The organism is Pedobacter sp., from assembly GCF_037719805.1.
Lineage (GTDB): Bacteria > Bacteroidota > Bacteroidia > Sphingobacteriales > Sphingobacteriaceae > Pedobacter.
Genome location: NZ_JBBJLZ010000005.1, coordinates 1 through 57,671, shown reverse-complemented (window position 1 = coordinate 57,671; position 57,671 = coordinate 1). Strand labels below are relative to the sequence as shown.

The 57,671-nt window shown below is 38.2% G+C and carries 50 protein-coding genes (1 of these 50 running past the window's edge); 20 read left to right on the top strand and 30 right to left on the bottom strand.

The features are described 5' to 3' along the window. A protein-coding gene (locus WKF66_RS16630) for a PAS domain-containing sensor histidine kinase (RefSeq protein ID WP_489675616.1) crosses the window boundary here: on the bottom strand, positions 1-772 show its 5' portion. It extends 320 nt beyond the left edge of the window; 772 of the gene's 1,092 nt are visible here — the first part of the coding sequence; its start codon is at positions 770-772; the stop codon falls past the left edge of the window. A 298-nt stretch (positions 773-1,070) separates the two neighbouring features. Here WKF66_RS16630 and WKF66_RS16625 point away from each other — a divergent pair, with 298 nt between their 5' ends. Then, a complete protein-coding gene (locus tag WKF66_RS16625) occupies positions 1,071-2,810 on the top strand; it encodes a tetratricopeptide repeat protein (RefSeq protein WP_489675615.1) in 1,740 nt (579 codons plus the stop codon). Between the two features lie 510 nt (positions 2,811-3,320). On the opposite strand, the gene WKF66_RS16620 is transcribed toward WKF66_RS16625, so the two are convergent. After that, a complete protein-coding gene (locus WKF66_RS16620; RefSeq protein WP_489675614.1) occupies positions 3,321-3,896 on the bottom strand; it encodes a chemotaxis protein CheB in 576 nt (191 codons plus the stop codon). Between the two features lie 203 nt (positions 3,897-4,099). Next, positions 4,100-4,537, bottom strand: a complete 438-nt coding sequence (locus WKF66_RS16615; RefSeq protein ID WP_489675613.1) for a nuclear transport factor 2 family protein — start codon at positions 4,535-4,537, stop codon at positions 4,100-4,102. A gap of 240 nt (positions 4,538-4,777) precedes the next feature. Between WKF66_RS16615 and WKF66_RS16610 the strand changes: the two genes are divergently transcribed. Together WKF66_RS16610 and WKF66_RS16605 are read left to right on the top strand one after the other, a co-directional pair. Further along, on the top strand, positions 4,778-5,023 hold the full coding sequence (locus WKF66_RS16610) for an SDR family NAD(P)-dependent oxidoreductase (RefSeq protein ID WP_489675612.1): 246 nt from the start codon (positions 4,778-4,780) through the stop codon (positions 5,021-5,023). Positions 5,024-5,255: 232 nt separating this feature from the next. Further along, the gene (locus tag WKF66_RS16605) at positions 5,256-6,362 is read left to right on the top strand and encodes an acyltransferase family protein (protein ID WP_489675611.1); all 1,107 of its coding nucleotides are present in this window, start codon (positions 5,256-5,258) and stop codon (positions 6,360-6,362) included. A 107-nt stretch (positions 6,363-6,469) separates the two neighbouring features. Here WKF66_RS16605 and WKF66_RS16600 read toward each other — a convergent pair whose 3' ends face one another. After that, on the bottom strand, positions 6,470-7,915 hold the full coding sequence (locus WKF66_RS16600) for a serine hydrolase domain-containing protein (protein WP_489675610.1): 1,446 nt from the start codon (positions 7,913-7,915) through the stop codon (positions 6,470-6,472). A gap of 416 nt (positions 7,916-8,331) precedes the next feature. Here WKF66_RS16600 and WKF66_RS16595 point away from each other — a divergent pair, with 416 nt between their 5' ends. The 3 genes from WKF66_RS16595 to WKF66_RS16585 all read left to right on the top strand — a co-directional run bounded on the left by WKF66_RS16595 (position 8,332) and on the right by WKF66_RS16585 (position 10,168). Continuing rightward, positions 8,332-8,526 carry a hypothetical protein gene (locus tag WKF66_RS16595; protein WP_489675609.1) on the top strand — a complete coding sequence of 65 codons (195 nt, stop codon included), beginning with the start codon at positions 8,332-8,334 and terminating at the stop codon, positions 8,524-8,526. 367 nt (positions 8,527-8,893) lie between these two features. After that, complete coding sequence (locus WKF66_RS16590; RefSeq protein ID WP_489675608.1) at positions 8,894-9,544, top strand: cupin domain-containing protein; 651 nt, start codon at positions 8,894-8,896, stop codon at positions 9,542-9,544. 132 nt (positions 9,545-9,676) lie between these two features. Continuing rightward, positions 9,677-10,168, top strand: a complete 492-nt coding sequence (locus WKF66_RS16585) for a hypothetical protein (protein ID WP_489675607.1) — start codon at positions 9,677-9,679, stop codon at positions 10,166-10,168. A 46-nt stretch (positions 10,169-10,214) separates the two neighbouring features. Here the strand turns inward: WKF66_RS16585 and WKF66_RS16580 are convergent, their stop codons facing one another. Next, on the bottom strand, positions 10,215-11,813 hold the full coding sequence (locus WKF66_RS16580) for a TlpA family protein disulfide reductase (RefSeq protein WP_489675606.1): 1,599 nt from the start codon (positions 11,811-11,813) through the stop codon (positions 10,215-10,217). Positions 11,814-11,903: 90 nt separating this feature from the next. Next, a complete protein-coding gene (locus tag WKF66_RS16575; protein WP_489675605.1) occupies positions 11,904-12,596 on the bottom strand; it encodes a 3-keto-disaccharide hydrolase in 693 nt (230 codons plus the stop codon). Positions 12,597-13,025: 429 nt separating this feature from the next. On the opposite strand from WKF66_RS16575, the gene WKF66_RS16570 reads away from it, so the two are divergent. Then, positions 13,026-13,280 carry a hypothetical protein gene (locus tag WKF66_RS16570; RefSeq protein ID WP_489675604.1) on the top strand — a complete coding sequence of 85 codons (255 nt, stop codon included), beginning with the start codon at positions 13,026-13,028 and terminating at the stop codon, positions 13,278-13,280. Between the two features lie 32 nt (positions 13,281-13,312). On the opposite strand, the gene WKF66_RS16565 is transcribed toward WKF66_RS16570, so the two are convergent. The 7 genes from WKF66_RS16565 to WKF66_RS16535 all read right to left on the bottom strand — a co-directional run bounded on the left by WKF66_RS16565 (position 13,313) and on the right by WKF66_RS16535 (position 19,296). Next, the gene (locus tag WKF66_RS16565) at positions 13,313-14,620 is read right to left on the bottom strand and encodes an energy transducer TonB (RefSeq protein ID WP_489675603.1); all 1,308 of its coding nucleotides are present in this window, start codon (positions 14,618-14,620) and stop codon (positions 13,313-13,315) included. 77 nt (positions 14,621-14,697) lie between these two features. Then, positions 14,698-16,203, bottom strand: coding sequence for a serine hydrolase domain-containing protein (locus WKF66_RS16560; protein ID WP_489675602.1), 1,506 nt, complete (start codon positions 16,201-16,203; stop codon positions 14,698-14,700). Positions 16,204-16,298: 95 nt separating this feature from the next. After that, positions 16,299-16,826 carry a hypothetical protein gene (locus WKF66_RS16555; protein WP_489675601.1) on the bottom strand — a complete coding sequence of 176 codons (528 nt, stop codon included), beginning with the start codon at positions 16,824-16,826 and terminating at the stop codon, positions 16,299-16,301. 6 nt (positions 16,827-16,832) lie between these two features. Then, positions 16,833-17,093 carry a hypothetical protein gene (locus WKF66_RS16550; RefSeq protein ID WP_489675600.1) on the bottom strand — a complete coding sequence of 87 codons (261 nt, stop codon included), beginning with the start codon at positions 17,091-17,093 and terminating at the stop codon, positions 16,833-16,835. 417 nt (positions 17,094-17,510) lie between these two features. Continuing rightward, complete coding sequence (locus WKF66_RS16545; protein ID WP_489675599.1) at positions 17,511-18,332, bottom strand: helix-turn-helix domain-containing protein; 822 nt, start codon at positions 18,330-18,332, stop codon at positions 17,511-17,513. Between the two features lie 152 nt (positions 18,333-18,484). Next, a complete protein-coding gene (locus tag WKF66_RS16540; RefSeq protein WP_489676152.1) occupies positions 18,485-18,823 on the bottom strand; it encodes a hypothetical protein in 339 nt (112 codons plus the stop codon). Positions 18,824-18,873: 50 nt separating this feature from the next. Next, a complete protein-coding gene (locus WKF66_RS16535; RefSeq protein ID WP_489675598.1) occupies positions 18,874-19,296 on the bottom strand; it encodes an SDR family NAD(P)-dependent oxidoreductase in 423 nt (140 codons plus the stop codon). Positions 19,297-19,643: 347 nt separating this feature from the next. Here WKF66_RS16535 and WKF66_RS16530 point away from each other — a divergent pair, with 347 nt between their 5' ends. The 5 genes from WKF66_RS16530 to WKF66_RS16510 all read left to right on the top strand — a co-directional run bounded on the left by WKF66_RS16530 (position 19,644) and on the right by WKF66_RS16510 (position 25,253). After that, on the top strand, positions 19,644-20,471 hold the full coding sequence (locus WKF66_RS16530) for a helix-turn-helix domain-containing protein (RefSeq protein ID WP_489675597.1): 828 nt from the start codon (positions 19,644-19,646) through the stop codon (positions 20,469-20,471). A gap of 181 nt (positions 20,472-20,652) precedes the next feature. Continuing rightward, the gene (locus WKF66_RS16525; RefSeq protein ID WP_489675596.1) at positions 20,653-22,224 is read left to right on the top strand and encodes a hypothetical protein; all 1,572 of its coding nucleotides are present in this window, start codon (positions 20,653-20,655) and stop codon (positions 22,222-22,224) included. 27 nt (positions 22,225-22,251) lie between these two features. Further along, positions 22,252-23,535 carry a hypothetical protein gene (locus WKF66_RS16520; protein WP_489675595.1) on the top strand — a complete coding sequence of 428 codons (1,284 nt, stop codon included), beginning with the start codon at positions 22,252-22,254 and terminating at the stop codon, positions 23,533-23,535. Between the two features lie 11 nt (positions 23,536-23,546). Then, positions 23,547-24,806: a hypothetical protein gene (locus WKF66_RS16515; RefSeq protein ID WP_489675594.1), complete on the top strand. Its 1,260-nt coding sequence runs from the start codon at positions 23,547-23,549 to the stop codon at positions 24,804-24,806. Positions 24,807-24,824: 18 nt separating this feature from the next. Next, positions 24,825-25,253, top strand: coding sequence for a hypothetical protein (locus WKF66_RS16510; RefSeq protein ID WP_489675593.1), 429 nt, complete (start codon positions 24,825-24,827; stop codon positions 25,251-25,253). A gap of 324 nt (positions 25,254-25,577) precedes the next feature. Here WKF66_RS16510 and WKF66_RS16505 read toward each other — a convergent pair whose 3' ends face one another. Further along, positions 25,578-26,120 carry a hypothetical protein gene (locus WKF66_RS16505; protein ID WP_489675592.1) on the bottom strand — a complete coding sequence of 181 codons (543 nt, stop codon included), beginning with the start codon at positions 26,118-26,120 and terminating at the stop codon, positions 25,578-25,580. Positions 26,121-26,635: 515 nt separating this feature from the next. On the opposite strand from WKF66_RS16505, the gene WKF66_RS16500 reads away from it, so the two are divergent. Further along, positions 26,636-26,857 carry a hypothetical protein gene (locus tag WKF66_RS16500; protein WP_489675591.1) on the top strand — a complete coding sequence of 74 codons (222 nt, stop codon included), beginning with the start codon at positions 26,636-26,638 and terminating at the stop codon, positions 26,855-26,857. Between the two features lie 161 nt (positions 26,858-27,018). On the opposite strand, the gene WKF66_RS16495 is transcribed toward WKF66_RS16500, so the two are convergent. Then, positions 27,019-29,637, bottom strand: a complete 2,619-nt coding sequence (locus WKF66_RS16495) for an outer membrane beta-barrel protein (RefSeq protein ID WP_489675590.1) — start codon at positions 29,635-29,637, stop codon at positions 27,019-27,021. Between WKF66_RS16495 and WKF66_RS16490 the strand changes: the two genes are divergently transcribed. After that, complete coding sequence (locus WKF66_RS16490) at positions 29,606-30,625, top strand: sensor histidine kinase (RefSeq protein WP_489675589.1); 1,020 nt, start codon at positions 29,606-29,608, stop codon at positions 30,623-30,625. The two genes, WKF66_RS16495 and WKF66_RS16490, sit on opposite strands and share 32 nt — an antisense overlap. Before the next feature lies 1 nt (position 30,626). Then, a complete protein-coding gene (locus WKF66_RS16485; RefSeq protein ID WP_489675588.1) occupies positions 30,627-31,319 on the top strand; it encodes a LytR/AlgR family response regulator transcription factor in 693 nt (230 codons plus the stop codon). Between the two features lie 106 nt (positions 31,320-31,425). Here WKF66_RS16485 and WKF66_RS16480 read toward each other — a convergent pair whose 3' ends face one another. From WKF66_RS16480 to WKF66_RS16460, 5 genes are all read right to left on the bottom strand, one after another. Beyond that, positions 31,426-33,234, bottom strand: coding sequence for a S41 family peptidase (locus WKF66_RS16480; RefSeq protein WP_489675587.1), 1,809 nt, complete (start codon positions 33,232-33,234; stop codon positions 31,426-31,428). Then, positions 33,227-35,596: an ABC transporter permease gene (locus WKF66_RS16475; protein WP_489675586.1), complete on the bottom strand. Its 2,370-nt coding sequence runs from the start codon at positions 35,594-35,596 to the stop codon at positions 33,227-33,229. Before WKF66_RS16475 ends, WKF66_RS16480 begins: the two co-directional genes overlap by 8 nt. A gap of 198 nt (positions 35,597-35,794) precedes the next feature. Further along, the gene (locus tag WKF66_RS16470) at positions 35,795-38,431 is read right to left on the bottom strand and encodes an outer membrane beta-barrel protein (RefSeq protein WP_489675585.1); all 2,637 of its coding nucleotides are present in this window, start codon (positions 38,429-38,431) and stop codon (positions 35,795-35,797) included. Positions 38,432-38,711: 280 nt separating this feature from the next. Further along, positions 38,712-39,722: a FecR family protein gene (locus WKF66_RS16465; protein ID WP_489675584.1), complete on the bottom strand. Its 1,011-nt coding sequence runs from the start codon at positions 39,720-39,722 to the stop codon at positions 38,712-38,714. A 98-nt stretch (positions 39,723-39,820) separates the two neighbouring features. Continuing rightward, positions 39,821-40,399 carry an RNA polymerase sigma-70 factor gene (locus tag WKF66_RS16460; protein ID WP_489675583.1) on the bottom strand — a complete coding sequence of 193 codons (579 nt, stop codon included), beginning with the start codon at positions 40,397-40,399 and terminating at the stop codon, positions 39,821-39,823. Between the two features lie 476 nt (positions 40,400-40,875). Between WKF66_RS16460 and WKF66_RS16455 the strand changes: the two genes are divergently transcribed. Next, the gene (locus WKF66_RS16455) at positions 40,876-41,298 is read left to right on the top strand and encodes a hypothetical protein (protein ID WP_489675582.1); all 423 of its coding nucleotides are present in this window, start codon (positions 40,876-40,878) and stop codon (positions 41,296-41,298) included. A 442-nt stretch (positions 41,299-41,740) separates the two neighbouring features. On the opposite strand, the gene WKF66_RS16450 is transcribed toward WKF66_RS16455, so the two are convergent. Then, positions 41,741-42,262 carry a hypothetical protein gene (locus tag WKF66_RS16450; protein ID WP_489675581.1) on the bottom strand — a complete coding sequence of 174 codons (522 nt, stop codon included), beginning with the start codon at positions 42,260-42,262 and terminating at the stop codon, positions 41,741-41,743. A gap of 440 nt (positions 42,263-42,702) precedes the next feature. On the opposite strand from WKF66_RS16450, the gene WKF66_RS16445 reads away from it, so the two are divergent. Further along, a complete protein-coding gene (locus tag WKF66_RS16445) occupies positions 42,703-43,245 on the top strand; it encodes a hypothetical protein (protein WP_489675579.1) in 543 nt (180 codons plus the stop codon). 21 nt (positions 43,246-43,266) lie between these two features. On the opposite strand, the gene WKF66_RS16440 is transcribed toward WKF66_RS16445, so the two are convergent. Continuing rightward, positions 43,267-43,746 (bottom strand): hypothetical protein, encoded by a 480-nt coding sequence (locus WKF66_RS16440; protein ID WP_489675578.1) that lies wholly within the window; start codon positions 43,744-43,746, stop codon positions 43,267-43,269. 545 nt (positions 43,747-44,291) lie between these two features. Here WKF66_RS16440 and WKF66_RS16435 point away from each other — a divergent pair. Further along, on the top strand, positions 44,292-45,392 hold the full coding sequence (locus WKF66_RS16435) for a ligand-binding sensor domain-containing protein (protein ID WP_489675577.1): 1,101 nt from the start codon (positions 44,292-44,294) through the stop codon (positions 45,390-45,392). A gap of 86 nt (positions 45,393-45,478) precedes the next feature. After that, positions 45,479-46,111, top strand: coding sequence for a hypothetical protein (locus WKF66_RS16430; RefSeq protein WP_489675576.1), 633 nt, complete (start codon positions 45,479-45,481; stop codon positions 46,109-46,111). 90 nt (positions 46,112-46,201) lie between these two features. Here the strand turns inward: WKF66_RS16430 and WKF66_RS16425 are convergent, their stop codons facing one another. The 7 genes from WKF66_RS16425 to WKF66_RS16395 all read right to left on the bottom strand — a co-directional run bounded on the left by WKF66_RS16425 (position 46,202) and on the right by WKF66_RS16395 (position 54,728). Further along, complete coding sequence (locus WKF66_RS16425; protein ID WP_489675575.1) at positions 46,202-48,913, bottom strand: outer membrane beta-barrel protein; 2,712 nt, start codon at positions 48,911-48,913, stop codon at positions 46,202-46,204. A gap of 258 nt (positions 48,914-49,171) precedes the next feature. Then, complete coding sequence (locus tag WKF66_RS16420; RefSeq protein WP_489675574.1) at positions 49,172-50,320, bottom strand: alpha/beta hydrolase family protein; 1,149 nt, start codon at positions 50,318-50,320, stop codon at positions 49,172-49,174. Between the two features lie 112 nt (positions 50,321-50,432). Continuing rightward, positions 50,433-51,788 (bottom strand): alpha/beta fold hydrolase, encoded by a 1,356-nt coding sequence (locus WKF66_RS16415; RefSeq protein ID WP_489675573.1) that lies wholly within the window; start codon positions 51,786-51,788, stop codon positions 50,433-50,435. Between the two features lie 13 nt (positions 51,789-51,801). Then, a complete protein-coding gene (locus WKF66_RS16410) occupies positions 51,802-52,176 on the bottom strand; it encodes an FEKKY domain-containing protein (protein WP_489675572.1) in 375 nt (124 codons plus the stop codon). Between the two features lie 249 nt (positions 52,177-52,425). Continuing rightward, the gene (locus WKF66_RS16405) at positions 52,426-52,581 is read right to left on the bottom strand and encodes a hypothetical protein (protein WP_489675571.1); all 156 of its coding nucleotides are present in this window, start codon (positions 52,579-52,581) and stop codon (positions 52,426-52,428) included. Positions 52,582-52,654: 73 nt separating this feature from the next. Then, positions 52,655-53,944: an energy transducer TonB gene (locus WKF66_RS16400; RefSeq protein WP_489675570.1), complete on the bottom strand. Its 1,290-nt coding sequence runs from the start codon at positions 53,942-53,944 to the stop codon at positions 52,655-52,657. 232 nt (positions 53,945-54,176) lie between these two features. After that, positions 54,177-54,728 (bottom strand): hypothetical protein, encoded by a 552-nt coding sequence (locus tag WKF66_RS16395; protein WP_489675569.1) that lies wholly within the window; start codon positions 54,726-54,728, stop codon positions 54,177-54,179. 323 nt (positions 54,729-55,051) lie between these two features. On the opposite strand from WKF66_RS16395, the gene WKF66_RS16390 reads away from it, so the two are divergent. Next, on the top strand, positions 55,052-55,876 hold the full coding sequence (locus WKF66_RS16390; protein ID WP_489675568.1) for a hypothetical protein: 825 nt from the start codon (positions 55,052-55,054) through the stop codon (positions 55,874-55,876). 110 nt (positions 55,877-55,986) lie between these two features. On the opposite strand, the gene WKF66_RS16385 is transcribed toward WKF66_RS16390, so the two are convergent. Then, a complete protein-coding gene (locus WKF66_RS16385) occupies positions 55,987-57,588 on the bottom strand; it encodes a S41 family peptidase (RefSeq protein ID WP_489675567.1) in 1,602 nt (533 codons plus the stop codon). Between the last annotated feature and the right edge of the window lie 83 nt (positions 57,589-57,671).

Sequence of the window (57,671 nt, the reverse complement as noted above, 5' to 3'; positions counted from 1 at the left end):
TTATAATCTGTAGAAATTTCATACTGTCCACCTCTGCAAAGATTTGGTCATGGGAGTGCGTAAAATGAAACTTCTTTTTAATGTTTTCCTGAGATTTTAAGTAAATATCTAATGCTTGATTTATTTCCCAAACAACATCTAATCGCTCTTTGCTGATTTCGATCGCTGCCGTAGATAGGAACTCTTTTTTCAGGAGTGTTTGTATCAGTTCAATGTTTCGCTTTGAAATGTCGGTAATCATCTGGGTAAGCTTATGAAGTTCAGGATGATCAGGTATTTTCTTATTGATGATACTGGTTAGTATTTGAACAATTGATAATGGCCCTCTTAAGTCGTGGGACAAGATTTCAAGATTAGCATTTTTCCAGCCACTGACCTGTTGCATATTAAAAATACTTATTTTCCTCGCGGTATCATCCTCTGCAAGACCACTTAGATAAGTGATTTTGCCATCCTTTATAATTGGGGTAACCTTTAGCCTTATCCACCTTTCGGTATTGTCAGGTTGACAAATTCGAAAATTTAAAAGACTATTATACTTGTTTTTCAATAGTTGTCTGAATGAATCTTTCACGTAAATCAGATCTTCCTTGTGAATGGCATCAAATAGTTTTTCCGGATTTTTGAGTAAATCCTCGGATTTTCTTTTTGTAATTTGCTCAAACGCAGAATTGATATATTCAAATCTTTTGTCCGGAATGTTAAAGATGAAACAAATTTCAGTAAACTGATCTGCCATTTCTTTCAATAGTTGGGGTTTATCTATTTTCATTCGTTTCTGTAAAAGCTTTGATTAAGATTTCAAATATAGAGGATTTATTCTACTAAATATCTTAGGCCGCTGCCGCGTGATTTTTAGAAATTGACGCCACGTATCAAATGATCGTCGATTATAGATATTAAAGATTCGTTACAACAAACTGGGTCATCCTGGGCTTCCATTTCGCTTTTTAGGAAATTATATATTACCAAGTTGCTTGATGCATAATTTTACCATATATATATATCTTATATTTATTAAGCATCTAGCTCAGAGTACTTAAGCTTATATTTTCTTATTCGATCAAATAATGAAAGCGAATTACAAATATATAATCCCGGCATTTGTTGTCGTTATCGTCTTCATTGGGATGCTTTCATTTCGCAAGGCAGAATCGCAGTTTCAGAAACCTATTTTAGCATTTAAGTCGGTACTTAAAAACGCAGCATTTTGTGGATTGTCCTTTATCGAGCCATATGCTGAAACGGACATTCCGGCCATGAAGGGCTGGGGACACTACAGCTTTAAGATTACTACTGAATCAGACAGCGCGCAGTTTTTCTTTGACCAGGGGCTGAGTTATTATTATGCCTTCCACGCATACGAGGCATATGCTTCTTTTAGTAAGGCAGCTAAGATTGATACTACAAACGCAATGGCATGGTATGGCAAGGCGCTCGCCATGGGTCCAAATATTAATTATGGAAATGATTACCGCGGGCCATCGGCTGCTGGAGAGGCGGCTCTTCAAAGTAGATTGTTCCAGGCGGGCACTTCTGCTGTGGAATCCGCACTAATTGGTGCCATGCAAGTCCGTTATACCGCTGACACTAGTATAAGCGTTTTTCAGCTTAGGACACGTTACGCGAAGGCGATGGAACAGGTTTATATTGATTTTCCGCAAAATCCAGACGTCATTACGCTTTATGCCGATGCGTTATTGCTGCTTCATCCCTGGGATCTTTATGATCATGCCATGAAACCAAAAGTATGGACGGCCCAAATTCGTGGTTTACTGGAAAAGGCGCTTTTGATTTCTCCAAAACATCCCGGGGCTAACCACTATTATATCCATGTCCTGGAAGCTTCTGCACATCCTGAGCTTGCTTTAGAAAGTGCTGCCCTACTTGATACGTTAATGCCATCAGTGGCCCATATTACGCACATGCCATCACATATTTATATCCGCACAGGAAATTACAGCCAGGGAATAATAGACAATGATCTGGCGGTTGAGGGTTTTAATAATTCAGTAAAGGCATTCTCACCTATTGCTGGAGGAAGCGGTCTTTATAAGGATCATAATATACACCTAAAAGAAAATTGTGCCCATATGGCTGGAAATTATAGAATTGCATCGGAGGCTGCTAATATGGTTCAGGCAAGTGTCAACAAAGCAGACATGCACATAAAGAATTCTGCCGGTAATTTTTATCAGTACCTCTATATGCAACCTGTTCTGACCGATGTGCGTTTCGGAAAGTGGGCCCAAATTCTTGCCTCTGAAAAGATGGATTCCCTAGGCTATGCATCGGTTCTCTTGCATTTTGCAAGGGGGCTTGCTTTTTGTAGCATGGGAAATGTAATTTCTGGCAAGTTTGAGCTAAAAGCTTTAGAGGAGAAGCTAGGTGATAACACATTAAAATATCCTATGGATAATTTTAGTTCTGCTTACGAGACTTCACTTGTGGCCGATTTAATTTTGAAGGGAATGATTGCTGCTGAAGAGGGGAGTTACACGGCATCAATAGATTTACTTAAGCAAGCGGTCGTTGCAGAAGATAATATTATCTACAACGAGCCAAGGGACTGGCCCTTACCTGCAAGGCAATATCTTGGTACGGTGTTAATCAAAGCAAAAAAGTACCCCATGGCTGTTAAGGTGCTGAAGTCTGACCTTGCTATCAACCCCAACAACGGATGGGCTTTAACTGGATTAAAAACCGTGTATCAGCAGACCAGTAATAATATTGAGCTAATTAAGATAAATGCAAAACTTAGGGATGCCTGGAAAATCAAAGATCTGGAAATCAATGCGCCTGTTTTTTAGCTCACAAAGTCTCATATTAGTTGCATATCCCATTGGAGTTGAGTAGCATCAACGCCTAATGACTTTTGAATTCATTGTGAGGTACATTTTCAGATTACTTCCAAGTATCTGTTACCATCCCTTTTCAATCTATGCCTTGCAAAATGTGCGTCAGATGGGAAACTGGCCAGTCCGGTATGAGTAAGTCTAAGACATGTTTTATCTTCTTTGTTAAATAACTCAAAAGTTATTTCGGAACTTTCGGTATAGCCTATATAAATCCAGCTATGTGCTAACACCCTACCAAACTCAACTTTTGTAACACACCATCTAGTTGTTACGCAAGGCGTGAATCAATTACCCAACGAAAAGACAAAATTCTTGAGTATGCATTGGATTCTTGAGGGTGAGCAGACTGAAATAATTGCTTCGTTTTCTGAGACACTTGTTTTCTCTTAGCTCGACTAAATGACAATGCTATTTTCTGCAACTGATTTTCCAAAAGGATAGCCGATTCGAGATCGATCCCTTTTAATATTGCCTAGATAGGTAAGCTAATATCGCGCTTGGCATTTGTTTTGGTTCAAGAATTTCGTCTGCATATCCCGAATTAATTATACTATAAGGCATACTGGATTCGTCGGCAGACAGCGCAGTTTGAGCGATAATGTAAGCTCCCTTTTTTGACAGCGCTTTAACACCTTCGGTTCCATCAACGCCCATACCTGATAAGATCACTGCTACTTTAAGAAACTCAGTGTCATTCGCTAATGAGTTAAAGAAAATGTCAATGGCCTTGTTAACCTTGATCGACAAGTCGCGAGGATTCAGTATTAGCCTACCATCTTCTATAGTCATGATCTTGTTCTCTGGCATTACGTAAATTACATTGCTCTCTATTTTAGAGCTGTGTTCAACATCACAGACCCTTATGTCAATATGTTTTTGAATAATCTCACCGAGCAAGCTTTTCTGATGGGGATATAAGTGGGTCGTGATTACGTACGTGACGCCATCAGGTAAGGAATTATCAAAGAATTCTGACAAGGCAACTATACCTCCAGCTGAGGCTCCTAATGCAATAATGTATCTCTTTTTAGCAGTCAAACTTTTTTACTTGTAAAGGTATTAATTACGTCCATTGATTCTATTGTAGTATCGTCTTCGTTACATTTTGTTGATAAAGAGGCTTAGACTTGTTGCCCTTCGATATCGAACAGATGGCTTTTAACTTCTAAAGCCATATATTCCTTTTCAAGACAACCACCTATAATAATTGTTGTAGTTATTAGGTTAGATTATTATAAAACCTACTTTACTTCTATATTGGTCGCTTGTCGAGCAACCAGAAGCCAAGTTCCTTTTGTATTTATCCAAACATTAGTGTAACGCCTATTTACAGTTTTCCCACTATTTTCGGTATTTCTTTCTGGCTTTACGACCTCTGTTCCCATTACAATTGCCAGGTTTCCAGTGTAAGTGATTTTATCAATAATACGATCAAATGACGTATAATCAATTTTTCCGTTTCTGATCAGCCACTTAATAGTCTTCACATCTACAACTACATTTAGTGGGTTATTAACAACATAATCGGGAGACCACAATTTAGAAAGACTTAGGGTGTCTCCTTTGAGCATTGCAGCGGCCTCTAGCTGTTCTAATCTTTTTATACGGGAATCCGGATCGCTTTGAGCATTGATTATTAATGAGATACAAACGAGCGTTAAAGTAAAAATAAGTTTCATGTTGAAATTAGATTAGATGCTAAATCGCGCCAGGCTTCATTTAAAGGTAGCAAATATATTCCTGAGATGTAAGGAATAAAACATGATTCTTAATTCTGCCTGTCGTTGCGCAAATATGAGTTTTCACTATATACAGCCTGCCGCCATCCTCATTTTGCATACAGAAAACTTCAGTTAGCTTATATTTTTTAGAGGGTATCTGTTGACTTTTGATTTATTATTTATCAAAACATAAAAATTATGATACTTCAGCATGAGAATAACCAATACAAACGAATTGCCTTCGTTACAGGAGCCAATCAAGGGATAGGTTTACAGGTTGCAAAGGAATTGGTCGCCAATGGCGTTACTGTATTGGTTGGATCTCGAAACTTTGAACGTGGCAAGGTTGCAGCTCAAGAGATCGGTCAGGGCGCTGTTCCACTTCAGCTAGACGTGACCGATCAGGTCTCACTTACCGGACGACAATACAGCCAACGGACGTAACTTGAAAGCACATGAATCTTGCTTAGAACAGCTTACATGTCCAGTGATCAGTATTAATGGGGATTATACAATTCAGGAAAGAATTGAAAACATGCTTAACTTTCTTAAATAACCTTGATCTGATATTATTTGATAGTACATCGTCTCATTATTCCCTCTTTATTTGATAGTGCTCAACGCAGCGTTCTTGTTATTCCACCGTTTTCAGATAAAAAAATTAATTACTTTGCAGATGACCAAGTACTACTTTGGATACATGAATGTACAGAACAACAATAAAGACCTCTTAAATACTAAACAACATTTTGAACTTCTCGACGGCCTTCGAGGGGTAGCTGCTGTAGCTGTAGTCATTTTCCATTTTATGGAGTTTGTTTTCCCGGACTATAAAGACAACTTTATTGCACATGCATATCTTGCAGTCGATTTCTTTTTTTGCCTTTCGGGATTTGTAATTGCTTATGCTTACCATTCTAAAATATCAAATTTGGGTTTTGTGGCATTTCTTAAACTAAGGTTAATTCGCCTTCATCCACTTGTAATAATTGGTTCCATTATTGGTTTAATTGCATTTATATTTGATCCTTTCAGTAAATTATTTCAGGCGCATGCTGATCAAACGATCTTGATGTTTATAACATCATGTTTTATGATTCCCTATCCGCTGGTTCCTGAACGATACTTTAACTTATTTCATTTGAATCCACCTACGTGGTCACTCTTCTGGGAGTATATTGCCAATATCGTATATGCAGCTTTTCTTTTTAAGATCCGAAATAAAGGGCTTTTGGCATTAACTCTAATAGCGGCTATTACGTTATTTTATGTTGCTAGTAATTATAAGTTTCTGGGAGTAGGATTCGGTGGAGATAATTTTCTTGCCGGTGGAGCTCGCGTATTTTATTCCTTCTTAGCTGGCATTGTGGTATACAGGCTTCAATGGAGGATCAACAACAATTTAGGCTTTATTACCATGACGGCATTCCTTCTAATTGCATTTTTATTTCCCTTTATGGAGAGTGCCAATTGGCTGATAGACCCTATCATTGTTACTTTATACTTCCCCTTTTTAGTAGTTCTTGGGGCAGGTTCAAAATTAAAAACAAGATATTCAACAATATGCAGGTTTTCAGGCGAGATTTCCTATCCCCTTTATATGATTCATTATCCCTTCCTATGGATTTTTCTTAGTTATATAGAAACACATAAGCCATTGACGAATGAAATGATATTAATAACTTTTATAGGCGTCCCATTCTTAATTTTGATAGCCTATTATTTGATGTTATGGATAGATATCCCACTTAGAAAATATCTAAAAAAACAATGGTTGAAGTAATGGCATTTAGTTTATCATTAGCTCCATTATTCTTAAGATGGTCTTTATCAATTCGCCTGTAACGACTTTCCTGAAACATTTTTTGAGCCTTCCCAATGTGCTTCAGCTTACCTGCGTGTAATACTTGCAGCTGACTGCGGATTCATCGCCTGTATAGCGACTATTAATTTTTTACCCAGAAGATGCCCATTGCTGGTATTGTTGGTCAAAATAACTACTGCTATTTTCTCATCTAAATCTATACAAATACTGCTGAAATAACCTCCCGTTCCCCCTTCATGGTTTAGAACGTTTTTATGGGTGTCCAAGTACTGCCATCCTAAACCTATTTTATTAGAGCCTTTTTCATAGCTGACCTTATGAGTTAACCTTATAGCCGAATCAAGTCTATCATTGCGGCTAGATAGCTGCGCTTTTGCATATGCTATAAGATCATATGTTGAGCTTTTGACAGCGCCGGCTGGCTCCATTGCTTGAATGAGATAAAAAGGCACAGGCTGGTAGTACAAATTATACCCCTGAGCAAGGTTTTTAAATTTCGTGGTATCAATTTCGATGACAGTTTCGTTCATCCCTAATCGGGATGTGATATGTCCTCTTACTATGTTCCGGTACGAATTATGGAAAACCGTTTCGAGTATTGCACCCATTAAGCCCACTCCTAAGTTACTGTATTCATACTTCAGTGTATCCCTTCCCAGTTTATAATCCTTTAAAAATGAGTACAGCATGTTAATACTGTAGTTTCCAAAAGGCTGGTTGGCATCAGTAATTGCGGGCCCGAAATTATCAACATCACGTGGTAGACCGGATGTGTGATTAGCGAGCTGCTTAAAGATTATGTTTTTCAATCCTTGATTTTCCGCCACAGAGTCCGGTAGGAATTTAGCAATCGGGGTTTCCAGGGTCAACAATCGCTGTTGAACAGCAATTGCAAGCAGTGTAGAAGTAAATGTCTTTGTTACGGAACCGATATCATAGAGCGTATGATTATTAGGCAGAATTTTACTGCCGATTTTACGCTCTCCATAATTATAAAAAAAGCTTTTCCCCTTATACCAAACAGCGACACTAATACCAACGTTGCCCTTGGTTTGAATATAGGGAGATACAACTCTGTCAACAGCTGTGTCTAAGTAACTGACCATTTTATTGTCTTTAGGCGCCTTTTCTGCTTTTAAACTGGTTTCAGCGTAAGGATGCAGTGCTATACTGCTGATCTTGCCGTATTTATCTAAAGCACCTACCTCAAATTGGAAAGGTCTGGTAGCGATTTTGCCATTTAATGATACGTTGAGATCCACTTTGTAAATGCTTAAAGAATCATTCTGGGATACCAAGGTCATATTTTCGAGTGGCAGCAGACCGGACAATTGCTTTGTGTAGACGCTTGCCCAAGCGGCAGGAGGTAAACGCTTTTTAAATGCTTCGCCAACTAGCTCGTAAATACTATCAGGTTTACGGTCATTCAAATATCGAATGGCTAATCTAGCAGTCGCATCTGTTTTCTGGTCGGATACTGCAGGCGTGCAACTGATTAAAAAAGTTACCAAAACAAGGATAATTGGTTTTAGATAACGAGCTAACTCCTTTTTAGACATATTCCCGATACGGTCAAATTGATGTTTAGACTGACTAAAATAATTATTAAAAAATGAAAAGACTATATTCCTTGTCAATTGCATTGAGTTAGCTTGTGCCTGGTCCATGTATTCTCCATTATTCCACCTTTTAATGATAATTTGGGTAAATCAGGGTATTCGATCCATTTTACTATGCTTAGCTATAACTTTAATTCTCAATGTATACTATGGTAATACTTATAACTTTTCGATATCTTGTACTTTTGTTTAAACCATCTGCATAACCTGTTTTGGGTGTTTATTCGCATATGTATTGTCACTTTCTAATTATACTGCATATCCATTGTGGTCGTCAATATAATTTATAACCATTTAATTTGGAAACTATGAAACCACTAAAAATCATCTTAATTGTTATAATCGGAGCGTTGGTAACCATTTCCATCTATAGGGGTCTCACTATCGACAAGCTTGAAAAGCTGGATTCTTTACTAATAGTGGCCTATTCATCCCTTATATTACTTGTTTCATTCATGGAAACAATTGCGAAGCGACACAAAGATACAACGTCCAAAGATTAGCTGTCTAAATGGCTAATGCGTAATCTTTTCTTAAAGAACGAACATTATATGCGAAAGTACCTGGTTCGGTCGACCTTAAATATTCTTTCCGTACAGCTTTTACAAGATTAGATGGATCTAGCTAGCAATTAGTAAAGATTTCCGGGCAAAAAAATCAGTAGAGGAGGTCAGAATGCTATTATAAAGTACATAATATCTTTAGCTTCTATAGTTAAAGCTTTGTTTCGAGCAATAAATACCACTTCACTAATTGACGCTTGTATACAGCCATAGAATTGAAACCATTAGTCATTGATCCCTCTGAAAATCAATCTAACGTCCTGATTAATCTTTCCTATATTAGGTATGAGTTAGATTAAAAGTTTTTATGGAACCTAAAACAACACCCAGACGTGAGGCCCTTCAGCAAATAGGTATGTTTATAACGGCAATTTGTGTTCTTCCTTTAGCTTCTTGTGATGATCCGAAAAAGGATCAAATAAACGACGGTGGGGCGACTAAGGTTCCAATTCCGTTTTTAATTCCTGCAAAAGCTACGTTGGAAGTCGGGCCGCTTGGCAGCAATATGAGAACGATTATTCGCAGCTCGCAAACCAATCGACAGTTCTCCTGTGTCGAAGCGGTCCTAGCTCCTAACAAAATGGCAGGTTCTCCTCATAAACATGAGAGTCTGGATGAACTGATGTACGTTATGGAAGGCACTGCTTCTGTTTTGATGGGCGACAAAGTTGTGGATGTTGCTGCTGGAAGCTGGCACCTTAGACCCAGAGGAATCATTCATGTGATCTGGAATTCTGGCAACGAAAATCTTCGACTCGTTGATATGTACTTTAATCAAAATTTTGAAGATTATCTTGAAGAGTTATATCATAAAATTATCCCCGAAGTCATTGAACGTAAAATATCGTTCGAAGACCCTGAAATTGCCAGACGTGTAAGCGAACTTGACAACAAATTTGGGCTAACTTATTATCCTGAAAAAGCCCAACCTTTGATTGATAAATATGGCTTAAGCTAGGGAATACATAAATGCGCACGAGTCACAAATTTACCTGTTTAAATCAGGAATCAAAGTGCCTATTTCCTACACAAAGCGTACTTTTCGATATATTTGAGAGATGGTCATTTACACAAACTGTCAAGATAGCTAATGGCAGACAGGATCCTAGCGGTAGACGATAAACGTATTGAATTGAGGAAGTTTCGAGATTTAGTACTAGCAGCGATCGATTATCATTTAGATGACACTTCAGCTGCAATCAAAACTGATGACTTCAATTCCTCTGTACATTATGAATCTTTAAAAAAACAAACCCTTGAACATTATAACAAAGGACGGCTTACTAAACTAAAGCATTGGTTTAGGGATCTGATAGAAATACAAATAGAAGCTCGTAATCTTAAGTTTAATACATATCTGAAAAATCAGACGGGTTATGATATTGATATTTTTGAAGCCTACTTCAAACGGGTTGAAAAAATAATCGAGAAAGGAAAGATTACTACAGACAATCAATTCTTTGATGTCAGCATCATGGTCGAGCATTTAAGTAGTGAGCTTACGATTGACGATGGAAAAATTCATATTTTGAATCACTTTCTGAGTACCTATGAAGCTAAAAAATCAAAGAAGTGCGGTTAACAATTATCATTTAGCTTCAACTTCAAGTTACTAAAAAAGGGTGATTCTACTCATTCGCTAAAGCCATCAATCGCTTTTTTATTTCATCTGTCTGGCTCCATCGAAAATGTCCATCAACAACTCCTCCACGCTTATTAACCAATGCATAATGAGGTATGCCGGTTACTTGAAACTGCTTAGCTAATAAATTGTATTGATCATTAGATACCCGGTAATGCTCGCCCTTAATCCCAGGCATCACCGTCTGGTAAGCTTTTTCTGGCGAAGATGGATTCGTAATGTACAAAAACACAATGTCCTTGTTTTGTGCCAGTTCTGCTTTCATTGGGGCCATTTCCTTGATGCTGTTTATACAGGGCACGCACCAGGTAGCCCAAAAGTCGATAAAAACTACTTTGCCTTTGAACTTATCCATTAGCTGTACAAATAAGCTATCACCCGATGTGTTCGTCGGGGATTGGTTATAGGTATAGCCGGTCTGGGTTTTAATGCTCCTGATACTTGCTTTGATCTTTTCATTAAGTTCCTCCACATCAACCATCAGAAACTTATTTTTAACTTTCGACTTTATATCGGCAAACTCCGCAGCAGATAAGGTATCCTTTGCAGCATCCATGCGCTCTGATTCACTTCTCAGGTACATCAAGTCAAGTCCTAATGAGCTTTCCTTGTTTAAAAGCTCTTTCATGACAACTGGCCTCGCTTTCTCTAACTCTCCAGGTCCACTTATATTGTTCCAGGCCGCGTTTTCGTAATGCGCTATCGTAGCCTTATTATTTTCATCTAAAGTGTCCAGCGTTTTAAGCTTCTTGATCTCCTCAGTATAGTCTTTGCGTCCAATTTTGTCATAAATTGGATCTATATACATTAATAGATTTAGAAAAGGATTGTAATTAAACGAGGCCATTGCTGCCTTATCATATTTCATTCCTTTTAGAAAATCATAATAGCCGGCACCTAACCTAACCGGAGTTAAGGCTGGCTTCTTGCTTGCAAATGGTAGCTTATTTTTTGTGCGGTAAGCAATATCCAGCATATGATTATACTGGCTCAAGTCGAAGCCAGTATGATATTGTATGTTTTGACGGGCCAGTTTGAGGCCGACTTTGCTCATGCCCTCCTTCTTTGCCAAACTATCAATCTTGCTAAGCTTCTGCTCCATGCCCTTTAAAGTATAAGCTTTGTACTGCTCCGGCGTTAATTGGTATATATCAGCGTACAAAACATCATAATTGAAATCCAATAAAATTGGCCTCACCTTATTGATGTCATTATTGACTAAGGCCAATCTGCTATCACCCTTAAACACGGAGGTTACGTTAGGGATATCGGCAATGTCAAAATCCTGCACCAGATTTCTACCAGGTTCAAAATATACGTAGGTATAAAAAAATGGGAAAGTCACTAAACACTCCTGATTACGGAGCAGGGAAAACCTTGCTGAAAATGTTCCGTCGGACTTTATTTCAATCAAATATACCTCCTGCTTGCCGGTTACGATGTTATTTACAAGTAGTTGTGCAGTTCTAAAACCCATGTTGACCGAGTAGCCCTTTATTGTGCCTGTATAGGTAGTTTCTTTGGATTGCGCAGCTGCGACATAGACTGACAACAGCAGACAAGCGAAAACTAATAGGTTTTTCATGTTAAGAAGCGTTAGGCCGATAAGAATATCGTTTTTGGGTTATAAGGTCAAGATCCGAGATTGTCCATTGTTGCCTCACCGAAGAGGTTGCTACAGCCGCTTTATTTTAATATTTTTAAGCCAAACTTTTTGCCCATGATGTTGAAACATAATGTGGCCACTGGTAGATGTAGCAAAATTAGGGTTGTCATTATATTTGCTTTTACGGATGAGGTCTTTTAATTCTTTTGATCCCAATGTATATTCAACAACTTTGACCCCGTTGATCCATTGTGTAACGTGACCATGATCTACTAATAACCTCGCGGTATTAAATTCCCCAACTACTTTCAATTGCTTATTTACCGGCGAAATTAGGTCATACAGAGATCCTGCGGAACGTATTGGGGCTTTATCATTAAAATTAATGTCATCCAGCAATTGGAATTCAAAATTATCTAACCAATTTGGGCTATTTCCATTGCCGGATTCGTGATCTGAGTTTTCCTGAACATTATAAAAAATACCACTGTTGCCGGCTTTAGATACTGCCCATTCCAGTGTCAAATCAAAATTAATATAGGTCTCTTTTGTTAGAATATCCACATTCGGCACATCCGTTTGGGTAACCAGTGCGCCATGTTCTATTTTCCAGGCATCAGATGGGAAAGTGGCCATTTTGTAACCTCTTAATCTATTGACCGTTTTTCCATTAAATAGATAATGCCATTTATTAGCTTTCTGAGAGTAGGTTAAATTGACTAAGCAAAATAACAGCAACAATAAAACCGACAGCTTCTTCATACTTATTATCACAATGATTCTTTTTATAAGGTTAACACTTTTATTCGATGTAATATTAATTTTCTGGTATTTGTTTTATATAAAAAGTTGATAAGAGAGACGCTTTCCATTTAGTCTGAAGAATTGTCAACTGACATGAAGAATTTGGATGACACCTTGTTCTAGCTGTCGTTCTATATTTTGATGCCTTACTCTGGTCAATTTGCTCTTGAGTACAAGCTTCTAGTTTGGTCGGGAAGTAGGATAAAAAAGTAAGTAGTTGATATGGGCTTTGTATGAGACAAATATGTGTCCAACTTGACACCAAGATAAGACCATGATTTCCGATCACAAGTTGGACTTATTACGTGTTATTGTTATATTCCTGTAGGTGGTATACTAAGCTCATATAAAGCGCTATGTTGCTGACTCAACCAAATATAAAAATGTATGGCAGGATTTGACGGTAAGCACTTTAAGGGCAAGATAGGTAACACAAGTTACAAACAATACAGAGGACAGCAAATAGTATCGGGCAAATCCACAAAGGCAAAATTCTCGCGTACGGAACCAATGGATAGATCTTCTAACCTTTTTGGAAGAGTAAGTACACTGAATAGTTGCATCAGGGCTTGTATGGCGCCGTTATATGATCAGTTCCAATTACTCAGCAGCATGCATTCTAAGTACCAAAAGAAGATATGAAGGCATCGGCATAGGTATAAGTTGGGTATGCCTTATTTATTCATACTTGTTGAGGTATGAATATAAATTATTCCTCTATACTCGTGGTCACCAAAGAATGCTTTAGCTTCCTCCTTATTTATGATATTTACATAATTGATATCTGAAGCTGATAAATTAGTTAATGTTTCAAATCCTGCAACTTCACCGTTTATAAAAATAGTATCATCGACGGGTAGCTTACCTTGTTGCTTGGATTGTTTAATCAGCGTTAACAGTTTATCCTTATCAGATGATAGCCGATTAGCTTGGTAACGTTTAGTATAAATGTAGATGATGCCGTTACTGTAATTACTTCCAAATAATTTTACTGCCTCTGTGGGAGAGACAATGTTTACATATTGAATGATATTTGTATCAATTTTATCGAAGATTGCTGTTGAAATATAGGAGTAGTCATCTATAGTTAGTAGTTCTTTACGTAAAGGACTTTTCCCACTTCTATAGTCAACAATACTGTTTATGAGATTATCCTTTGATTTTCTCTGTCTGGCTAATCCAGCTTTGGTGACTAACATTACAGTCCCTAACTTATCCTTACCCTGAGTTCTGTAAACACTGGCAGGATACATGTAAATATTTAAGATACTGTCTTTGTTAAGATATTGACGCCATTCATCTAAGGAACTTATCTTTTCTGCGACATTTAATTGAACTTTACTAGTGTCGATATTTTGAAGAAGCTTAAAAGCAGTTCTGAATTGAGCCTCACTATATCCTTTAGTGTTTGGAGTAACGTCATTAAAAACCACGAGCTTTTTATTGTACCTCTTGCCTAATACTGCCTTTGATAGAGTAGAGGGAATAATTTGAAATGGAAGGGTATCGAGAGCTAACTTCCTAAGGCTTCCATAGCTTTTAAATAGCTTCCCATTTACCACCACAACAGCGCCCTTAGTATTGGCTGTATCTTTAAAGCTGACAGGTATATAATAGACGTAACTTACCTTAGCACCATTGATGGTTCCGGGAATCCATTTGGGACTTAAACGCATAATCCGGAGTGCCTCCCGATTGGTATACTTATCCAGGCCTTTTTTCACCTTAACATTCGATACCTGACCGGTACTATCTACTATAAACTCGAGCATCACTTTTCCCTGAACACCGCGTAATCGGGAAGCTACCGGATATTTGATGCTGGTCTTTAGGTAATTGTAGAAAAGATTCATACCACCGGGAAATTGCGCTGAGATACTATCCTTTTTAAGAGTATCAGTTGCGATAGATTTTAAAGATTGATTAGCAAAAGCCGTCGTATTAAATCCAATTAGGAGGAGAGCAATTAATTTGTAATTCATAAGGACATATTGGCTAGGTGATTTTAGAACTAAACTAACGTTAATAAACTTATTTTATAAGGATAATCGATTAGCTTTTATCGCAATTTACCCTTGATAATTGTTTCGCCACGGGTGACCGTATTTGCTACGTGCATGGTCAGTCCCTCACCATCAAAGACACAGGTGAATTTTTCGGTATGCGGGCTTTCGATATATCGTAAAGTAAGTTGTAAGGTATTGTCATCAGTCCAGCTATAACTACCGGCTACTTTGGCCGGGAAAAGCATGCTTCGGTTTTCCTGGGCACCGGCAGTCAGCGAAGGCCCGGGCTTTAGTGTGGTACTGGTCTGCCAGGTTCCGGCGCCAAATTTCAATTGGTAGCTGGCGGTATCGTTCTTAATGGTAAGTTGATTATTAGTGAAACTGGCAGTAGTGTAGTTCAGTTTATTAGGTTCCAACCGGTAAGTACCGTTCCTGTTTCCGCTAACCGCAGTTTTCGGTGCAGGTGGTAAAGCCAATTGCTTTAGTGCTTTTTTTAGTGCTGCATCGCTGGCTTTATTGGCAGGCAATTTTCCCGCATGCATGGCGGGTAACAAGTATTGCCAAACGAGATTAATCTCACCCTGCATATCCGAGGTTTCGGCCGTAACCGCCAGTACCGCGTCCTGATCAGGCATGATGATCATATATTGACCAAATGCGCCATCGCCGCGATAAGCGTTATACCGGCAACGCCACATTTGATAAGCATAACCCTGTTCCCAGTCACTGGCATCTTTTTTGGCTTGTGGCAGGTCTGGATGCTGGATGATCTTAACCGAGCTGGCTTCTTCAGCCCAGCCTTTAGGGAGTAGCTGTTTACCATTCCATTGACCTCGCTGTAAAAACAGTTGCGCGAATTTGGCCATATCTTCAGTTTTTAAACGCAGGCCCCAGCCACCAGTATTGATACCTTTCAGGTCAGTTTCCCAATCCATATTTTTGATACCTAGCGGGTCGAACAATCTCGGTTTCAAGTATTGCAACAGGCCTTGCCCGGTTACTTTTTGAACGATGGCGGAAAGCATATAGGTACCTAAAGAGTTGTAGAGAAAAACGCTGCCTGGCTTATGCACGATAGGCGTGGCTAGGAAACCTTTTACCCAATCGGTTTCGGACGAAAGTCGGCTGGGCTCCGGGTCCTGCCCGTCCGCCATCATGAGCGCGTCTTTGACAGTCAGCGCGGCCAGGTTTGGACTTACCGTTGCAGGTAACTTATCAGGGAAAAACGAGATCACTTTGTCGGATAATGACAGTTTCTTTTCAGCAATAGCGAAACCAACTGCAGTTGCGGTAAAGCTTTTACTACATGAGTAAAGCGTATGGCGTAATTCAGGTTTGTACGGATTCCACCAACCTTCGGCTATGACCTTACCATGGCGCAAGAGCATAAAGCTATGAAACTCGGTTTTGCCCGTCCGTGTTGCGTTCACAAAGTCCAGTATACCCTTAGAATCGACCCCTTCGGACTCGGCTTGACTATGCGGTAAGTGCTGGGCGCTTAGCGCTAAGACAAAACTAACTTGTAAGATGATAGTAAGTGAGATACAACGATAAGACATGGCAGTGGCAATTGGTTTAGACTAAGGTAAACAAATTGTTGGTTAGCGTTGTTGGTGCCGTTCGTCCTTTTTTCGGGTTGATAAAAAACTACGCTCTATCGTTGTTCCTGCTTCAATTTAACGTTAATTTCTAAAATTATAACACCATTAGCGGCAGACGCTCCATATAGAGTAGTAGCTTCCGAACTTGTCTTAACTACTACATTTTTAATATCCTCCAGCTGATATCTATTAAGTTCAATTGGAGGTACGATTATCCCATTTATAATGTATAACGGTACATTAATCCTATTCCTTTTAAGGGATTTTTCAAAAGACTGATACAGTGAGCTTTTTTTAACACCGGCTGAAAGGATCTCATGAACTCTAATTGTTGTCATTCCTATCGAATACGTACCTGACGGCGCAGTATTTAAAAACTCATGTAGCCTGGTTTTAACACTCAATTCACTGCTTAATAAATGAATTATATCGCCTGCCCGCCTACTGTTTTCATCGTTGGGTATTCCTGCCACTAAACGTATAATTCTTTCCTCATTAAGCTGTTTAATAATGAAACTAGATCGAAAACCATCTATAACCTTAGCATCACTTTCACGAATCTCTAGCAAGCCTAAATCCAAGACCTTCTATATAAGATTTGCGACAGTATCAGATGAAATGACCTGTGCGATCGTATATGTTTTTCTATCATTAATTTCTTTAGCAGATAGAATTAAACTTCCTAAATATTGACCATTTTGATTTTTAGCTAAATTCACAATGGAATTCGCATTCAATGCAATGGAGATACTAATGCTTTTATCCAGTGATAAATTTAAAGCGGCATTAGCACTTTTATTAAACGTTATTAGCATCAGGCTAAAAAACAATAGTCTTAGTTGGTACATTAATTAATTTTCTTAAAAGTAATGAATCCGTGTGAGTTAAAAAGATGAAAAGCGATAGAATAATGGTTCTTTAAGACGATTTAAACTGAATAGCTGTACTACTGTTTTTAATATAATTTACCGAGTCTAATTGATAACAAGTTCATCTTAATTCATCCACCTTAAAATACGTTTAACAGTTGCTAGAAGTTGATTACTTTATGTTTAAATGTGATGACCAGCTTTGCATTGATAGAGAATTACCTTAAGTAGGGTTCCAGTTGGTGGTTTAAGAAAGTTCGACTCTTTCCTCTACGACAAACCTGTTCATTAGGTTTTATATTTGGTTAGTAAGGGGAACGTCTGGATAGAGTTCCCCATTTTACAGGGCAACTCAATCTTAACTCCTAAAGTTTAAGCTTCCTTTATAAGACAATATTACTTTATGCTATTGTGTTGTAACTCCGTTGGTGTCAAACCAAATTGATTTTTGAAGGCGAATGAAAAGTGTGATAGGTTTTCAAAACCAACTTCTAGATATACTTCTGAGGGACGTTGGTTTTCTTTTGTGATCAAATGATGAGCTTGCTCTAAACGCTTTAATTGTAGCCATCTTTCGGGTGTCGTTTCAAATATTTTCGTAAAATCCCTTTTAAAAGTGGAGAGGCTACGACCTGTGAGTTTAGCAAATGATGATAGCGTAATGTTATACTTATAATTATGGTTCATGTAAGTCTCCAAATCTATCTTGTATGGTTCTAGAAAATCAAACAAAAAATTCTTAAATAAGTCACCTTCTTGAAGCAATAACTCGATAGCTTCAAAAGATTTTAGTTTCGCAATATTTGCGGTAAATTTCTTAGAATGATCAATATAAGGCAGCAACGAGTCGAAGAAAGCTTTCAGAAATAGGTTTCCAGTCAGATCGATCATGGCCTTACCTTTATATACATTCCGCTTCTGGATCTCATTTTTCATTGCGAATCTTTGTAGTGTCGCCTGGTCCAGGAAAAGGCTGACCAATGAAGGTGGCTCACCGTTTAATCCTACTTTTTTAAGCTTTTTAAATAATTGGTTCCGACGCATCAGACATACGGTACCTTCTTTCATAATGAATGTTCCTTCATTCGAAAAATAGTGTGATTCACCAGATAACATGATTCCCAAAGCGTGCTCAGGAAAATAGTGTTCGCTACTTTGTGCTTTTTGATGACCGCGGGAATACAGCAAATTATGCTGAAGAATTAAATGGTCTTCCATACCTTTGTCATTTTAGGTTTAATTTATGCATTTTCGTCAGACAAAATTGTCTTTAAGTCAAAAGCGAAGAGTCTATTGTGATCGTATTTCTCGCTATTTGACTGTTTGATTTTAATGTGCTGTTATGTTAAGCTTAATGGCTGATTTCTGGTTTATTTAGTTTGACTCAATATTAACCTTTCTAACATTCTATCAGACAAAATACTTCGTAAAAACAATAAAGGTTTAGCCATAGAACCACCAGCGTATCGTGTTTTTGGCTTGTTTGCTTCAATTCCTTTTTTAATCAATTTCGCAATTACAATAGGTTCAGAGTTATTTTTTTCAGTTTGTTTAAAGCTTCTTTCTGCTCCTTTAACCAATTCTTTGTATGCAGAATTTCCAGAGATGCGCACTAAACTTTCTAAAGCGATGTCGCCCCATTCTGACTTAATTCCACCTGGTTCAATAACAATTACATCTATGCCAAATGGTTTTACTTCCATTCTTATAGAATCACTTAATCCCTCAATTGCAAACTTACTTGCATGATACCAACCGCCTAGCGGTAAAGCAATTTTCCTCCTACCGAGGAAATATTTATGATTTTACCATATTTATTATCTCGCATTTTTGGTAAAACCAATTGTGTCAAACGCATTGCCCCAAATACGTTTACTTCCATTTGATATTTTGCATCCTCCATTGGTACGTCTTCAATAGCCCCTTCTGCGCCAAAGCCTGCATTGTTTATTAAAATGTCAATACTTCCTGTCTCCTTTAGAATCTGTCCAACACACGCCATAATGCTTTCCTCTTTTGTAACGTCTAATGCAATAGGCTTGATTCCAAAACCTTTTAGGTCCTGCATTTTCTCTGTCCTGCGTGCTGCACCATAGACATTGTAGCCGTTTTGTGCAAGTAAGATTGCAGTTGCTTTTCCAATTCCTGCGGAAGCCCCTGTCACTAAAACTGTCTTTGTCATAATTTTTGTCTTTTTGTATAGTACAATATTAGTTATTGTATAGGCGCATGGTTTTAGTGAAACGTTCAAACTGCTGTGTTGAAACGTCCAAGTTTATAGGAGAATAAGCTCAACGGCGAGAAGTGAAATCTTCATTAGTGAGATATTTGTTTTTTGCTTTTACTTGATGCTTACGAAGTATAACCCAGCCGCTTAAGATAGGTTTCCTTCGTCGTGTTGGAAGAGGCTATTAAAGATATTCTGGATTCAAATTCATTTGAAAAAGACGTTGATCATTAGTTATAAAATATGTATTTTCAATAGTCACTGAACGGATAGATTGTGTTGGAACTAATGAGACTTAGTGTATGTTACTAACCTGCTTCGAGCCTCATCCCTCACTTCATGAATATGTGGAAAGCATCTACATTATAGAGATAAAGTTTACATTGCTAGACTCTTTATCCCCGATATACACTTTTGTACCTACACATACCCGTTTTTTGTGCTTTTACTTAAGCGATAAGGTGAAGGTTAAAAAATTAAATGGAGAGTTTGTAGTTCGTGCAAGGTCAATTATAATAGGACCTCAGCTATCGACTGTTACCCTAGACTTAGGTAGCGACCATTTCTGTGTCATCGTTTCACTTAAACCATGCGCCATGTATCGCCTTTTAGGCGTTCCTCTGCAAGAAATTGTTGACCGGGATTATGACGCACGCTTGGTTATAGGTTCTGAAATTGATGAGGTTCTGGAGCAGTTGCAGGAAGCGCGAACTAATGTGTTAAAGAATGAAGTTATACAACAGTATCTTTTAGGTAAGCTGCGACAACTTAAACCCGCCCTTGCTTTTGATGCAGCCATGGTTCAGTTGGTAAGAGGCATGGGAAACCTATCTATCGATTACCTTGCAAATCAATCTAACCTTAGTGTAAGGCAATTTGAACGAAAATCTCTGGAGCGAATTGGATTGCCACCGAAGCTATATGCCCGTATGGTACGTTTTACACATGCCTATAACTATAAAGAACGGACTCCTGCTGCATCTTGGAGTGAGATTGCATACCGATGTGGTTATTTTGACCAGATGCATCTTATCCGTGATTTTAAATTCTTTGCCGGATTTACGCCTAACATCTTAAAAGAAGAAAATCTTAAAACCTCTGTCCGCTTCAATTCAATTGCTGATAAATAGGTTAACCCTCAGGTCATAATATTAATGTTTCCTTTGCTTGCGGATGTCATCACTTCAACATACGTTGGTGATAGTGGTTTTTTAATGATGTCGGATTTGTACTATACTCAGATTAGATTATATCCTAATATTGAGTAGAACAAAAATTAATCATTTATCACATCCTCTTAAAATTAAAATTATGGCAGACGTAATGAAGGTGTTATCAGATTTGGAATATAAAGCTGTAGGGGTAGACCCAAACACCAAAAAAATGCCTGAAGGGTACTTTGTATCCTTTCGTTCAATCGGACTCCCAATACCAGAAGAAGATTTTAAAAATCCATGGACACCTACGGGCTCAAATTTAAAACAGATACTGGATTCCAAACCTAAAGATGATGGTGCCGGAACGGGCTCTGCACAGGATCCAGCGACGGTTGATGCAGCCTCGGTAAGTAAACAATTGGAAAAGATGGAGTATATGACTGCCAACATTGGTGCTTCTATGCAGGCATTTTTGCAAACATTTATGCTTACTGATAACAAAATTCTATTGGAATCTACGTATAGGGTTGCACCAAGTTCCAGTAAATTAAATGATACCTGGTTTGCCATTATCAATGGGGCAAATGGTATCGCTCCCGACCTTGAACTCAACGAGGACATTAAAAAAGCAATAAAGAATGCAAATGCTAAATTGATGACCGAGGAGGGGGATAGTACCGTGCATTTTGAAAAATATATGCAATATCGTGATGAATATCAAGAGACGGTAAGAACCAGGGATAAGATGTATGCAAACGCTATGTCTGATCCCATGAAATTGCAGATGTGGCCTATTCAGGGCAAGACCTATCAAGATGATGTAGAATTTGCCTGGGACAAATGGCAGGGATTTGGTTTTAAACAGGAGATTGATGAAGCGATAGCCGTACTGGCGAGTCAAGGCATAGACCCGGCAATCTTACTCATTGCAAGGGCAAAACATAAATACGAAAACAGCTTGGTAACCATTCCGAACGTAGGGAACATACCTTATACTTTCATGACGCCTTCCAAATGGTATTCCTCGACAGGTGCAGATGGATGGAATACTTACACACAATCAGACTTCCATAGTGAAGTACATATTGATACCCAGACGAAGCGTACAGCAGCAGGCGGTGGCATAAAATTCGGTTTTTTCAGGGCAGGCGGTCATGGTGCAAGCAGTGAAGAGAAGACCTCTATTGACATCAATACAGAAAGCCTTAATATCACTTTTGAGTACGCTACTGCCGATATCCAAAGACCTTGGCTGGACACTACACTTTTAAACCTCGGAAATTGGTTTTTAGTTGGAGATTATCCGGCAAGTTGCATTTCTGATGGAACGTTCAATCAACAATTCAGGGTGAATAATCCCACTGAGATGTTATTTCTCCCTTCTGTAATTACAAGCTTTATTCTAGCCAGAAATGTCAAAATAACCTGGAGAAAAACGACTGCGGATATTGAAAAGTTGAAAACTGCTGCTTCAGGCGGAGGAAGCGTAGGATTTGGGCCATTCTTCTGTGCTGGAGCTTCACATGCCGAAACCCGCGATAAGAGAGATTACACATTTGATGACAATTCGCAGGGATTGGAAATAGCAGGTGTCCAGCTTATCGGTTACGTGTCTAGCATTATTCCAGGTTCTCCAAAGAAGAACGGAAAAGATTATATGCAGAAAAAGAAAGAAGAAACACCTGCGGCACCAGAAAAGCCATCAGAACCGATTCCGAATCCATAAGTATGTTAGCTTAAATATAAAGGTTTTATGGATGTAAATAATCTAATAACGTCGGTCCGGTCGTTTTTTATTGAAAAATACAAAGGGGTAGAGAATTCTAATTCATTTTTGTCTTTTGAACCATTAGGATGCATGATAGATCCTGACGATTTTAAGGATGAAAGTGGAATGATCTCTGAAATTAAAGCAACTGAGCAGGTGTCTATACTGGGTGATAGGCTGCCTGAGATAGAGGATATCTTTTTAACGGGTACATCGAGCCTTAGTAGTATATATGAAGTCCTTATTGAAAGCGTCGTATTTTCCGGATTAAAAATCACAGCTGAAGATAAGACCCCTTATATCAGTAAGTTTGGACAAGTTAAATCAGACTCCCTTAAACAATTCGAGGAAGGGAAAAAAGCCTCAATATCTACTCCTGAAGGAAACTACTTGCCGGTCTATGCCTATCCCAAAAAGTGGTATGATCCGGAAGGGGCATTCTGGGTTGCTAAAACTTTCTCGACAAAAGAAGCGGTACCTGCACCCTTATCGAATACTGGCACTAGCAGAAAGATTCCGTTACTGTGGCGAACTAAAGTTAGCGCCAACCCTGAAATAATTAAGATAGCATCGGAGCAACCACAGCATGGGAAGATAGTTAATCTTTCAGAAGTGCTTAAACAAGATGCCAATAATCAAATTAATTTAAATAGGATCGGGGTGTCCAGGATAAAAATCCAACCCTTTAAAACGTTGCAGCCAACACCAGGCAATTCCCTTATGTCTAAACTGAAAAGGGCTCGCATTTCAGGCGACCGTGAACAAAAGGTCGAAATAGGGAACATGAAGGTACTTAAGCACTTTAATTTTGCAGATAGAATCAAGCTTACCAGTCATATTATTACAAATAATACTTTACCTGAGGCTCCGGTACACGCGAATGAGTTTATGATGGACTTTGAATATTGTATTGTTTACTTAGACAGGCCCTGGTTTAATACCGCTTTGTTTCATTATGCCAATATGTGGTATTGCCTGATGTTAAAGGAAAAGTATTTTTCTTCCGGAGAAAAGGATGAAAGTAATGCTGGTTTATTGAAATGTATTCCTACAGCTATGATTCTGATCAAAGATCTAAAAATCAAAGCAGCTTGGACGGATAGCGACAAACAGCATGCTCAAGATAGTGTAGGTCTGGGAATTTTTAATTTAAGTGGTAGCACTTTTTCGAACAATGAACTCACTACCCCAGGTATCCAGATTATTGGGTGGATGTGTGAAGTACTTCCAAAATTGCCGGCAATGGATGATCCTAATGTAAGCTTCTAAATTTTAAAGGTATGATTGATGTAACTACTAGGGTTCTTGATGAACTTAATGCCATTCCAGGCACAACCGACAGGCCAGGTTTAAGCAGATTTGATGAGGCTCGATTCTTTATGGAATCTTTTTGCGAAAGGTATATTCCCGATGACTTCGAGCTGGTACGGCAAATGAGTGATAAAGATCTTTGGGAGTACTGGAAAACGGTGGATAAACGCAGCTTGGAATTCGAATTTGACAGACAGGAGAAAGAGGTATTGTTTATTGAGTGTGAAGACAATGCTGTGAATGAACAAACCTTAATTGCTGTAAACTACGTAGCAGACCCTGATTTTAAAACTGTGATTTTGGAGCGGGAGGGGGATGTTTATCCAAAACTAATAGTACTTAGCATTCCGAACTTATTAAACATATCTGACTTTACAGATGCCGGCGGTATACCTTTTCACGTTTACTTTCATCCTACCTTGGGTCAGAATATTGCGAGCCATTACACAGCTGTTAATGAAGCCGGTAGAAAGTCTTTAAAAGATACTATAGACAATCATTTTATGCCTTACGGCTGGGATTTTCTTTTCTTTATTGGCCTTAAGAACCTTACTTATCGTACAAGTACCAATCTGGACTCAAATGGTAAAGTCGACGTCTGGGCTGGCAAAGGGTTGCTCTATCAGATCAATAACTCTGGCAAATATCTTCCGAATATAATTCCGATCCTGGATCCAGCTAAGAATGCTGGAGATTTTGAGGATCCTGAATCGTTCCTGCAGATTCTAAAAGAAATTCAGGAGTACATTATTATAGATGGTGGTTTTGAAAGTGGGGGCATGCTTCCAGTAGGAAGGTCAGCAATATCTGCTTTCAGCAGTGGCCATATAAGTTTCAATAACTTGTTACAGCATGCCAAGAAGGAAAACTTAAGCGAATTTTTTGGAGATACTTTGCAAGAAATATATATGTTTGATGCACCAAAAGGTACAAATACAGCCTGGATTTCCAATGCCCATGCCTGGGCAAGCATATACGGGTACGATAAAGTAATCCGTGGATATTCTCAATGGGATCCTAAAAATACCCACCTGCTTTTGGCAGAAGACCAGGCAATCGAGCAGGGAAAGAATATAATTAACAGTGATAATCCTAATAGATCATTTGCGTTAATCGGACAATCTTTTTTTGCAAATATCCTTGCTTCAGCTGACGGGCAATCTATACACCAGGCAATTCCGGGTCTGATGCTTTATGATGCCTTAACTAAAAGCCAATTTACAGTTTAATCATTTTATTTATTTTTTATGGAAAACGAATTTGAATACGGCCAAGACGAAACAGAATCGTCAGAAAACCAAATAACAACTGATCCTTCTTATCTGCAACCATCAGAGAATGTATGGATATCTACAGATGAAGGAAGCTCATATGTTTCAGATCCAGAACAAGGTATACCCTATGATTTTTGCATTAATATTGTAAACAGAGGTGATGTACCATCAGGCTCTTTTATGGTTAAATTTGTTTTAAGTGGTGATGCAGACCCTGCTGAGGAATATTACACAGATGACGTTGAAAACCTAGAACCAGGCAATAGTACGTTTTTGTTTTACCATTATGGTCCTTTTGAAAACAAATTTGCGGTGTATCATTTACAGGCAGTAATTTGTTCAGCAGACGGCACAGAAATCAGTACTGACCAAGGCTTTGATTTTACCATTAATTCTGCCTAAATCTATCTGCTATCGGTATTTATGAACACTTCCTTGTTTCTGAGACAAAAGCATGGATAGCGTTATTAGAGGGACTATGATCACAGATCACGGTCCCTTTTTCTTTAAATCGTAATGGATAGGCAAAGTTCCTAATATTCGTCTCAGAACCTTCGTTTTCTGAGACGAATTGCTATCTGTATATGTCCTGTAGCTAATTAAAACGACCGTTAAGTAAGAGGCAAATACTGCATCGTGAATAGTCTACTTAGTAAGATGTCAACAAAGGGAGCAAATAACAAAGCTTCCTGTTTCCAAGAAGCTTTGTTTAGAAACATAGTAACCTTACAACCCGAAGTTATAAGCTAATCTTAATCCCACAAATTTTCGAGTACCGTTATTTGACCATGCCTCGTATCTGGCGCCGAAATCAATAGTACTTTTATCTGCAACTGGAAATTCAACACCGATATGGGGCGTGTAAATAAAACCATTTCCCGATCCAAAAGTGGTTGCGATAGCACCACCTAATTCACCTCCAGCATAAAAGTTTTCAGAAAGAAAGTACCTGGCTCCAACCTTCAAAGGAACAACTCCGTAAATTGGTAGTGTACCTGTCTCCGTACCTATAGTAATATTGTCTTTGCCCTTAAAGGTTAGGTAACCACCTGTTGCAATAAACTTCAATCTGTTAGTAATCGGAGTTTGAAACTGCAAAGAAGCTCCGTAACCAAAATTGTAATAATCTCCGAATTGACCAGTAGGAAAGGCAAATTCTGCACCAATTCCAATCTTCGAACCTGTCATTGCCACATCTTTCGTTTGAGCGCTAACGCTACTAAATCCTAATAGACCTGCTATGGCTATTGATAAAAATAATTTCTTCATGCTTCTCAATTTTGTTTACGGTTAAGTTTGATTGAATCGAAGATACCAATTCAAACTAATCGGATATGAATACTCGAGGCACTTTTGGGTTGTAAAAACCGTATTTAACTTTATTTAACAAGATGAGGTTTTCGTATACTTAGAATTCGCCGCTGAAAGAAAATTATAAAGCTACAGCATAATTTCGTTTTTGTTACTGATCCAACTCAATCCTACTGACTTCGAGTACCAAGGCAAATGCTTGTTTGACATCCAGATATAAATGTATCAAGATAACTATATAAAATTTTTTTATTATTATGAAATTCGGTTTCTCTTTGCTATGCTTAAAGCTTAAGAGGGCATGCATATCTTCGTTTTTTGAGGCACCTGTTTTTTTTTCCGATATCTGCATTATTTATTTAGCTAACACCCGGTCAAGCGATAGAACTACGATGGGCGAAAGAGTATTAAAACGTCAAAAAAGGGTATTTACGTTTTTTAATTATTGTAGAATTAACGTGATTTTTATATTAATGAGACAGTTAATGATTAAGGTCGGTACCATCACATATTCAATTTGGCAAAGTGCTAATGTCTACGCTGTGTTTGAGAACGATATAGAGATCTTCAAATTAAAAGCTACTGTAGGTAAGAATCTAGTGTTTTTCTGGGAAACTGTTGAAGGAATAACTAGCCAGTTAATTAGTAAGATTGGTTTAGCAATTGAGCTTTATGACTTGAACCGTTTTCTTTAATTTTTCAACGTCTCGATACCTCTACCAAGCATACTTTGTGAGGCAATAAACAATTTGCCTTGCCAGTTTAACTGTTGGAATAGAAATAATGATCTTGCTTACATGATTTCGTTCGTTCGTCTGTAACACAAAGTATAGCGATCATTCCTTATCAAGCCTGATCAATAAGGCGAGATGCCGTTATCATCGTTGATAATTCCTTTTTTGCTTTTCTTAAGGGTGGATGTCAGACCCCCAAAACGATAATTTAGGCTTCCAGAAAAGCTCCTAAGATACCTTTGGTTGGTTCTTTCCTGATAGAAGGTTGAGGCATTTGTTGTACCGGTATTGTTCCTGTACTTGGCAAATGGGTTACTTGCTTCGGCAGTGAAATAACATCTATCTTTTATCAATTCCTTTGTTAAATTGAATCCGCATCCCCGATAAGAGCTGTTTTCTATTCCCTGCAAATTAATATCAGCTCCATTCAAATTAACACTTCCTGATGCAAGCCACCCTTTATTAAAACGATAGGAAGACGAGGCTGCAAAGTAATACATTACCCGTTGATTTTTGACCACCATATTATTAACCAATCCATTAACCCGGCCGTATATAGTCATTAAGTTAGCATTCACATTCCATCTTGAAGTCAACGGGTAATTTACATTGACATTGGACATAACCATACGCATACTGCCAGAATTCTTTAATGTCGAACGAGTAATGTTATCTACTGCATCGTACACTTGCGCCGGCATTGCCATTTTAGAACTAAAGTCATAATTCATCCGGATGTACAATGAAAGTTTTTTGAAACTACTGTAGCTCAATTCAAAGCTATTAGAAGAAGCAGGGAGCAGATCAGGGTTGCCGCTTGATTCAATGTTCGGGTTAGAACGGTCTACAAAGGGATTTAAATGCTGTATCTCGGGTCTCCTGATTTTCCGTGAATATCCAAATAATAAGCTCGTATTGTTTTTAAATTGTTTTTGAACAGATATTGATGGAATATAATCAAAGTATGATCTCTTTATTTGCGTGTTGTTAGATACAAAAACTGCATCAATGGTCGCTTGCTCCAATCTAATTCCTGCTTTAAAGCCCCAGTCATTCAATTTATATTGATAAGAATTGTATACACCGATAATATCTTGTGTATTATGAAATCTGTTGCTAAGTCCCTCGTTCATTGCAAAAACCCGGTTGAGGCCTAACGTGTCATATAAAAAGTCGCTTGTATTATTCCTTAATGTTCCTTTTACTCCGGCTTCAAATGTCAAATTCTTCAACATATGAAAATAGTCGGCCTGGAAAGACTGCTCTAATGACCGTTCATCATTCTTCTGGTTGTAATCAGGCAATGGGTAGGAAACCTCATCAGCAACTTCAAAATTGCCGGATCGATTATTATTCGCTTTTAAAACCCGATAAGAAAAGGTCAGTAGTCGGTTTTTATCACTTCTAAATCCCATTTGATAGTTTAGAGAAGCGTCCATATTCTCACCTCCAGGTTTGTTAGTACTTATAACCCTATAGCTTTGTACCAGGTCGTTAACACTAGTCAACCGAGACTGCAAATCATTATGGTTTATGTTATTTTTTCCCCCAATATTAATCTGCCCTGTTATCAAGTTTAAACTATCTATTTCATAACTCAAATCCGAACCAAAGTATCCATTTCTGCCCTTTGTTTTCACAATTGTACTTTGCAATAAAGTTGTTGAACCTGAATATCGCTTCGTCACATTCATGATTGGCGGCGAATCAAATAAGCTACCACCCGTAAACCCAGAGATACCAAATTTGCCTTGCTTAACAGTAAAAGATCCTCCAACCCCAGGCCCACCTACAGGCAAACTTTGGCTAAGATTTACATTTCCTAAATAACCATCACTGATCCTTTTTGTAGTAACAATGTTAATTATCCCATCTAGCGCTTCAGCATCGTATTTCGCAGGAACTGTCGTTATTACTTCCAACTTATTAATGCCGGAGGCACGCATATTTCGCACTATGTTTTGCGGATTTCTGTCTAGGATAGTGGAAGGTTTTCCATTAATGAATATTTTATAATTTGTATTCCCTTTTAACCGGATCGTGTTATCTCCGTCAACAGAAATCAACGGTATCTTGCGCATGATCTCTAGAATATTTGAGCTTTTGCTTTCCGGATCGGCCTGTACATTATAACTTATCCTATCAATTTCTTGTTTTGCCAGGGGCTTATTATCCTTTACAACCACTTCTTTAAGATGATGCACATCGATGATCATGTAAAAGGCTCCTAAATCCTTAAGTTCTTTAACAGTGGTAGCCAGATCGACCACCATATTTCTCGTTTTGAATCCCTGAGCCACAATGGTAAGTGAATATTCAACTGGCTTGAGTGCAGGAAATATAAATGCGCCATCTGCTTTTGCTTTTGCACTTTTAACAACATCGCTTTTACTTTCTTTTAAAATAAGTGTAGCGTATTCAATTGGTTTTTTGTTTAAGGAGTCTAGTATAATTCCTTTTATTCCCGGCTGCATGGTTTGTGATTTTGCCTCATGGATACTGATCAGTAACATGAGGGTAAGTAGAAATTTCGCTTTCATTTTCTTTTGATATATAAGCGAAAGTATACGCGATGTAGTAGTCAGGAAAATAATAGTGACCACCTGACGGGGACTGATGACAAACAGCTCGTTTTGACGTTCATCATCCAAAAAGGGTAGTTCATCATCAAAATTTGTTTTATGTGTACACTTAGTCTTTCTTTGGACAATGAAACCATTTGAATGGACGATGTTATTCATGAAACCGTATAAGATTTACACGCATGTTGTGTTTTGGCTAATGGTTTCATTCTCTATCATCTTTTTCAAAGAATACCCCGAGCGAATGACCGGTTTGACTGCTATTTGTCTTGTGCTGCAGGTCACGCTGGAGGTAATGATACCATGTTATTCGCAAAATCTATTGTTGATTCCGTTGGTTAAAAAGCGGGGATGGCTCCTGGGGGCGGTGGCATATCTGTTGCAGGTAGCTTTGCTCATTTTATTACTGCCATATATACTCAATGGCGTTGCTATGCTTTTCCCTATCACAGATCGTGTAGATTGGAGGAATGAACATATCGCTTTCACGGTGATATTATTTACGCTGATCGCTACGATATTTAAAATAGCACTGGACGGGCTGATATTAGACAAAAATCGAAAAGAGAATGAATTGCGGCATTTAAAAGCACAATTAAACCCTCATTTTTTATTTAATACCCTCAATAACTTATATGGACTATCCGTTGCTGAATCTAAAAAGCTGCCCGGATTGATGCTCAGGTTATCAGAATTACTACGCTATTCGCTGTATGATACGAATCAGAATTACGTGGCCCTAAAAAAAGAGCTAGATTACATTACCAATTATGTAGAACTGGAAAGAATCCGCTTGAGTGACAAAACTGATATTAAAATGGAGGTGTCAGGCAGTTATACAGATCATTACATTGCCCCTTTGCTGCTCATCATTTTTATTGAGAATGGGTTTAAGCACTTTTCACAAGCTAAGGGCCGACAGTCTTATGTTCACATCCTATTCAAATTAACTGATAAGCTTTTACAGCTGGATGTGAAAAACTCAATCGATCCGGATTATACCGTAATAGAAAGGGAATCAAAAGGTGGGTTGGGTCTTGATAATGTCAAGCAGCGCTTGGACCTAATCTACCCTAGAAAATATTCACTTAACATCAACCGGGAAACTGATCGTTTCGAAGTGAAACTGGAAATAGAACTAACCTAATATGAATATTAATTGCATTATAGTTGACGATGAACCAATAGCGCGTGAAATACTCAAAACCTATATTGAGCAGATACCGTATTTAGTACTTGTTGCCAGTTGTGAGGATGCTTTCGAAGCAATGCAGATCTTAAACAAGAAAGAGGTAGACCTTATTATCCTTGATATTAACATGCCAAGACTGACTGGATATGAAATGCTTCGTTCGCTTAAGAATTATCCCGCTGTAATTATTACTTCCGCATACGGAGAGTTTGCGTTAGAGGGGTTTGAATTGTCCGTAATAGATTACCTTTTAAAACCATTTTCCTTTCCCAGGTTTGTACAGGCTACTGAAAAAGTCAAAAACACAGCGCATAATTCTATCATAGATAAGGGTCATGATGAAGATTTTATCATGATAAAGTCGGATAAGATATTTAACAAGGTCTTTTTGAAAGATATCGAATATGCAGAAGCATATGGTAACTATATTTTTATCTTTCGGGTCGTAGGAGATCGTATTATGTCTAAACAAACTCTCACTCAGTTTGAAGAACAATTGCCTCAGAATGAGTTTGTACGAATACACAAATCTTTTTTATTGTCACTGAAAGCGGTTAACTTTTTGGATGGCAATGAAGTAAGTATAGCCAGTAGAAAACTACCCATAGGTAAAGTTTATAGAGATAACTTACTTAAGCGTCTTCATTAGCATTTGCTGTGGGTCTGCAAGGTTTAAATAGAATAACATAGTTGGTGTAGCACATTGTTTTAGACTAAAGGAATGATTCAATATACTAACAATTGATTACTAATAATCACATTCCTTTAAGGAGCGCTTTTTTAACCGTTATCTGCAATATAGTTTTAAACGTAAACTCCAGAACCGCATCTCTGTTTTCCAGCATATCTTCGACGGAATTTGATGCCTCGTAATCAGGAAGAGCCCCTCTTTTCTGTAGAACTGGGTTTATTGCGTAAACAGTGTGTAAAAGCGGGATGGTTATACCAGTTTCAGTTTGGTCCCCCTTTACAAATATCTTTTGCACCCCATTGCTAATACCGGCATATCCAGCAGTTTCAGACCCAACTAAAATGGCGTTCGTATATTCTTTGAATAGTCCTGCAGCAATACCTGCTGCGGAAAACATGCCGCCATTAATCAACACGACCACTTTTCCTTTAAAAGGATATTGCTTAATCGGAAGGAAAGGAGCTATTTCACGCAGGATATCAGATTTCGTCACCTTAAAGGTTCGATCATCTTGCATAACCATGCCGTATCGTTCATCTAGCTCCAGCTGGTCACCGGTTGTTTTCAGGAAGTATTCATTATTACCTAATGACGTAATCTCTTTAGCCAGAGTAACAGGCTTATCTATGAAATACTGAAGCAGGTAGCCCGCATTTTTAGCGTCACCACCTCCATTATCTCTTAAGTCGATGATCAGATTTGTAATCTTGTTAGCAGAAATTTCTTTGAAACAATTTCTATAGTAGTCGGGGTATGTATTTTCAGGATCCTGAAAGCTATCCTTAACAAAACTACTGATCTTTATAATGGCATAATTTGCACGCTTGTTCATTTCAAAATTAAACGGACCTTCGGAAGGTTTTTTTTCGGCTGGATACTTTCCGGCTCTGCGGGATGCATAGGCTTCCTTTGGAACTGATTCCACCTGAACAGTGACAATTTTTTTGGACTGATAATCGCGATAAGAAACATCATGAAACAGCTTTCCGCCTAATATTTGTGCATAAAAATTACTAAACACACTGGGTCGACTTAAAATATGCTGCACACCAGCATGGCTTTTTCCATCGGTTGAACAATACTTAAAAATCTCCAGTATGATGTCATTGCTTAGGTGACCGTCTATCGAAAGGATCTCAGAGCCATCTGCAATTGGAAGGTTGCTCAAGTTCTTTGTAATGTAGATCCGCTCATCTTTAAGGTATACCTGAAAAGGAAGCAATCTTTGTGAAGAGAGGATACTGTCGAGCCTTCCAATAGGATAAACACCTGTATGGTCATCATGGATACTAGTAAATATTTTACGAAGTACCTTATAAAAAGATGTGGCGTCCATAGGCTTGGAAACTTCTGACATCATGTTGTCCGTCATGGTATTGAATTCTTCCGGAGATTGATGGGTGTAAAGACCCGGATGTGTTTTGATCAGAACATTCTTGAACTTATTAAGATCTGCTTGCATCGCTTTAGGTTGATAGACTAAGGGCATTTGGCCAATTACCGTCCCTTCCCTGGTAAACACAAAAGTATTGCCTCCTTGCTTTAGCGTCATTTCACTTCTGTCGACATTAAACAGCAACCCAATACCTGCTTTCTGATACAGAAATTGGTCTTTGGCGGTAGCTTCCAAAGGAAATGCATCTTGTCCGGTTCCCTGAGCCATAAGTGTTGTATTATTTTTGCTGATTACTATTTTGAGAGATAGTTTTTCGCCACTGTAAATGCCGATGTATTTATCCAGATCCTCGCTTTTTAAAACGATTTTGTCACTGAGACTGTCCATCACCGGATTCTTTACTGTTTGTCCCGAGACGTTAGAAGTAAGTGTGATAAGGAGCGATAAGAGCATTAAGTTTTGTGTCATTTTATTCATATTTAAGCGCTTTAACAGGGTTAGCTTTTGCGGCCTTATACGCCTGAAAACTGACCGTCAAAAGTGCGGTGGCAGCAGTGGCTATTATTGATATCAATATCACCTGCAATGAAATGCTTGTTCGGAATTCAAAATTCGTGAGCCATCTGTCCATCAGGTAATAGGCCAACGGTACGCCAATACAAGCAGCGACAAGTACCATTTTCAGGAATGAGATCGAAAGCAACCTCATAATATTGCTCACTGAAGCACCCAGCACACGGCGTACTCCAAATTCCTTAGTGCGCTGTTCTGCACTGTAAGCCACCAGGCCGTAAAGCCCCATACAGGAAATCAATATAGCTATGCCACCAAACGAATTGGCCAGGACGCCCAAGATTTTTTCCGACTGGAGCTTTGAATTATACAATTCATTCACAAACTTAATCTCCACTGGATAACTCGGATTAATGCTTTTGGTCACTGCCGAGATCAGTTCTACATTCCTGTTTAGGCTGTTTGAAGGATTAAGCCGCATATTAATGCTTCCTCCTTGATTATTGAAATTGATAACCATAGGTTTTCCGCTGCGATAAGGTGAATCCCAAAGAAAATCTTTAAACACACCGATGATCTTTAGCTTTTTGTCAAAGAGCGTTACTGTTCTTCCAACCGGGTCTTTCAGCTTCATCATCTTCACCGCGTTGCTGCTCAACAAAATACCTCCAGTATCCGAGGCAAATTTCCTGGAGAAATCACGGCCCGCCAATATTTGTATTCCGCTCGTCTTTGCCAGATCATACTGGGTTTGCAGCCGGTTGAACACAATTTCTTCACCTTGCTTTTCCATATCCGGCCATTTTAATCCATAAAACCAATTGCTTACACGCGTCATACTTTGCGAGGTCTGGTTAACCGCCATAACTGCGCCTGTCCGGAGCAACTGTTCCTTAAACAATTCAAATTTTCCCTGCAATTCACCGCTCTGGGGCATTTCTGCAAGCAAATCAATGTTATAACCCACAGGTCTGCTCTTGATAAACTGTACCTGCTTGTAGATAACCAGGGTAGCAATTATCAGCACGATTGCAAAACAGAACTGCCCAACCACTAGTACTTGTCTGAGATTAAAAGGAATAAACCTTGCCCGGGCAGTTTTCTTCTTTAAGATCTGAATGGGATTGAATGAGGACAGAAAGAGCGCCGGATAAATCCCTGCAAGAAGGCCTGTCAACAAGGCCACTGATGAAATACCTAACCAGTAGTGGATATTACTGTAGTCAATCGTTAATTTTATACCCAGCAGGTTATTGAATGCTGGCAAACTGGCCTCTACAATAGTCAGCCCAATCGACACGGCAACCAGGGTGAGTACCATCGCTTCGGTCAGAAATTGTGTAATCAGAGATGCCCTTGTCGCACCGATTGTTTTTTTTATTCCTACTTCTTTAGCCCTGCGCTCCGATTTGGCTGTGGCCATATTCATAAAATTGATACAAGCGATCAGCAAAATACCAAAAGCCAGTGCTATAAAGAGGTAAATTCGCTCGATGTCTCCGCCGACACTCTTGCCGTTTAAAAATTTCCCGTACAAATGGGTATCAGAAAAAGGGAATAAGAAGTTTTCATTCCTTTCGTCGGTGTAGCTTTCATTGAATAGCTTTTTTACCTTGGAGTTGATCAGGTCCAGCTTGGAACTGTTATTTACTTTTGCAATGGCAAAAAAACTAAAATTTCCCAAGCCGGGATTTCTCGCCTCATCTTCGATAATTTGATAAAATGACCAGGGCATTAAATAATCAAACGTTAATGAAATATTAGTCGGCAGATCTTTAATAACGCCGGTTACTTTTAGGTCCGTTCTGTTCGCATACCTTACTGTCTTATTTAGTACATCAGTATTTCCAAAAAGCAGCTTAGCTGTACCTTCGGTAAGCACCACCGCATTTGGTGCGTTCAGTGCGACGTCCGGATTACCGGCGATAAACTCATAACTGAATATTTTGAGAATCTCTGGATCTGCAAAAAGATCAATTTTTTTAAATCCGGCTTCTTTATTTGCGATCAGCGATTCATTGCCTCCCGCGATGCGGGTAATGGCATCGACCTCGGGAATTTTGTTCCTGATAGCCATGGCAATTCCATTGCCTGGCGACCCTCCGGTACTTGTTATCTTGCCTGATGCATCCTGAAAATTGGTCATCACTTGATAGATCTTATCCGCATCTTTATACTGACGATCAAAATTCAATTCGTAGTTGACGTACAGCAACAGCAGGAGGCAGGCCGATAAACCAACTGCCAGTCCGGCGATATTGATCACTGAAGAAGTCTTATTTCTCCAGAGGTTGCGCAAAGCTATTTTTAAATTGAGTCTGAACATGGCAGTAGTGGTTGGTCGGTTAAAGATAGGATTGAACTTGAATTTACCCAAGTCCGTGCCAGTACTAACGATATGGTCTCAACGTGCTAATGGCGATGATTTAGCCACATGTTATTTTTAGTAGCGTTCATTATCGAACAGAAGGCGTACGTTGATGGACAGCAGACAACGAAACAGCTGATTGGTAAAATATATAGACTAGGGTTTTCCTCCTGTAGAATCATCATTATTTATAGATCTGACATTCTTTTTTATAGAGTTGTCACTTTTCCCAAATTTGTAATTTAAGCTGAAAGTAACAGCACGAAAATAGTTAACGGATGTATTAGTTTGAGTAAAATCATTTCCTTGGGTTACACTACTAAAGTCACGAAACTTGCCGAATGGGTTACTTATACTTGCTGCAGCGAATAATTTACTTTTAAACAGCGCCTTATCTATACTAAATGACGAATAAACATTTGGTCTAAACCTACCCTGCAGCGTAATGTTTGCACTTTGGTAATTCACATCTGCATTCAAATGCATACCTTGATTAATGTTATAAGCTATTTTGCCAAAAGCTATGCCTTTTAATCCTTTATTTTTGATTAGTATGTTATCAACTAATCCTTCAAGCCATAGGTGGCTTAAATTACCTCCTGTACTAAAGATGAATTTAGCTGTTATTGGATAACTGACGTTAAAATCCAAGCCAAGTTGCCGTTCTTTTCCTATATTATCATAGGTTGTACGGGTAATCCCAGTAGCATCATCATAAGTGTAAACCTGCTGGATGGTATTGTTTGCGAATGAATAACCAACACCTATATTCAGGCTTAATTTTTTAAAATTACTATAATTCATCAGTAAGTTATTGCTTTTAACAGGTCTCAAATTTGGATTTCCGGCTACTTCAATACTTGGATTTGAACGATCCACAAACGGGTTCAGGTTCCATATATTCGGCCGTTGAATACGTCGCGTGTAACCGATATTCAATGCCTGGTTATTTTCATCAAACTTTAAGGTAGATGATATTGCAGGGATCAGGTTATAATATTCATCCTTAACCTCGGCGTTACCTCTAGAAAATATTGATCTTAACGTTGTGTGCTCTAATCTCCCACCTGCCTGAATGCTAAGGTGCCCTTTGCTATATAGATAGGAATTATATATGCCATAAATATTTTGATCGTTACTGAATATATTACTTTTATCGGCCTGAAGCTGATAGCTAGAACTCGACTCGTCGTAGGAACTATACTGATAGTCACTTTCATTTTCTCTAAATATCCCCTTAATTCCAGATTCTATTTTAAGATTGCCGAAAACGTTTACATAATCAAGCTGGATCGTTTGCTCAAATGCTTTACTATTGTTTATTTGCAAGAAATCCGATGCAGGATAGTTAAATTGGTTGTCTAAAGTTAAACTGTAGTCCGTGTTATCTGTTGTGTTGCTGAGCTTGTAAGATAAGGTGAGCAGTTTGTCTTTTTTCTTTTTAAATACAAGCTGATAATTTAGCCCTACATCCAAGCCGGTCCAGGGATTGATCAGTAAATTTTCTACAGAGTAAGATTGTACTATTGAGTTGCTTTGATCAAACAACCTAGAATTTTGATCATTGTGAGACTTGTATGATCCGTTGTTAATGGATATTTCTCCGGAAAACAAGTTCAGCGAATCAATTTCAAAACTCAATAGTGATGTCAGATAACGGTACTGAGAGTCAAAATTATTTACCCTGTCCTGAGAGAGAAAAGTAGGATTTACACCAGTTGTGGTTCTGTCACTGAATCTGTCTGAATTTGGCGAATTGTAATTTGTTATACCACCAACAAGACTTGCTCCAAACTTACCTTTTTGCACTATAAGGGAACCGCTATTTGATATCCCGCCCACGGGCAGCCTATAGGAAGAATTGATATTTCCGCTATAGCCATTTTCAATGTTTTTATTCGTGATGATGTTGATGATTCCGGCCAACCCTTCACCTTCATATTTTGCAGGTGGTGTAGTAATGACTTCTATCTTTTGAATATTGGAAGCAGACATACTTCTTAATACATCCTTTGGGCTCTTAGCCATCATACTCGAAGGGTTGCCATTGATAAAAATCCGGTAATTAGGGCTGCCTTTTAATCTGATTTCATCTTCTGCATCTACGCTTATAAGAGGAATCTTTCTCATCACATCAAGCACATTTCTTATCTTGCTTTCAGGGTCAGCCTGTACGTCATAAGTCAGCCTGTCTATTTCCTGTTTTAAGATCGGCCTTGTACCGACCACATTCACCTGTTTTAAGGAAACATTCGCAGCGTAAACTAACAGGATACCTAAATTGCGCAATTGTAACTTCGGGTTTGTCAAGACATCAACTTGTCTATTTTCATATCCAATGGAAGCAATGCTGATTTTGTAATGCCTGTTCGCCAGGCTGTCAAATTGAAATTTTCCATTTATATCGGTAAAATTAGATTTTAGTCCTTTTCCTAAGCTGTCCTGCAAAGTGATAGTTGCATATTGAACCAGTTCATTCTTCAATGAATCTTTCACAACCCCTACAATTTGATACGGGTTCTGAGGCAGTCTCTCAATTAGGATGTTCTTATCAATCTGACGGAAGGACAAAACTGTATTTTGTAAAATAAGGTTTAACAGCTGCTCAATGGTCCGACTCTCCTTGCGTACATTAAGATTTCCAATGCTCTTAACATCTGATAAGCGATAATAAAACCTTAAACGCGAATGTCCCTCTATCTTTCTTATAGCATCTTCAATGTTCTCATTTTTTAAGCCTACTGTTACCTTTTCAGTAGCCATAGATTGTCCTTTGACAGGAAATGCAAACATGATTTGCCCACAGCTTATTAGCAGTATAGAAGTCAAAAGACTCAGGCGCATTATTTTATAAATTTTAATCTTGTCATGGTATATGCATCTATATGAGCGCGATTTACCTCGCTGCATTGTAGCAGAAATTTTCATACTTTTAAAGGTTATATTGATTGTCAGATCGATTTAACATCCGGCTAGCCGGTTTACTGCAAGCTGATTGGCGTCGGCTTGCAGTTTTTACGTTCACGGCTTGCCTGGCAAGCTGTGATTAAAGAATTAAACATGTTATCTTACCTCATTCTGTTTGATTTATGCATCCTGCACCGTTAATGGTGATGCTGCCATCCGGATTATATATATAAGTCGCCTGGTTAAAAGCACAGATCACTTTTAAGATTTGATCTAACTCATTTCCTTCTAATGCAGTTCCAGAGAACCGGCAACCGCTGATCATATCGTTGGTAAAATTGATCTTCACATTGAAACGACTTTGAAGTATAGCAGCTGCCTGTCCAAAGGTGATGTTGTTAAAATGCAAATCATCCTGCCAGGCAATTACAGATGTAGCATTAACATCGACTTTTTGCTTCGAGTTATCTTTTGTGTTATAAGTAAGCTGTTGGTTGGGCGTGATGTAGGCTATCACGTGGTTTTGGTCAGCGACACTGACTTTGCCTCTGGTTACAGTTACGACAACCAGACTGGAATCATTTGAGTTAATGTTGAAGGCTGTACCTAAAACCGTCGTCTTAACTTTTCCAGTGTGAACAATAAAAGGCTTGCCTAAGTCATGATGGATGTCAAAGTAAGCTTCTCCTGATAAAAAGACTTCCCTGGAGTTGCCAGTGAAAACTGTTGGGTATCTCAGTTGTCCTAGTGAATTTACCCAGACTACACTTCCATCATCTAAAGTAATTTTTTTCTTTAAATTGGCTGGGACATTAAGAGTAACAAAATTCGATGAATCAATCTCCTTTTGCCTAATAGGCCAAAAGACCCACACCGTCATTATTAAAAATAGTATTGCCGCTATTGCGGTTACCTTTTTCCATAAAGCCAAAGCCTTTACTTTCCCAGATTTATGATTGTAAGTAGCTTCGACTTTATCCGTTTGACGTATAGTAGCGTCAATGTCGCTCCACAAGTTACTTATCCACTGTTCACGGCCGTTGGCATCAAGCTTTTTCCATTGTGTATCTTTCAGCTCGTTCTCCGCAAGCCATCGTTTAACCTGATCATTTTCGAGCGTAGTAGTCTCTCCCTTTAAGTATTTGTCTAGTAACTTGTCAATATCATGGGACTGCATAAGCTCAGATTTGCCTAGTTGTCGCACGAAGTGACATTCAGTACCGAAAGAATTAAGAATAAGTAACGAATAAGACGAATTAAGGTATTGGGAGGCTCTTAGAGCCAATAATTCAGAAATGTTGCAATAAAAATTCTGAGGATTGACTGGCGTAAGTGTTTTAAGGCGATGGTCAGTTGATTTTTAACTGTTTGTTCCGAAAGGTGCAACCTTTGAGCTATTTCTATGCTAGTTAAGTGCTCGTCACGGCTTAGTCGATAAATCTGTTTTGTCTTGGTTGGTAATCCCTCGATCGCTATTTCTATATTCTTTTGGAGTTCTTTTGCTTCCAAGACTCTATCTGCTCCATAACTTTCATGTGGCTGTGATGCACTTAATTTTAAGGCGTAATCGCGACGGATTGTTTTGCGTCTGATACGATCAATAATGCGATGCCTTGTTGCAGAAAAAAGGTATGATTTCAAATTTCCAGAGATCTCAAGACTATGGCGGTCTTTCCATAGCTTTGCGAAGATGTCATGAAGAATATCATGTGCGTCATCTAAGTCGTACAGTTGTGAACCAGCAAAACTGGCCAGACTCTCAATGTAACGGTTATATATTTCAGTAAAAGCAGCCTTATCGTCAACTTTTAGAAGCTGAATTAACTCATTGTCACTTAAGGCCGCTTTTGACATACTAACGAATATATCGTTTTTCAATAAGTATTACCATTTATGTAAAGGATTTGAGTGAATGCGTTAACTATCAAAAAAGGGCATTTTTCCAAGGTGAAAGGTGTATCAATAATAGCTTACATGTATACCTTCCTTTTTTAAGACAAAATATGTCTTTGGTAGTTCTAAGTAGCAATAATTGTGAGAAGTAAGGTTAAAAGATATTTAGCATCATATCCTTTACTTGCGCAAATAAAATGTTATATTATTAAGAAGTGCGATAGGCTTAAAAAGCTTGAACGTGGTTTATTTTAGTTTCATTAAGCGTCATTTCCAGTGACGTTATGTACAAAATTTTTGATACTGATCCAACCCCGTTCATTAGTACAAAGGAGATCAAGAAAAAAGAAACTGAAAAAGTATAGGATATTATCAATAAAAATGGGACTTACCCGCCAGGAAATCAAAACTACTCAGGAACTAGACTATAATAAAAAATGAATATTACAATGAGTGCATGGTATAATGAACCAGGAATTAAATTCAATGTATCCCACAAGATTTATAAACTTATTAGACTCCAATTAATTGAGAAAGTGATGGATCCAACTGGTCTGACTGCGAAAGACCCGGATCATTTCTTAAATCTAAATACTACCACCGCATATGATATATATGAACTTGCAGTCCGAGGTCCAGTAATTGATAAACGAAATAAGTTTATAAGTTATGGTTTATGGCTGCCATACAAAGAAATTAATGATTCTAAAGAATACTTAAAAACGTTTTTAGAGTTTTATTTCGACGCGTTGCTAATTTTATTTGATAAATATAACGTACCGAGAGAATTTATCCTTGATGTAAGGGAGGTAGTTGTAAAAGAAGTCGACAACAATACCGAGTATTTTTACGTTGAGTAACCACGGAACGAGTTAAGAAATGTTTGTGCTCAGATCGGTTATCGCTTTAGTTCTGGTTACTGTGCGTTATCAGGACTTGAAATATCGTGGCATCAGCTGTTATAAATTTCCACTACTTCGCCTGCTACCTATCTGGATTAATCCGCATTTTAATTCCAGTGCCATTCTGTGAAACCAACGATTTATCGTGCTGGTATTTCTTTTCATAGCTTTATGACAAAAGAGAAATCATCGTTTTTTAAGACAGTTTTATGATAACGAGAAACAATCGTATGATACTCCAATATAGTCTTTTTTAAAACTTAATTAAATAATCGTTACAGACTAGTATCTGCCATTGGACTCTTTAGTCTCAAATCTTCGTTTTAGAGACGTAATCACCAACAGTAGTCGTTGTTAATAACAATACTAAATGTGATCGAAGGTTAGATATACAGAAATATTAGTTACGTTGTATTTTGAGATCTTTCTGGTATTTGGCAACAATCGTTATGAGTACCTTTCCCTTCGGGGTAGTGAGTTCTCTTATCATCCTACATGAAATAATATTTTCTTCTAATATTGCCATATCTACAGGTGCTGCTAAAATGCTACTGGTATCATTACTGGTAGGTAGATGTACTTTCCTATTTTTATCTATCGTAAACTGATTAATTCTTCCCACTAATGAATACGACTGCAGAATAGATTCTCTTATTTCTTGTTCAGGCCATAAAAGGTGATACTGTGATACTTTACTATTAACTATCACATCTATAGTACTAGATTGGAGCTCTGGAATTTCTTTAAATAGGTTTTCCATCGAAGAGTTGCCATCGATATCTACCTTTGTATCTGTGGTAGCACTTACTATTTTGTAAAATCCGTCAACTTCTTCAGCTAATGAACGAGGATTAGTATCAGGATTTTTTTTGCAAGAAATTAAGACAGATAATAGGAAAACCAACGTATATACAACTTTCATAGCTCTTGAGGGGGTAATGCAATATAAGGATTTGATATTTACTCATCAGTATATATAGCATATTAAATTCTGACACTTAAATTTCAATATGAGCACAGACCATGACCCTTTAAATCAAGCAGCATACTTTCGTTAAAAGTCCCTGCTAAATTATACCTAAAAGATAATTTTAGAAATGAACTTGTATATATGTCCCTTTAATATACAACGTATGAAATATCATTAAATACGTATATTTCATCAGATCAAGAACGTTAATGGTTGGACTGTTTAAATTTAAGAGTCAAATGTTGTTTCCACGCCTGCGACTGAATGAAGCTTTCCCATAAACTACAAACTTATAAATGGAACAATTAATAAACCTCACAAACTCAAATGATTTTTTCTAAGACTGGGCTTTATTTATTACAGGCTTCGATTTGAAGCCCATAACTGCAAGAATGATTGTCTCACTTGAGGCCCGCTATGGCGGTTTCGAAGAAGATTCTGCCTCACTAAAACGGAACTGGAATATTGCTTGCGAAGGCCTTTTTGGTCAGCGTTTAAGAGCTGGCTATTTAATGCCTTTATACGGAATTAAAGTTCTTCAAGATCATCCTATTCTTTTAAATTACAGTTCAGAAACTTGTTTTTCTATTACCGGTGGTTGTGAAAATATTGCTTTACTGATGGGCGAACTCTTTCTAGTTCATAACCAGAAATGCGGCAATTGGGTGCAATTTCATCGCATATTCGGTTTTTTACCAACACTTTTAGAGACAAATACGGACTTTACACTCGTTGGACCCACCGCACTTGTAGAACATTATCGGCCAGTACTGCAACGACACAAGATAAACTATAAAACAAAGGCTTTAGAGCCAAGGCTAGAAATGCCTTCCGTTCTTTTATTTAGCAGTGACTATTTCCCAGACCGTTATGATCACGGACAGTCGTACATTGTAGCAACCTCCTTTGAATTACTTGAAGACCAGTCTTCTTAACTTCATCCTTCATTAAGCAGGTCACGTATTTTCTCGGGGTTTGGTGTATATGATTTTGACAGCAGAAAAGTCTTGGGTTTCAAGCCGGTCTTGAGGAATGGAAATAAAGCCATTTTTATGATAAAAGTCAAGTGGTGATCTGTACATGCTACCGTCTGACTTCGTGTACCCGTTTTTATCCACCACCCATCCATGCATCTCGACTTCATTCTCAACTATTTTCTGCAGCATTTTACTGCCCCACCCATTTCCATGAATAGTACCGCTTAGAATAATAACAAACCACCTTTGTAGATCACGAGAAAACTTAAATGCCCAGCCTAATATCTCTTCATCATTGTTCAGGATCAGATAATGAATTACATCCTCTAATCCTGATAGGTAGAGATCTAACTCCGCAATTGACTTGAAGTTTAGTTGTTTTGGATACTGCTCGTTCCACAGTTTTTGCACACTTGATTTTTGGTCAATAGTAAGGTATGGATAGGTTTTAATATTCATTGATAAAAAACTAACTAAAATACTCCGCTCTACGAAGCATTGTTCCTGTTTTCGAACAGTCTAAAAGTTGATATATTTATTTACTCGTCGATTTTATAGGTTTTTCCACGTCAGCTATATAAGAAGGTCCAATAGAAATTTCTATGTCATTTACCCAAACGCTTCTTCTATCAACCTTAGTTACTTTACTATTTCTCCATCAATGAAATAATTCTTTTTACTGATGCCATTGTTAAAGGTGGAAGTGCCATAACCGTTTTGAATTCCTTTACTCATCCCTCCATTATACTAACAAACATGACGTCAAGATAATTTACAAAATTTACATATTTATTTACAATTCAAATCTCACGATCCGAAAGATATCGATGTAGATTGCATCAATATTTGATTAGGATGAAGATGCAGACGAATATCTTGTACCACCTAAACACTATGCTGGCAAAGGTAATAACTTCACAGGATGACTGAGCCAAATGAGTTGCTCAGAATTTTAGTGCCTGAATTGGCTATCCGAACCTTAACTGTTACCAGACACTATAGTAATGAGAAACATACGCAATTTTACTTTTTTAACGACATTAATCATTTGCACATCTTGCAGTGGACAAGCTCAAAAGGAAATATCAAAAGAAATGATAAGTGAGCCAAAATTAACATCTATCGGACCGCCAAAAATTATTAAAACTCAAGGCTCCCAAAATGGTGACAATGTTCATTGTAGTTTGCAAGACAAAGCAGGCAACCTTTGGTTCGGCACGACAGGTGAAGGTGTTTATAAATTTGACGGGAAATCATTTACTCAATTCACAGTGAAAAACGGGCTTAATAGTAATTCGGTTAACCATATGTTGGAAGACAAAGATGGTAGAATTTGGATAGGCACCGCTGCTGGACTTGTTCTTTTCGATGGAAAAACATTTGCTGAAATCCACATTCCGTTACGAAGAAACATGCCTCCAAATAAGTCTCGAACGGAGCATTCTGTGTTCAGTATGATTCAGGCCAGGGACGGAGTGCTATGGTTTGCTACAATTGATGGTGTTTATAGTTACAATGGCAAATCCTTTATTCCATTTATAGTTAATGAAGGCGCGGGCTTTTTGAGTAGTAACAACAACATGGAATATATATTAGAAGACAGAGCTGGTAACATCTGGTTTGGTGGAAGGGCTAATAAGGGCGTATTTCGTTACGATGGTAAATTCATAACCAATCTCAAACCAAATGGTGACAATTTTGCTTGGCCGGTGTTGCAAGACAAAAAAGGATATATCTGGTTCAGCAACTGGAGTGGCGCCTACCGTTACAATGGCAAATCATTTACAAGTTTTACTAAAAATGATGGCTTAGCCAGTAGTAATATTGTTCGAATTATAGAAGACAAAAAGGGAAATCTTTGGTTTGGATGTGGGACAAAGGATGGTGGAATCTGTCGTTATGATGGAAAATCATTTACTTGTTTTACAAGTGATAACGGCTTATTCAATAATGACGTTTGGTCGATTTTGGAAGATCGAGCGGGAAATCTCTGGGTGGGTACAAGGAACACTGGTTTGTTTCATTATAACGGAAGAACCTTTACTTCTCTTACAGCTGAAAATGAAGAAGTCAATAGGTCTCTTTTGAAATTTGGTAGGCAATAAAAATATAAGGAGCATCAGAGTAGATCCGTTAAAATCATTCTAATAAAATATGAAAGCTACAGTAACTAGCCATTAAAATTAAGTTAATGAAATACATACACGTATATGCCTTGTCCCTGATGTTTGTCGTTTGCGTTTCTTGTAACGGACAACGCAACATTGAACCATCAAAAGATCATATCAAGTCAATAAATGCCGAGACGGAAAGAAAAGGAGCAATAATACAAAACAGCCTTCCGAAAGGAGGTGTTGCAATTAACGGAAAAAAAGGATACACTGATCCTACGGGAATATCTCATGGATTTGGAATTTTCTGGACTCGCATTATAAATGAAACTGCTACTCCGTTAGAACTAACAATTAGTTTTCCTCAAGATTCATTTGCGATTTCCTCTGCACCGAACTCCTACTTTAAATTATTATTACCTCCAGACACAATGACACTTGAAAAGCAATCATTATATAACTATGGTTACAAAACAAGTGATGTAAGATCATTTTTAGATACAAGCTTTAATAAACCAAGCTTTTTGAGAAGAACTATTAATCCTAAGGAAGAGTGTCTTCTCTATGTTATGATGCTTATTCACTTGCCTGATAATGGCGCCATACGAACAGGATTTGTCTTAAAAGAAGAAGACCTTCTTTATAAAGTTAGTATAGCCGGGCAGCTTGATTCTGCATCATTTCTCTGTGGAAAGATTGTTTTTAGAAAATGAGTCAATATTTACGATTGCTAATGTCAAATATGTCCAAGAAAATCACATATACAGCGTTTCGACTCATCAAATCTTAGTTTAAATTCTTCCCTATTTTGTCTTTATCACATTGAACTTATACTGGTAATTTAACATTACATAACGTTTTAAGATCTGCTGCTCTGTAGTGTTAGTAGCATTCAAGTTTCCATAGCGACTAACAGATATGTTTTGATTTAGTAAATCATATACAGATAATTTCAGTTGCCCACGTTCCTTCTTTTGGGTTAATAATGACAGCGCGATATTTATCGTATGTGAACTGCGCGGAAAGCCTGGTGCATTTTGAGAGTTGTATCTAAAATAATAATTAGGCTCCAGCACTATCCGCTTTGGCAATCTAAAGGTGGAGGTAGCTCCGAAATATTGTGTTACAATTGCGATGTTAGAGAAGTCGGGGCTATTATAATCCACTTTATAGTGATTGAAACTATAATAGGCATCGATCATTACTACAGATTTGTAATTTACTGTAAAATCCTGACTAAAATACAGGTTCTGAGCACTTTGACGCGCTTCAGCATTATTTAAAAAAACAATATAGTTTTCAGAATAGCCGTTCACTCCAGAGCCGGTTGTAAATTGCCAATCTTTAACTTTCTTAAATTGCTTTCGCAAATAAACACCCCCATTGGCACTACTGCTCCCATTCTTATTGATCACCGTAGCTGTAGTAAAACCATTCGTATCAATTAATGCACGTTGTACAAAGCTGTTATTCTTAAATGTCTTATTTAAATTACCACTCACACCAAGTCTCCTGGATTCGATATACTTATAGAAATTCCCACCCAAATTTCTAACCCTACTCGCTTTAAGTTCAGGATTCCCTATATAAGTATACTGTGCGGAGCTTTGTCGCACAAGCGGCTGCATCTGGTAAAGAGAGGGCAGCTCTATCCATTCCCTATAATTTAATGAAAACCCATTGTAATCAATAGCTAAAGCAGGTAACCAAACAGCAAGCTTTTGACGCAAATCATTAGCAGATGCGTTAAACTTATTGTTTACATCTTGGATTTCTAAATCAACTGCTGCGCGAACTCTTAATTTCTTTGTAATTTGATAATTCAGCAACGGCTTAATATTTTGGAAAAAGCCTGTTCGTTCAAAATTATTACTCTGAGCGCTTACAAATTGATCATAAGCGTTTGTCCCCGCGTTTTTATCATAAGTCAATAGCGGTTCTGCCCAGTAGTAATATCTGCTATTAGTAAAGAATTCTGCTGTGAGCTTTTTTGTTAGTGGCAAATTATATAAAAAGGTTACGCCTGTCCACCTTGTTTGACTTCCAGAGCTAACATATCTGTCAAATAAGGATGAAGGTATCTCCGGTGAAAACGAGTCTAACTGGCTAAAATTATATCCGTCATTACCTCCGTCGTTCCAGTTGAACAAATTATTAATGGTAATCGACCTCCCCTGTTTTAAACGATGGTAATAATTTAAGTTGTGCGAAAAGTCATCACTGTAGGCTCTGTTACTGACCCTATTGTTCGTTTCGCTTAGAAGATTCAGGCTGTTCGATTGCATTAATAAGTTTGACTGAACAGATCTTGAAGGTGAGAAGGATAAGCTTGGTCTGTAGCGTACAGTTGTATTTGTATCCGGCTTCCATTCGACCAATCCTCCTAAAGAATGACTGGTTGCATTATTTCTCGACTCACCTGTTCGAAGGGAATTAAGAATGCTATTGTTGCTAAACAGTTGTTCATTCAAGTTACGAGTAACATTTGTCTTTATCGTATTCCCATAAAAATAGGCCAAGTTAAGCTTAAGTTTCTTGCCATAGTCATTGTTCAGATTTACTCCCCCTGATTTAACGTTAGTTAAGCCGCCCGACTGGTTGCCACCGAAGTTGCCATTACTGATCTGATCGTTGCCCGACCTATTGAAACCCCCTAAGCCATAAAGTTCATCTTCGCTGAACCCTGTACTGTTCAAATTATTTGCATTCGCCATCACACTCACCTGCAACGTATCTCTAAAATTGCTTACAATTCCACTCACCGAATAACGGTTTCTGGTGCCTACACCGGCACCAAACCGGCCAATAGTGCTTTTCTTGACGGCATTCTTAAGTTTTAGGTTGATTACGTTTTGCAGGTCAATCTCACTTGCTTTCTTATCAGGATCATTCTCTCTATCGAGATAGACTAGTATCTTGTCAATTAGTTCGGCATCCAGATTTTTGAGCGCTATTAGCTGATTGGTACCAAAAAATTCCTTACCATCAATTAAGATCCGGCTGGTACCACGGCCGTTGACCATTATCTCACCTTTTTGATTTACCTGCACACCAGGCAATAGTCTCAACAATTCTTCAACAGCGGCATTCGGGCGTGTTTTAAAAGCTTCTGAATTAAATTCAATAGTATCTTTTTTCATAGTTACTGGCGATCGCATCCCAGTAATTGACACCTCTTCCAAACTCCTTCCATTGAGACCAATCCTTCCAAAATCTCTTAAACCTGGCTTTAAAGTCAGGTCCATTCGGAAAGTATTGTATCCCACATAGGTTACAATAAGTTTAAATGCATGAGCGATGGGTAATCTGGAAAGCTGGAAAGTACCGTCATCTTTAGTTACTGTGTAAGCAATGAGAGAGGTATCTGTTGCATTTACAACTGCAACTGTAGAAAAGCCCAGGGGTTTCTTTGTAAGCGAATCGGTAATAATTCCTTTAATAGAAGCTGTGTTTTGAGCATAAGTAACGATTGTAGCGGCAAAAAAGACTAATAGCAGGAGGAAGAACTTCTTCATGAGAGCGTGGCGACGGTTATTTGGTTATTTATAGAGCCTAAAGTAACCCTTTCCTAGTTCATTCAAGAAGACTAGATGTTAAAGTTAACTATTTAACAATCGATGCTGTTATTGCTTTAGTAAAATAAGCCCAACAAGATCGAAGAAGAGATTACAGTACTCATAAGACTATACATAGGAGGATGATAAGGTCTAAGAAGAGGTTTAATTAAACCTCCATTATGTTCATTTTAGGCCTCTTTGCCGCTTAGCGATAATCTATAAGTCAGGATGCTCAGCTATCTGCGTTGGGGTGACTATTTTCAGTTTATTGATCCATGTGGATACGATTTTGAGCGCTACCGGATTTACCGTTTCAGAAATTTGAGGATATTCACTTAGTGCTCCGGTCTGTGCTCTTTGAAACAAGTGATTTAATCCGGGTAATGCGATCTCCTGATGGTTATTGTTACCTGCCTTTTGTAAGGCATTTTTTATTGCAGCAAGATTAGTAGTACTTTCTACCACGATATCCAACGTACCGTTTAACGCAAGCACAGGACATTTGACCTTAGACAAATAGTCAGCAGGTTCTAATGATATATAATACTTAAACCAAGGTGAAAGGTATCGTGACGAGGTAATCTTAACAAGTTCGTCAACAGATTTCCCATGTAATAAGGGAGGTGGTATATTCTTGAACTCCCTATAAAGTAGCGTGTCAAGTTCTCGCTTTAATTCGGAAGGACTCAACTTTGCATTATCATGTATGGTTCGAAACATTTTCTGCATACCTGACACCATCAGGTTTTTGTCTTGAGCAGATGCACCGCTCAGCTGCATTTGGTCTCTTTGTTGTTGAACCATCAACTCGTATGCAGTAACCCCAGGTCCCGCAAGCAAACATATAAAACTAACTAACTTGTTTCTACTGGCCACCATTGTTGCGATCACACCGCCCTCGCTATGGCCCATTAGCCCAATGGATAACATGTTAAGGTCCTGTCTTGAATGTATATAATTTACAGCAGCCTCAGCGTCATCAGTAAAATCACTCGTAGTACCTTTAGCGAAGACCCCTGTAGATTTACCGACGCCACGATCGTCATATCGTAAAACTGCGATGCCACTGCGAGTAAGCCAATCACTCCAAACAAGAAAGGGTCGATGATTAAGTCCTTTTGCTTCTTCATTTCGATCCTGCGGTTCCGCGCCTGTAATGAGTACAACGATCTTAGAGACTTTGCCATTTGATGGCGTCGTTAATGTGCCGGTCAAACTGTTTCCTGCCTTTGGATTTGTGAACGTCACCTCTTCTTGAATATATGGATATGAGGTAGGGTCTTGAGGCCTTTTAGGCATTGAAACCGGATCATTGCTGCAGCTAAGAAGGAGCAGGCACAATAAGTATGGAAATAGTGTTTTCATAATCGGTGTGTAATGGGTTACGTCAGATGAATGCTTCCTTTAGTGAGACAAGATGTTACTTCACTAATCCTTGGACTCTCACTGATACAACCCTTTAATGATAAACCGGTTGTTATAGCTTATGATCTAAAAATACTAAAACCCGACTATTAAATTCTGAAACCTTTTCGACAGGTACATAGTGTGAAGCGCCTTTGAAAATGAAGAGTTTAGAATTGGTGATACCAGCTGCAATGTATTTACTGTGTTTCTCCAAAATCATATCCCTTTCTCCCGCCATTACTAAAACAGGAGATTTAATTCCATGTAAATCTTCAGTTGAGATATGTGGTTCGGTTAAGAGCAAAGTAAATAGCTTAACTTGATAAGCTGATTTATCATCTGTCTTAGACTTTAATCTTTCTATGGCATTAGCAACTTCTTTTAACGTGCCAGTAGAAACGGCTTTATTCGGATTGGTACAAGCTCCTGTAATAGCCAACTTATTTACATAATCAGGGTACTTCGACGCCATGATCAATCCAGTATTTCCTCCATCGCTCCAACCTAGAATGTTTGTTCTGACAATATGTAAAGAGTCGAGTAGTGTTTTCATGTCTTCAGCATACAGATCATAAGAAAGTGGTCCAGAAATATAATCGGTGCTCCTGCCTTGTCCACGTGTATCTACAGCAATTACTTTATATGTCTTAGAGAATTCCTTAATCTGTTTTTTAAAAACATTGATAGACTGGCTGTTTCCATGTAGTAACAATAAAGGATCTCCTTTGCCATATATTTCATAATACACTTCTGCGTCCTTGACTTTCACCTTTCCAGATGCGGTCGTATTATTACCATAATTAATTGGTTGGTAAGAACCGGTATTATAATATGCTTTTATTTTTGCTTTGCTAATATCCACGCCGTCAAACAATATCTGCACATCGTCGATCCACATTTTACCTGGCCCGTACAATAAAGGAAATAGATTAATTGTCGCTGCTTCTTTTTGCAGCGGCAGTTTGAGGCTATACTGTTTCCACTCCCGAGTTCCGTAGATTCTTTTAGCTAGCAGATTTGTAAATTCTAATTTATCATTATCCTCATTGTCTATTCTGAATTGAAAATCCGCATGACCGGTAACATTTTCTAGTTTCAGATAAAATTTTATTTCAACTTCCTTACTTTCGAATTTTGCAGGAATAATAATATTAGACATGCCGGATTTTGATGCAACATTCTGGTCAATATTTTCTATCAATAGAGAATAGTTACCCGTATATTTTTGATTTGAATCAATTTCAACCTTGTATCCACTTTTTGTTGTACCCGTTTGCCAATCAAAGGAGGATTTAGATCCAGAGGTTTTTCTTTCGAAACCAAAGTTAAACTCATTTCTATTATTCGGTAATTCACTTAAAGAGCTCTGACCAAATACCTGAAACGAAACACAGCAAAAGATTAAAGCAAGAAGGAAATATTTCATGAAATATGAGTAGTTAATAATTGGCCTTATTTAAATTTGAGATATTTTGCTTATAACCTTTTAGACCTAATACATCTTTCCTAACAGTTTTTAACCATTTCTTTCCAAATGCGTGAGTCAAGTATTTAAACATAACTCTATTGTACTCAATCGCAATCTGCTCGTTAGGACCCGTGCATCCAGATTCGTGGTAATAGATTTTATAATTTTCTTGAAATTTCGCGTCGTTTGAAAATACTACAGGAGATATTCCACTTTTTAGGAGCAGAAATCGAGTGCCGCTCAAAATATCTGCATTAGCTAAATCTATTGCTCGTGTCAGACCATCAGCAAGAAAAAGCTTAGATGCCGCACTTTTGTTTACTTGTTCATCGGTAGGTTCTGTCAACTGCCCGAAGCTCAAAATTGGAGAGAAAAGAAATAACGAAATTATCAAAGTTTTCAGATGACTTACCATATTGACAGAGAATTATTTGGATAAATTTTTAAGGTATAGTCATTCTATAAATATATAATATTTTGATGCATAACTCTTAGCAGAAATCACTATCTTAAGAACTGAGATGGATACTTTCGTTTATTAAGACAATATACTATGTAGTTTAATGGTCTAGATATCCAATTACTTAGCAAAACGCTAGTCTAACCGCTCGTTTTGATCGTTCTTCGAGAATTTGGCGACTGCCAACTTCCATCTTAAAGTGAAATACATGCAATACTGGTGATTTGTAATCATGTACATACCAGTCATAAAAACCGCCGTACCGAGTGAAATTCCAAAATCTGTTTCCACAATTATAAAGTTAAATAGTCGATTCTAATCGAATGTACTATCAAGAGGACAAACATTACCCCTCCAGCTCAAATTACTTAGTTGTGATAACGATCAAGCCTTTCGTTCTTACGCTTTCATTGTAGTTCTTCACTGCTTCCTCTCCGTAATATACCTTTATCCAAGGTACTGTACGATAGAGCGTCACATCCAGCTTAAAGCCTTTCTTTGTGACTGTATAGGTGGCCACTTTCCCGTTTACTAAAATTATAGGGTTTTTTAAGTTATCAACTACCATGTAGTTCGCAACTGTATTTCCTTCCAATGACGAAATCCAGGTGAACTTGTTGTTATATGCACTATACACTTTCCAATTGTTCGTTGTTATTAAACTATCCGGATTATTAGCCTTAAAAAAGCCCATTACTTGTACTGCCGTGAGCCTGGTATAATCACGGTATGCTTGTAGTGATACGGAACTCTCAGCACCGTTAACACCTGTGAACGAAAATAGGATTGGTAAAATATACTTCCCCTGGAGGCCTTCCCCTAAAGGATTTGCCAGAGCGGTGACCCTTCTTATTTCCGGTTCAAATGATGCGATGGACGGTTGAACGACAGCCGGACTCAAAATCTTACCGGTATTGTCAATTTCAAAAGCCAGCCAGACGCTTCCTACGGCTTTATTCTTAGCGGCCTCTACAGGATAGTTCAGTCTCTCCGCAAAATGTTTTCGAACCGCATCTATAGGCGTTTCTGGATCTGCTACCATTGGTAGATAGCCCCTGATCGTCAATTCCCGAAGCTTTTGGTATTCTTTGTATTTGGTAAAATCAAAGGCCTCTGGCGCACTTATGATTTCTTTTCGCCGACCTTCCATTAACGCATAGGTGATTGCCAAAATATACTTGCCTTCCAGACCATTTCCAAAGGGTTTCGCATTCTTTGCAACGCGTAGAACTTCCTGCTTGCTGCCCTCGCTCATCGATATCAGTACTACCGGATTTCGTATTGCGCCCGTAGTATCCAGCTCAAAGGTCAGGTAGTTTGTGCCTACCTTTTTCATCTCCTGGTCGGAGGGCGCATAACGAATTGATTTCGCGAAATGAACCCAGACCTGAGCTAAGGCCGCACTATCAGCCAATGTGATCATTGGGGGAGTGCCAGGCAGTATAATCTGACTTTCCGGTTCCACCGGTATTGCCCCGTTACTAAGGGCGTCCAGTACTACCGGAATACTATTTTCTGTGCTGGCGGCGATCGTTTTTACCGTTTCCAATTGTGCAATGGTTGCCGAGGAAAAGACCACCATGATTGCGAACAGAGGAACAGAGAGACCGTATTTCAAGACCGCTACTTTCCGCGACTTAGATTTGTTTAACATGATTCGATTCCAGTTACCATTTTAAAGGGGAGGTATTGGTTGATGGAAGTTGATTCTGCGGAAATCATTCGGCTACCCATCATTTAAATATTGGATCCTAAAACACGATTAGCAGGTCCTCTGTAGATTATTATTATTCCTTAGTTTGTTGAGGAATATTGCCGATTTCCTTTTTAACTAGGTTAGTTAGGGGAACATCTGGATAGCGTCCCCCTTCTCTTGGCATATCTTATTATTGAGCAGCCAGAGTTACACTAACACGAGTACCATCTAAAAAGAAATTCAATTTAACAGGTTTAGTATTCGGTGGGAGTGTAAACTTCCAAACTGCTGTAGAGGAAGCTTCTGGTTGCGGGCTGGAATCTCCATCGCTATTATCTGCCGGTATTAGGGTCTTATTATCCAATTCTAATCTTGCGTCTGAATAAGAGACTGAAAAGAATTTTTTGTTCTCAAGTGTGCTCTTATTGGTCAGGGTCAGATTAAGGGTTAGTTCTGCACCTGTAGATTTTCCTTCAGAGTCAGACAGCTCAACCACATTAATACCGGTTACCTTAACCAAAGCTTCTCTTTCTTTACCAAGAACGGCGCTATCGGGTGTTGCGATAACCTTGTATCCTGCTGGAGCATTTTCTGTTTTCTCAGTGGCAGGAGCAGGACTTTCAGCAGTTACTGTAGTTGTACCGCTATCAGTCTGGTTTTCCGCCTTTTTATCAGACGAGCATGATGCAAGAACCTGTGCTCCAAAACACAAGCCTAATACGGTTGATGAAATTCTATTCATATAAGTATTGATTTATTTTAGTCAAATATATGTTTATAGGTTAAAGATATTCTTTAATTCCGCGATATTCGATTACTATCCTATCTTATTAACTAAATAACATAACGGATTTCCAAAATCCTCGCCGGAGGGATACCTTCGTTTAATAAGAGATATTTTTAAATATTATACTGGTCTCTTCTAGATTATTGCATTTCAACTTTCAATCCAATAGTACTATATTAGTTTTGAGTGACGCTTAATGGTTTATGAAACTAATGTTAGATTTTTTTACTAAAAAATACTTATACATTGGAATTCTCAGATATCTGCTAGGAATTACAATGCTACCATATGCGTTATCGAAGATACTAGGAACGCAATTTATTGTTACCGGGTTCACATTAACGCAAATACAAAGTTTAGAAGATGTACCTGGAACCACATTGGCTTGGGCATTTCTTGGGAAAGCAGTTTGGTTTCAGATTTTCATCGGATTTGTTGAGTTAATACCATCAATCCTATTATTATTTAGAAAGACTATATTGCTTGGAGCAGTCCTAATGTTACCAGTGACATTAAATGTATTGTTAATTAATTATGCGCTAGATCTGTGGCCTGATACTAAGGTTATGGCAAGTGGCTTATTCACTTTGAATCTTTTCATCCTCATTTTCGAATGGGAAAAAATCATAGCAACCTTTAAAATAGTCATCTCACAACGGTTTCACTTTAAGTTATTCAAGCTTGAGATAGTATTTAATCTAATTTTGGTTTCTATTGTGTCCTACTTGGCTTTAGATACGTTGCTAGAATACCGAAATCAGCGGAATGAATTAACTGGAGATTGGGTGAATCAGCACCCTATAGAATGGATTCTAACGAAAGAGGAAATTGGAGATAGTACCCTGACAGCTCGAGATCTTAAAATTTATTTCGGGGCATATGGTGCCTATGATGAGTCTGGTCCTACAAGTAACACATTGGAAGTTTCATATACGGTTAACACAGCAAATCGAACAATCACCTTTAAATATGATGATGGAAATGTACTTAATTGTAATTATGAAAAGGTGAGTGAAAACGACTTAAAACTCATACGTCAGTCCAGTTCACTAAATAATAGTTTGTTCATACAGTACTTCAGTAAGAGAATTATAAACAAATAATTGAATATATAGGAGTATTGATCTGCAATGCAGGATCTTGTCTTGCTCTTATCCTTATCTGGTTAGTACTTTTATACCGAAGCATGGAATAAAAAAGGGTAGGTAAGTCCTCACTGTGAGCCGAAAGATAATAACCATTCGCTTGCCACTTTGATAGCTTCAGCATTCGCTTCTTTATTAGTACGAACCGTAGCATCCGGTGTGATATTTTTACGGTACTTTCTTAAATTTCTATCTGCGGTAATACTTGAGGCTAATAATAAGGTAGCTCCATCCGATAAACGAAAGGTGCCGTTCCCTGTTGTGTAGCCGCCACTAGGGCTGCCAAATATCTTTGTGTTTTCTCTGCCGATGAATGAAATGGCAGTCATTTCCCCACTACTACTGGTTTTTGGTCCAATCAATACAGCGATTTTTGCGCTCTTATTTTTAATTTTGTATGGCTTGGCAACTGTTACAATTTTGCTGGTTCCAGCACCTGAGCTTCCATTTTTATAAAACCATGGGCCCTTTACCTCTTTTTTATTGACCGTTCGTATAAAATAGCCGAGATTGCCTTCGCCCGTAAGTGGTCCCAGCCCCGCAATCATAGGATACATGTTGCCACCGGTATTATTGCGTAAGTCTACAATCCATCCTTTAATCCGATTCTTGCTATCAAGGCTACGAATCATCTCTTGAATGTCAGTGGCAAACTTAACAGACACACCATCGTTTGTTGAGCTGAAACCTGGAACAGCTATGTAACCAATGTTGTTTCCTAGCAGCTTATTTTCAGGCTTCCCAGGGTTAGAATTCACTTGCGAATACTGACTAGTAGCGACCTTGTTTTGGATGAACGAATGGTTGTCACCTACAGACCGAAGCTGGTCAAGTATATAGTCCAGGACTGGTTTTGTTTCATCCACTTTAGTTAGGCCTGCAGATAATGTAAGAACATCGCTTTCCACTTGCGGCCATTTGATTGAGTCCGTATAAATTGAATTTTGTTTAACAATATCAATGAATGCTTTAAGATAGCTAGCCACCTCCTTTGAGGCAGGAGTTGCAGCCTGACTCACGTCTTCAATATTAAAGTCATCAAACCATACGGTTCCAGTACCACTTAGATAACCGCCAAGTAGGAGTTTCTTGGCTTTTGCATTAACTGTCATCAGCATAGTATACTTCTTCCAATCAGAGGTGCCGCCGACTTTCACCCCCTGTGTACCTAAGTTTTGGAAGCCAATCATCTTACCGTTTCCATCGAGGATCTGACACCAAAGTGTACCTTCATTTTGAACATCGGAACATTTGATGTAAGCAGTAACAGCTAACTTCTTTAATTTATCTACAGTAATTGGAACTACTTGCGAGAATGGCATAAAGCTGTCTTTCTCATTCTTTGCTGAGAAAATTCTTAAGGCCGAGACGCCAGCATGTTTTGTCTTCTTATCAAGCGTGTAGCTATATCCGGATACCGGTTTCACCTTCCATGGTAATATGGCACTATCCGCAGAAGAACTGTCAAAGCCTTTGTTAGTTATCTGTGAGTAACAGTCGAAGGAAAGGAGAAAGGTTATTAGGGTAAGGGACAAGAATCTGTTCGTAAACATGAGCGCTGATTTATAAAATATTAGGTTTTTCTCCGATTTTTCCTGGGCTTGTACTGCTACTGCAATGCAATTGATTAATCCAAAAGTTAGCACCAACGCGAATTGAAATTTATTCATAATTATATGTTCTTAAAGGATCATAATTATATTTTTATACTGTAGACTTTCAGCTCATTAATCGTCATTACTTTAAACCATAA

What these genes read in the sequence shown, in the direction of transcription:
- WKF66_RS16475 (WP_489675586.1), bottom strand. Translation starts at nt 35,596, where the DNA reads ATGTTCAGACTCAATTTAAAAATAGCTTTGCGCAACCTCTGGAGAAAT.
- WKF66_RS16385 (WP_489675567.1), bottom strand. Translation starts at nt 57,588, where the DNA reads ATGAATAAATTTCAATTCGCGTTGGTGCTAACTTTTGGATTAATCAAT.
- WKF66_RS16390 (WP_489675568.1), top strand. Translation starts at nt 55,052, where the DNA reads ATGCTACCATATGCGTTATCGAAGATACTAGGAACGCAATTTATTGTT.
- WKF66_RS16520 (WP_489675595.1), top strand. Translation starts at nt 22,252, where the DNA reads ATGGATGTAAATAATCTAATAACGTCGGTCCGGTCGTTTTTTATTGAA.
- WKF66_RS16595 (WP_489675609.1), top strand. Translation starts at nt 8,332, where the DNA reads ATGAAACCACTAAAAATCATCTTAATTGTTATAATCGGAGCGTTGGTA.
- WKF66_RS16580 (WP_489675606.1), bottom strand. Translation starts at nt 11,813, where the DNA reads ATGAAAAACCTATTAGTTTTCGCTTGTCTGCTGTTGTCAGTCTATGTC.
- WKF66_RS16505 (WP_489675592.1), bottom strand. Translation starts at nt 26,120, where the DNA reads ATGAAGAAATTATTTTTATCAATAGCCATAGCAGGTCTATTAGGATTT.
- WKF66_RS16395 (WP_489675569.1), bottom strand. Translation starts at nt 54,728, where the DNA reads ATGAATAGAATTTCATCAACCGTATTAGGCTTGTGTTTTGGAGCACAG.
- WKF66_RS16440 (WP_489675578.1), bottom strand. Translation starts at nt 43,746, where the DNA reads ATGAATATTAAAACCTATCCATACCTTACTATTGACCAAAAATCAAGT.
- WKF66_RS16515 (WP_489675594.1), top strand. Translation starts at nt 23,547, where the DNA reads ATGATTGATGTAACTACTAGGGTTCTTGATGAACTTAATGCCATTCCA.
- WKF66_RS16425 (WP_489675575.1), bottom strand. Translation starts at nt 48,913, where the DNA reads ATGAAGAAGTTCTTCCTCCTGCTATTAGTCTTTTTTGCCGCTACAATC.
- WKF66_RS16415 (WP_489675573.1), bottom strand. Translation starts at nt 51,788, where the DNA reads ATGAAATATTTCCTTCTTGCTTTAATCTTTTGCTGTGTTTCGTTTCAG.
- WKF66_RS16470 (WP_489675585.1), bottom strand. Translation starts at nt 38,431, where the DNA reads ATGTTTGCATTTCCTGTCAAAGGACAATCTATGGCTACTGAAAAGGTA.
- WKF66_RS16570 (WP_489675604.1), top strand. Translation starts at nt 13,026, where the DNA reads ATGGCAGGATTTGACGGTAAGCACTTTAAGGGCAAGATAGGTAACACA.
- WKF66_RS16625 (WP_489675615.1), top strand. Translation starts at nt 1,071, where the DNA reads ATGAAAGCGAATTACAAATATATAATCCCGGCATTTGTTGTCGTTATC.
- WKF66_RS16590 (WP_489675608.1), top strand. Translation starts at nt 8,894, where the DNA reads ATGGAACCTAAAACAACACCCAGACGTGAGGCCCTTCAGCAAATAGGT.
- WKF66_RS16615 (WP_489675613.1), bottom strand. Translation starts at nt 4,537, where the DNA reads ATGAAACTTATTTTTACTTTAACGCTCGTTTGTATCTCATTAATAATC.
- WKF66_RS16500 (WP_489675591.1), top strand. Translation starts at nt 26,636, where the DNA reads ATGAGACAGTTAATGATTAAGGTCGGTACCATCACATATTCAATTTGG.
- WKF66_RS16585 (WP_489675607.1), top strand. Translation starts at nt 9,677, where the DNA reads ATGGCAGACAGGATCCTAGCGGTAGACGATAAACGTATTGAATTGAGG.
- WKF66_RS16510 (WP_489675593.1), top strand. Translation starts at nt 24,825, where the DNA reads ATGGAAAACGAATTTGAATACGGCCAAGACGAAACAGAATCGTCAGAA.
- WKF66_RS16565 (WP_489675603.1), bottom strand. Translation starts at nt 14,620, where the DNA reads ATGAATTACAAATTAATTGCTCTCCTCCTAATTGGATTTAATACGACG.
- WKF66_RS16485 (WP_489675588.1), top strand. Translation starts at nt 30,627, where the DNA reads ATGAATATTAATTGCATTATAGTTGACGATGAACCAATAGCGCGTGAA.
- WKF66_RS16525 (WP_489675596.1), top strand. Translation starts at nt 20,653, where the DNA reads ATGGCAGACGTAATGAAGGTGTTATCAGATTTGGAATATAAAGCTGTA.
- WKF66_RS16420 (WP_489675574.1), bottom strand. Translation starts at nt 50,320, where the DNA reads ATGAAAACACTATTTCCATACTTATTGTGCCTGCTCCTTCTTAGCTGC.
- WKF66_RS16465 (WP_489675584.1), bottom strand. Translation starts at nt 39,722, where the DNA reads ATGCAGTCCCATGATATTGACAAGTTACTAGACAAATACTTAAAGGGA.
- WKF66_RS16400 (WP_489675570.1), bottom strand. Translation starts at nt 53,944, where the DNA reads ATGTTAAACAAATCTAAGTCGCGGAAAGTAGCGGTCTTGAAATACGGT.
- WKF66_RS16535 (WP_489675598.1), bottom strand. Translation starts at nt 19,296, where the DNA reads ATGACAAAGACAGTTTTAGTGACAGGGGCTTCCGCAGGAATTGGAAAA.
- WKF66_RS16455 (WP_489675582.1), top strand. Translation starts at nt 40,876, where the DNA reads ATGAATATTACAATGAGTGCATGGTATAATGAACCAGGAATTAAATTC.
- WKF66_RS16480 (WP_489675587.1), bottom strand. Translation starts at nt 33,234, where the DNA reads ATGAATAAAATGACACAAAACTTAATGCTCTTATCGCTCCTTATCACA.
- WKF66_RS16435 (WP_489675577.1), top strand. Translation starts at nt 44,292, where the DNA reads ATGAGAAACATACGCAATTTTACTTTTTTAACGACATTAATCATTTGC.
- WKF66_RS16490 (WP_489675589.1), top strand. Translation starts at nt 29,606, where the DNA reads ATGAAACCATTTGAATGGACGATGTTATTCATGAAACCGTATAAGATT.
- WKF66_RS16530 (WP_489675597.1), top strand. Translation starts at nt 19,644, where the DNA reads ATGTTACTAACCTGCTTCGAGCCTCATCCCTCACTTCATGAATATGTG.
- WKF66_RS16430 (WP_489675576.1), top strand. Translation starts at nt 45,479, where the DNA reads ATGAAATACATACACGTATATGCCTTGTCCCTGATGTTTGTCGTTTGC.
- WKF66_RS16610 (WP_489675612.1), top strand. Translation starts at nt 4,778, where the DNA reads ATGATACTTCAGCATGAGAATAACCAATACAAACGAATTGCCTTCGTT.
- WKF66_RS16575 (WP_489675605.1), bottom strand. Translation starts at nt 12,596, where the DNA reads ATGAAGAAGCTGTCGGTTTTATTGTTGCTGTTATTTTGCTTAGTCAAT.
- WKF66_RS16545 (WP_489675599.1), bottom strand. Translation starts at nt 18,332, where the DNA reads ATGGAAGACCATTTAATTCTTCAGCATAATTTGCTGTATTCCCGCGGT.
- WKF66_RS16550 (WP_489675600.1), bottom strand. Translation starts at nt 17,093, where the DNA reads ATGTACCAACTAAGACTATTGTTTTTTAGCCTGATGCTAATAACGTTT.
- WKF66_RS16450 (WP_489675581.1), bottom strand. Translation starts at nt 42,262, where the DNA reads ATGAAAGTTGTATATACGTTGGTTTTCCTATTATCTGTCTTAATTTCT.
- WKF66_RS16560 (WP_489675602.1), bottom strand. Translation starts at nt 16,203, where the DNA reads ATGTCTTATCGTTGTATCTCACTTACTATCATCTTACAAGTTAGTTTT.
- WKF66_RS16460 (WP_489675583.1), bottom strand. Translation starts at nt 40,399, where the DNA reads ATGTCAAAAGCGGCCTTAAGTGACAATGAGTTAATTCAGCTTCTAAAA.
- WKF66_RS16495 (WP_489675590.1), bottom strand. Translation starts at nt 29,637, where the DNA reads ATGAATAACATCGTCCATTCAAATGGTTTCATTGTCCAAAGAAAGACT.
- WKF66_RS16445 (WP_489675579.1), top strand. Translation starts at nt 42,703, where the DNA reads ATGATTGTCTCACTTGAGGCCCGCTATGGCGGTTTCGAAGAAGATTCT.
- WKF66_RS16605 (WP_489675611.1), top strand. Translation starts at nt 5,256, where the DNA reads ATGACCAAGTACTACTTTGGATACATGAATGTACAGAACAACAATAAA.